This is a genomic window from Mixta sp. BE291, from assembly GCF_031457955.1.
Classification (GTDB): Bacteria; Pseudomonadota; Gammaproteobacteria; order Enterobacterales; family Enterobacteriaceae; genus Mixta.
Window position 1 is genome coordinate 1 of record NZ_JAVDXN010000002.1, and the last position, 57,671, is coordinate 57,671.

Here is a 57,671-nt window from a genome sequence, read left to right on the forward strand (position 1 = left end):
CCTTCTCCCACCACCATCTTAAGTACCTGCCCAATATTAAAACCCAGTTTGTAATGCAGCACATTCCCCTGACGGGAGAAGGTGAGAAGCTTCGATAAGGTTCGAGTCGAGCAGCGCGAGACAACGTGCGCAGCACGGCCCGCAGGGCGAGGAGCACAGCGACGAGTTATCCTTCTCCCACCACCATCTTCTAAGTATTCTCCCTGATTAAACCCAGTTTGTAATGCAGCATCTTCCCCTGACAGGAGAAGGTGAGAAGCTTCGACAAGGTTCGTACTGTTAAAACCCATCTGCAAACTGTCATCAGCAAAACATCTCTGTTAACATCCTGCCATCTTTTTACTAAGCAGCAACGGCAACATGAAATTTATCTCTTTTAATATCAACGGGCTACGCGCTCGCCCTCATCAGCTTGAAGCGCTGATTCAGCAGCATAATCCCGACGTCATCGGCCTGCAGGAAACCAAGGTTCATGATGATATGTTTCCGCTGGAAGATGTCAGCAAGCTGGGTTATTACGTTTTTTATCATGGGCAGAAAGGCCATTACGGCGTTGCCCTGTTAACCCGTGAGATGCCGCTGATGGTGCAGCGCGGTTTTCCTGAGGATGATGAAGAGGCGCAGCGCCGTCTGATTATTGCGCAAATCCCCGCGCCTTCCGGGAATATTACCGTGATTAACGGCTATTTCCCGCAGGGAGAAAGCCGTGACCACCCAACAAAATTCCCGGCCAAGGAAAAATTTTACCGCGATCTGCAAACCTATCTGGAAACGCAGCTGACGGCGGACGATCGCGTAGTAGTCATGGGCGATATGAATATCAGTAGCAGCGACCTGGACATCGGTATCGGTGAAGATAGCCGCAAGCGCTGGCTGCGTACCGGTAAATGTTCATTTCTGCCAGAAGAGCGGGAATGGATGGATCGTTTGATGAACTGGGGACTGGTCGATACCTGGCGCGCGGCGAATCCTGACTGCGCCGATCGTTTTTCCTGGTTTGATTATCGCTCGAAAGGGTTTGATGATAATCGCGGCCTGCGTATCGATCTGCTGCTGGCCACGCGGTCGCTGGCGGAGCGCTGTATCGACACGGGAATTGACTATCAGATCCGTGGTATGGAAAAACCGTCCGACCATGCACCGATTTGGGCGGATTTCCAGCTGTAAACCAGGGGCGTTGCGCAACCTGGCGCAACGCCCGTTTTTTATTTCACGATACGCCAGATCAGGTTATTGGTGCCCAGCGATTTCTCATCACGTACGCACTGCAACAGCACCCCTTCCGCTTTCACCACCGCACCCTCGGTATAGCTGCGGTTCTCATAAACGCAACAACGCAAACAGGGCGGATTCTGCGAACGGTTTTGTCCCTGCGTCCAGACTTCCGGCGGCATATCCACCACCACGTCGCTGTTCATATTCCCCTGATTATTACCGCTGTTATAGTCGTGCCGATGCGCCTGCGCCGCCGTGGTTAACAGCAGCGCCAGCAGGATGCCCCAGGTCAGTTTCATTATTCCGTCTCCTTTGCCTTCGCCTTTTTGCTACGTCGTTTCGCTTTTCCGGCCGGTGCCGCTACGCCACGAAAAGCGCGCGCTGAGCTTTGCTGACGCGCCAGCGCAATTAAATCATGCAGCGTGGTAACCAGCGGCTGCATAAAATCTTGATAGCGACAGGCCTTTTCACTGATTTTCGTCAACGTGGATTCCCACTGGGCCGTCATATCAGGACGCGCAGCCATTTCCGGCAAAGAGTGAATCAGTGCCCTGCCCGCTTCGGTCGCATGAATATAACGGCCCTTCTTGGTCAGGAAGGCGCGTCGGAACAGCAGCTCAATAATACCGGCCCGCGTCGCTTCCGTTCCTAAACCATCGGTCGCGCGCAGGATTTTCTTTAGATCTTTATCCTGCACAAAACGAGCGATGCCGGTCATGGCGGATAACAGCGTGGCATCGGTAAACGGGCGCGGCGGCTGCGTCTGTTTCGCGGCAATCTCACCTTTTTCACACAGCAGTTCGTCGTCCTTCGCCACCACCGGCAGCGGCGTACCGTCATTTTCCTCATCGCGCTCTTTACTGCCCAGCAGCGCACGCCAGCCCGCTTCGGCCAGAAAACGCGCTTTGGCGATAAACTTACCGCCAGCAATATCCAGTTCGATAACGCATTTGCGATACACCGCATCGGGACAAAACTGCATCAGATACTGACGCGCGATCAGCCCATAAACACTGGCTTCATTATCGGTAAGGCGTACGGCGCTGCTGCGCGCGGTAGGAATAATGGCGTGGTGGGCATCCACCTTTTTATCATCCCAGCAGCGGTTTTTGCGGTTGGTATCGAAATCCGCCGGGGTTTTCATCTCCGGCTGATGAATGCTAATCGCGTTCAGCACCGCGTGGCGTCCGGCAAAATGCTCATCCGGTAGATAACGGCTGTCGGAACGCGGATAGGTAATCAGCTTATGGGTTTCGTACAGGCGCTGACAGGTATCCAGCACCGTCTGAGCGCTGAGGCCAAAACGTCTCGCCGCCTCAATTTGCAGGCTGGAAAGCGAGAACGGCAACGGCGCGGTGTCGTTTTCCCGTTTGTCCTGATAGCCGGTCACCAGGGCAGGCTGGCCGCCAATACGCGCCAGCACATGTTCCGCCAGCGGACGATGCAGCAGCCTTCCCTCTTCATCCTGCCAGGGTTCACAGGCATCGCTGGGCTGCCAGAGCGCAACAAAGCGCTCATCTTTCGGCGTGACGATATGCGCTTTTACCTCAAAATAATCCTTTGGGATAAAGTTCTCGATATCTTCATCGCGCCGCACCACTAATCCTAACACCGGCGTCTGTACGCGCCCTACCGACAGCACGCCATCGTAGCCTGCATTGCGTCCCAGCAGCGTCCAGGCGCGGGTCATATTAATGCCGTATAGCCAGTCAGCGCGGGCGCGGGCCAGCGCCGATACGCACAGCGGAATAAATTCTTTGTTTTGCCGTAAACGGTTAATCGCCCGTTCCACGGCCTGTGGGTTCAGATCGTTAATCAAACAGCGCTGGACCTTATCCCGTTTGGCGGCGGGCAGCGCCAGATAATCCAGCACCTCATCCACCAGCAGTTGCCCTTCGCGATCGGGGTCACCGGCGTGGATCACCTCATCCGCCTGCTCCAGCAGCTTTTTAATTACATTAAGCTGCTTCGCTACCGAAGGACGCGGCTGCAAACGCCATTTTTCCGGCACAATGGGTAAATCAGCTAATGACCAGCGCGCATAGCGGCTGTCATAGCTGTCGGGCTGGGCCTGTTCCAACAGGTGCCCCACGCACCAGGTAACCATCTGATCGTTTCCACAGGCGATGTAGCCCTCGCCACGACGATGCGGCTTCGGCAGCACATCGGCAATGGCGCGAGCCAGACTTGGCTTTTCAGCAATAAACAGGCGCATGAATGGGGTAAAGCTCTCTTAAGACAAGATAGATAAAGGAACGTCAGGTCGCTGACATTAAACGGTTCGCACAGGCGCGGTTGTCTATGTTAACGCGTTCGCCCTGGCGTGATAAGCCATCCCGGCAACGGCACGGTAAAAAAGCAGGATAAGCAGCTTATCCTGCCAAAACAAAGGCGTGCGGTCTGTCAGAAATAACTGACAAACGGAGCGGTGTCAGGCGGTAACACGGTGGTGGAGGATTTTAACTGCGGCGTACCAAGATAAAGAAAGCCAACAATCGCATCCTGCTCACGGCAGCCGAAGGCGGCTCTGACCGCTTCATTATCGGTCCAGGCGCCGCTGCGCCAGATGCCGTTAAAGCCCTGCGCGGCAGCGGCCATCTGCATTGCCATCACCGCACAGCCTGCGGATAGCAGCTGCTCCCAGCGCGGCACTTTATGATGCTCGACGCAGTGGGCAACCACGGTAATGATCATCGGGGCACGAAACGGTGCCTGTTTCGCCTTTTCAATGGCCTTATCATCCAGCTCGCCATCACGTGCCGCCTGCTCCAGCAGCGCGCTGAAGCGTTCCCGACCCTGCTTTTCAATAATATGAAAACGCCACGGCTGTAGCGTGCCATGATCCGGCGCGCGCATACCGGCGCGAATAATATTGTCCAGCGCTTCAGCCTGCGGCGCGGGCTCGGCTAAGCGCGATGCGGAACGACGATTAACCAGTAAATCCAGTGCATCCATTTATGCCTCCACCTCATAATTAGCATTCATTGCAAACTAGCACAGGCTGAGGTTTTGTTACAGCCATGTGCGATTTCCTGCTGACATTTGCCCCACTGCTCTTTAGGATGTGGATGAAATTCTGGCAGAAAGCTGTTTTCTGCGCTCTGTTTGGTGATTATGGAGAAGACATGCGCACGTTGTGGCGAATCATAACCGGCTTTTTTAAATGGACATGGCGGGTGCTGAACTTTGTTCGTGAATGCATCCTCAATTTATTTCTTATTTTTTTGCTGCTGATTGGCGTAGGGATCTGGCTACAGGTTAAAGAAGCCAACACGCCAGCAGAGGTGCCGCAGGGCGCGCTGAAAGTCGATCTTTCCGGCGTGGTGGTGGATAAACCGTCAGTCAGTAATAAACTCAGCAAAATTGGCCGCCAGCTGCTGGGCGCCAGCAGCGATCGGCTGAAAGAGAATTCGCTGTTTGATGTGGTTGCGGCGATCCGCCAGGCCAAAGAAGACAAGAAAATCACCGGTATGGTGCTGGACCTGCGTAACTTTGCCGGAGCCGACCAGCCTTCCTTACAGTATATCGGCAAGGCGCTGCGCGAGTTCCGCGACAGCGGTAAACCGATCTACGCCAGCGGCGACAGCTATAGCCAGGCGCAATACTACCTTGCCAGCTACGCCAATAAGATTTTCCTTTCGCCGCAGGGCACGGTAGATCTGCACGGTTTCGCCACCAATACGCTGTACTACAAAACTCTGCTCGACAAGCTGAAGGTTACGTCACACGTTTTCCGCGTCGGCACCTACAAATCTGCGGTTGAGCCTTTCCTGCGTGATGATATGTCTCCGGCCGCGCGCGAAGCAGACAGCCGTTGGGTTGGCGAACTGTGGCAGAACTATCTCAATACCGTGGCCGCTAACCGGCAGATTAGCGCACAGCAGCTGTTCCCTGGCGCACAGGGCCTGCTGAGCGGGCTGCAAAAGACCGGCGGCGATACCGCACAGTACGCCAAAGAGAACAAGCTGGTGGATCAGCTGGCAACCCGTGCTGAAACCGAGCAGCTGTTCAGCAAGCAGTTTGGCTGGGATAAGCAGGATCAGGATTACAACGCCATCAGTATTTATGACTATCCGGTGAAGGATACCAACACGCAGAATGGCAACATCGCGGTTATCCTTGCTAACGGCGCCATTATGGATGGCGAAGAAACGCCTGGCGCGGTCGGCGGCGATACCACTGCGGCGCAAATCCGCGAGGCACGTCTTGATCCGGCGATTAAAGCGATTGTGTTCCGGGTAAATAGCCCAGGCGGCAGCGTTACCGCGTCGGAAGTGGTGCGTCAGGAGCTGGCAGCGGCACGCGCGGCCGGTAAACCGGTAGTGGTTTCCATGGGTGGCATGGCGGCTTCCGGTGGCTACTGGATCTCTACACCGGCGAATTACATCATCGCCAGCCCGGCAACCTTGACCGGTTCGATCGGTATCTTCGGCGTGATCAATACGGTTGAGAACTCGCTGGACGCCATCGGCGTGCATACCGACGGCGTTGCGACTTCGCCGCTGGCGGACGTTGCCAGCACCAAAGCGCTGCCAACCGAAGTTCAGCAGATGATGCAGCTGAGTATTGAAAACGGCTATCACAACTTTATCGGTCTGGTGGCGAAGGCGCGGCAGAAAACGCCTGAACAAATCGATCAGATTGCTCAGGGCCATGTCTGGACCGGCGAAGATGCGAAAGCGAATGGCCTGGTCGATGCGCTGGGCGATTTCGATGATGCCATTACCAAAGCAGCAGAGCTGGCGAAGGTGAAGGATATTCAGCTGAACTGGTTTGCTGACGAGCCCGCCTTTATTGATATGGTACTGGGCCAGATGGACGCTTCCGTTCAGGGAATGGTGCCTGCGGCGCTGAAAGCCTGGCTGCCTGCGCCGCTGGCTGATGTCGCCAGCGCGATGAAACAGCAGCCGGGCCTGATGGGTACGCTGAACGATCCGCAAAACCGTTACGCGCTTTGCCTGACCTGCGGCGACGTGCGTTAATTTTCAGCCCGATCGGCGTTGCTGCTGGTCGGGCTGCTCTTCCCCAGACTTTTCCGTATACTGCGGGTTTACCGCCAAGCTGAGTCGCTTTTCATGCAAAAAAAATCTATTTACGTTGCCTATACCGGCGGGACGATCGGTATGCAGCGTTCAGAGCAAGGTTACATCCCGGTTTCCGGTCATCTGCAACAGCAGCTGGCGGCAATGCCGGAGTTCCATCGACCGGAAATGCCCAATTTCACCATTCATGAATATCAGCCGCTGATCGACTCTTCTGATATGACGCCGCAGGACTGGCAGGCCATTGCTGATGATATTCGGCAAAATTATGCGTTATACGATGGCTTCGTTATTCTGCACGGCACCGATACCATGGCGTTTACCGCCTCCGCGCTCTCTTTTATGCTGGAAAATCTGACCAAGCCGGTGATTGTGACCGGGTCACAGATTCCCCTTGAGGCGCTGCGTTCCGATGGGCAACAAAATCTGCTGAATGCGCTGTTCGTGGCGGCAAACTATCCGGTAAAAGAGGTCACCTTATTCTTTAACAATACCCTTTACCGCGGCAACCGTACCACCAAAGCCCATGCGGATGGTTTTAATGCTTTCGACTCACCGAATCTGCCGCCGCTGCTGGAAGCCGGTATCCACATCCGTCGCCTGAATACTCCCGCAGCACCACAGGGCGAAGGCGAACTGCTGGTTCACCCTATTACGCCTCAGCCTATCGGCGTGGTGACGCTTTATCCGGGGATTTCGGCGGAGGTGGTGCGTAACTTCCTGCGTCAGCCGGTAAAAGCGCTGATTTTACGCTCTTACGGCGTGGGCAACGCGCCGCAAAACGCGGAGTTCCTTGCTGAGCTGCGTGCTGCTTCTGAACGCGGTATTGTGGTGGTTAACCTGACCCAATGTATGTCAGGCAAGGTCAATATGGGCGGCTACGCGACCGGTAACGCGCTTGCGCACGCGGGCGTGATTGGCGGCTTTGATATGACGGTGGAAGCCACGTTAACCAAACTGCACTATCTGCTCAGCCAGCCGTTGAGCTGCGATGAAGTGCGTCAGCTGATGCAGGTTAACCTGCGCGGCGAACTGACATCCGATAACTGATAGCGGAATCCATTATGACCCAGGCTCTGATCCTTATCGATTTGCAAAATGACTTTTGTCCGGGCGGCGCGCTGGCGGTGGTCGACGGCGACGCGACTATCGCCGTGGCTAATCAACTGGCCGAGGCGTTTCATCAGCGCGGCGAGCCGGTGATTGCGACTCAGGACTGGCATCCGGCTAACCATGGCAGTTTTGCCTCGGTTTCTGGCGAGGCGGTAAACACCCTGGGCGAGCTAAACGGCCTGCCGCAGATATGGTGGCCCGATCATGCTATTCAGCACAGCCAGGGCGCTGATTTTCATCCGGCGCTCAAGCGTACGCTGATCGATAAGATCTTTCATAAGGGCGAGCAGCCCGATATTGATAGCTATAGCGCCTTTTTCGATAACGGCCAACGGCGTCAAACCGGACTGGACGCCTGGCTACGTCAACAAGGCGTAACCCGCCTGGTGATGATGGGTCTGGCGACAGACTATTGCGTGAAATATAGCGTGCTGGATGCGCTGCGGCTGGGTTATGAGGTTGAAGTAGTCGCAGAAGGCTGCCGCGGCGTTAATTTACAGCCGCAGGACAGCGCGCAGGCGTTCGCGGACATGGCAGCGAGCGGCGCGCTGATCCGCCGGTAAGCTTATCCCGCCTTCAGTGGCGGGATGATTACTGCAGTTTAATACGCGTGACGCTGTCACCGATACCAAACTCTTCCTTTAGCTCACGCTTGGAGCGGGTAACCAATTCCCCGCCCGCGCCGATACTCATATGCTGCGGCTGATGATTATTTTGCGCCTGCCACAGCATTACCAGTTGCATGCAATGCTCTTTTTGCTCTTCCGTAAGCGCCACGCCATCTGGCCATTTTCCGATTTCTACTGCCGTAGCCAGCCGCTGATAAATATCAGGCGTCATCGCTTCCACTATCGCATTGAGTTCAGATTTCATCGCATTAACCTTTCATCTGATTGCCATCATTATCGCTGAAACTTAACGACGCTGAATTTACGCAGTAGCGTTCGCCGCTCGGTTGCGGACCATCAGGAAAGACGTGCCCCAGGTGCGAATCGCAGCTGCCGCAGCGAATCTCAATGCGCTGCATACCGTGCGAGTTATCTTCCAGATAATGAATCGCATCTTCGCTGTAGGGCTGATAAAAGCTGGGCCAGCCGCAGCCGGAATCATATTTGGTTTCCGATAAAAACAACGGCGCATTGCAAACCAGACAGTGATAAATGCCTTCCGCTTTGTTGTGTAACAGCGCGCCGCTAAAGGGCGGCTCGGTGCCCCGCTGCTGAGTAACATAAAGCTGCATTTCACTGAGCTGGGTATCAGGCGTATGATCGTTCAATTGTTTAGCCATTTTCATCGTCTCAGGCAGTGTCATTCTGGAAAAATCGGCTAGTATTCTAACAAACAGTTAACAAGAACAGCTTAATATTTTGTGCCTGGCGAGTTTTGAGAGGAGTCTAACTGTCAAATTGTGATGTAGATCACTTTCCGCTTAAAGCAGGCCTTTATATTCAGTCGTCGAGGCGTAAAACGCTGGCTGGCAAGCGTCGCGAGAGCGGATTTTTAGCGGTAAATTCACCTTCACGGGTTTGATTTGTCGCAATAATTGACACGATTCCGCTTGACGCCTGGTAAGGATTTTGTAATTTTACAGGCAACCTTTTATTCACTAACAAATAGCTGGTGGAATATATGACTATCAAAGTAGGTATTAACGGTTTTGGTCGTATCGGTCGCATCGTTTTCCGTGCTGCGCAGCAACGTTCTGACGTTGAAATCGTTGCAATCAACGATCTGCTGGACGCGGAATACATGGCGTACATGCTGAAATATGACTCAACGCACGGCCGCTTCGACGGCACCGTTGAAGTACAGGACGGCGCGCTGATCGTAAACGGCAAAAAAATCCGTGTTACCTCTGAAAAAGACCCGGCTAACCTGAAGTGGGACGAAGTCGGCGTTGACGTAGTAGCAGAAGCAACCGGTATCTTCCTGACCGACGAAACTGCACGTAAACACATCGCTGCTGGCGCGAAAAAAGTGGTTATGACCGGCCCGTCTAAAGATGACACCCCGATGTTTGTTCGCGGCGCCAACTTTGACAAATATGATGGCCAGGACATCGTTTCCAACGCATCCTGCACCACCAACTGCCTGGCACCGCTGGCTAAAGTCATCAACGACAAATTCGGTATCGTTGAAGGCCTGATGACCACCGTTCACGCCACCACTGCTACCCAGAAAACCGTTGATGGCCCGTCTCACAAAGACTGGCGCGGCGGCCGTGGCGCAGCACAGAACATCATCCCGTCTTCTACCGGTGCTGCTAAAGCAGTAGGTAAAGTTCTGCCGGAACTGAACGGCAAACTGACCGGTATGGCGTTCCGCGTTCCTACCCCGAACGTATCTGTGGTTGACCTGACCGTGCGTCTGGCTAAGCCTGCTTCTTACAAAGAAATTTGTGAAGCAATCAAAGCTGCGTCTGAAGGCGACATGAAAGGCGTTCTGGGTTACACCGAAGATGCCGTGGTTTCTACCGATTTCAACGGCGAAACCCTGACTTCCGTGTTTGATGCCGCTGCAGGTATCGCTCTGAACGACAACTTCGTGAAACTGGTTTCCTGGTATGACAACGAAACCGGCTACTCTCACAAAGTTCTGGACCTGGTCGCGCTGGTTGCTTCTAAATAAGTAACGGTGTCAGACTAAACATAGAGGGCGACTACGGTCGCCCTTTTTTATCGCCTGAATTCCAGCAAGGTAACATCATGACCGAAAATATTTTTTCGCTTCCTGTGGTAAACCAAATCTCCCCTTACCTGAGCCAGCGCCAGGCGGGTGAATTGCCGGTTATTGTGGTTAATCATCCCAAAGTACGCGCGGCGATCACTCTCCAGGGCGCACAGCTGATCGCCTGGCAGCCAAACGGTGAAAAACCGGTTATCTGGCTGAGTGAAAAAACGCCGTTTACCGCAGGTAAAGCCATTCGCGGCGGCGTGCCGATCTGCTGGCCCTGGTTTGGCCCGGCAGGCCAACCGGCGCACGGCTTTGCCCGTAATCAGCCCTGGACGCTCTCGGCGCACGATGAAAATAACGACAACGTGCTGCTGACGCTGGTACTGGAAAGCAATGAGCAGACCAAAGCGCTGTGGCCGCATGATTTCACGCTGATTGCGCGTTTCCGCCTGGGCGAGCATTGCGAAATCGAGCTGGAAGCACATGGTGAATATCAGGCGACATGCGCCCTGCACAGCTATTTTAACGTGGCAGACATTCAGGAAGTGGAAGTCAGCGGCCTGGGCTCAGCTTTTATTGATAAAGTGAAAGGCGGCGAACAGGGAACCTCGGCAGACGGTAAACAGCGCTACGTCGGACAGGTCGATCGTATTTATACCCAGCCGGAAGATTGTAGCCTGATTCATGATAAAGCCGGAGAGCGCGTGATTGAGGTTTACCACCATCATCACAGCGATGTGGTGACCTGGAATCCGGGCGTGGAATTATCCTGCAGCATGGCCGATATGACGAATCATGGCTTTCAGACCATGGTGTGCGTAGAAACCGCACGTATCAATACGCCTATGAAAAGCGCGCCTGAACAGCCAGCGCGTCTCGGCACCACCTTTCGCCTGCGTAAAAAGCGCTAGCCAGAAGCGCAATCAGCGACTGAGGCCGGGTTTTGCCCGGCCTGCTTTTATCACACGACATCCAGCGGCTGTTTACTTTGCGGCGGTGGAAACAGCCGATCCATACGCGCCAGATGCGCATCATCCAGGGTGACGGTTAACGCGGCAGCATTTTCACGTACGTGGTGAACGCTGCTGGCCTTGGGAATCGCCATCACGTTAGCGTGACGAATAACCCAGGCCAACAGCAGTTGCGCAACGCTGATGCCACGTTCGTTGGCAATCTCACCGAGTTCAGGATGGGTCAGTAAATCATGACGCAAGCGCCCCGCCTGAGCCAGTGGGCAATAGGCCATAATCGGCAGCTGGCGCTGACTACAGGCTGGCAGCAGATCGTATTCAATGCCGCGCGAGGCAAGATGATACAGCACCTGATTCGCGCTACAGGCTTCGCCGCCTGGCTCTTGCCAAAGCTCCTGCATATCGTCGCAGTCGAAATTAGAAACGCCCCAGCGGCGAATTTTCCCTTGCTGCTGCAGCTTTTCCATGGCTCGAATGGTCTCTTCCAACGGAATGTTGCCGCGCCAGTGCAGCAGGTAGAGATCGAGATAGTCCGTTTTCAGGCGCTGCAGGCTGCGTTCACAGGCCTCTACCGCATCAACGACACCGGCATGCCAGGGATAGAACTTAGAAATCAGCCAGGCGCGATCGCGCCTCCCCTGCAACGCCTCGCCAACCACGCGCTCCGCGCCGCCCTCAGCGTACATTTCCGCGGTATCGATGACCGTTAAACCGCATTCCAGCCCCGCCTGTAACGCGGCCACCTCCTGCTGACGTTGATCGGCACTTTCACCCATATACCAGGTGCCCTGCCCAATGGCAGGCAGCGTCAAATCGGCTGCAAACATGATACTTTTGCCCATTTTCCCTCCTTTGCACAACGGGCGCGCACCGAAAAGGTGCAACGGAGCGGTAGCCGCCCCGTTTTAGCCAGTTAGATTAAAAGCTGTAGCTGATGCCAGCCCAGGTGGTCAGCTGAGAATTTTTATCCACCATCGGGCTATCTTTGATCTCATCAGCCAGACGCGTGTAACGCGCATAGACGCTGGTGTTCCAGCGTTCGGTCAGACGATAGTTAGCGCTGAGTTCAGCGTAAGGGCTCCAGCTATCGTCTGGCTGATAGCGGCGAATACCGGTGCGCGCCGCCTCATGACCAGAAACGCCATAGTAATAACGGTTCTGATTAGCGCTGGTCCAGGTTGCGCCAATGCCCGGCGCCAGGCTGAAGTCGCCAAACTCAAAGCGATAGAGATAGGTCAGATCCCAGACGATGCCATCACTTTTACCCAGCACATCGCCCAACAGATTGGTACGCACGATACCCCAGTCAGCGATATGACGGTATTCCAGGCCCCCCATCATCGTCATCCGACGCTCATCCAGCCCTTTCATCGCGCCCAGATCGTTATCATCGGGATCGTAGCGCTGCGCCGAACCGGCCAGCGTCAGAGAAAGCTGATTTTGTGGGTCTTTCCACAGGTAATAACCGCCCTGCAGCGTACGCAGCCAAAAGCTGTCGCCTTCATAGTTGATCACCGGAAGCGGCAGCCAGCGATCCTGTCCACCTTTATAGGGGCTTTGCGCATACGCAACTGAGGCGCCCAGCGTAAGCGGAGCACTCTCTTCCGCCTGAGCGACACCACAAAGAGGTAAAAGCAAAGCAAGCGCGCTAATTTTGAATCGGTTCACAATATGTTTCTTCCATAGATATAACAATTAGAGAGATAGTTTAACGCCATTGTGTGGCAGGTTTAAATCTTAATACATTTTGTCATTTTCAAACGAAAGAAGGGTTCACTTTGCTACGGCCTTTCTCGCTTATTTACAAAAAGGTCACAGGCCGCGTCCCACAAGGGCAATGCTTATTACTGGCTCAACTTTCCTATTGAAATTAAATGGCATTAAAGAAAATTCCTGAAATGCCATCTACAGTTAAAAGTAACCTATGTAATTCGTTCGAGCAGAGTAACCATCAGATCTGTGTACCCCGATAAAAATACGTCAGGTTGGCATAAGGGTTGCTGTACTCCTAAGAGAATATCTTCCGGAAGCTGATACACCTTTTATAACGCTTCCATTACCTGTGCTAAAAATGAAAGGACGGGCATCGCTATGAATATATTCGATCACTATCGTCAGCGTTATGAAGCTGCCAAGGACGAAGAGTTCACACTGCAGGAATTCCTGACCACCTGTAAGCAGGATCGCAGTGCATACGCCAACGCGGCAGAAAGACTATTAATGGCTATTGGTGAGCCAGTAATGGTCGATACTGCCCAGGAGCCTCGCCTTTCCCGACTGTTCTCAAATCGTGTTATTGCACGCTATCCGGCCTTTGAAGAGTTCTATGGTATGGAGGAAGCGATTGAACAGATCGTTTCTTACCTGAAACATGCGGCTCAGGGTCTGGAAGAGAAGAAACAGATCCTGTACCTGTTGGGCCCGGTAGGGGGTGGTAAATCCTCACTCGCCGAACGTTTGAAATCACTGATGCAGCGCGTGCCTATCTATGTGCTGAGCGCCGACGGCGAACGCAGCCCGGTTAACGACCATCCGCTGTGTCTGTTTAATCCGCAGGAAGACGCCAACATTCTTGAAAAAGAGTATGGTGTGCCACGTCGTTACCTCGGCACCATTATGTCGCCGTGGGCGGCGAAACGGCTGCATGATTTCGGTGGCGATATCACCCGTTTTAAAGTGGTGAAGGTTTGGCCGTCGATTCTGGAGCAGTTGGCGATCGCGAAAACCGAGCCGGGCGATGAGAATAACCAGGACATCTCCGCTCTGGTCGGTAAGGTGGATATTCGTAAGCTGGAGAACCACGCGCAAAACGATCCCGACGCCTATGGCTATTCCGGCGCATTGTGCCGCGCTAACCAGGGCATCATGGAGTTCGTTGAGATGTTCAAAGCACCGATTAAGGTGCTGCATCCGCTGTTGACCGCCACGCAGGAAGGCAACTACAACGGCACGGAAGGTATCTCCGCCCTGCCGTTTAACGGCATTATTCTCGCGCACTCCAACGAATCAGAATGGGTGACGTTCCGTAACAACAAAAACAATGAGGCGTTCCTTGACCGTGTTTATATCGTTAAGGTGCCCTATTGCCTGCGTGTCTCAGAAGAGATCAAGATTTACGAGAAACTGCTTAACCACAGTGAGCTGACGCACTCGCCTTGCGCGCCAGGTACGCTGGAGACGCTGGCCCGTTTCTCGATTCTTTCGCGCCTGAAAGAGCCGGAAAACTCCAGCATCTATTCCAAAATGCGTGTCTATGATGGCGAAAGCCTGAAAGATACCGATCCGAAAGCCAAATCGTACCAGGAATATCGCGATTATGCTGGCGTGGATGAAGGCATGAACGGTCTTTCAACGCGTTTCGCCTTTAAAATCCTGTCGCGGGTATTTAACTTCGACCATACCGAAGTGGCCGCCAACCCGGTTCATCTGTTCTACGTGCTGGAACAGCAGATTGAGCGTGAACAGTTCCCGCAGGAACTGGCGGAAAAATATCTGGAATTCCTGAAAGGTTACCTGATCCCTAAATACGCGGAATTTATCGGTAAAGAGATTCAAACTGCTTATCTGGAATCTTATTCGGAATATGGTCAGAATATTTTCGATCGCTATGTCACCTACGCCGATTTCTGGATTCAGGATCAGGAGTATCGCGATCCCGACACCGGTCAGCTGTTTGACCGCGAAGCGCTGAATGCTGAACTGGAGAAAATTGAAAAGCCAGCCGGTATCAGCAATCCCAAAGATTTCCGCAACGAAATCGTTAACTTCGTACTGCGTGCACGCGCGCAGAACAGTGGACGCAACCCCAACTGGACCAGCTATGAGAAGCTTCGCACGGTTATTGAGAAGAAAATGTTCTCTAATACCGAAGAGCTGTTGCCGGTTATCTCCTTTAACGCGAAAACGTCAACTGACGAGCAGAAGAAACACGATGATTTTGTCGATCGCATGATGGAAAAAGGCTATACCCGCAAGCAGGTGCGTTTGCTGTGCGAATGGTATCTGCGCGTGCGTAAATCATCCTGATGTAAGGCGTACCAGCCTGGAAACGTAACGGAAGCGACAATAAAGAGGTCGGGCATTATGTCCGACCTTGCTTGCAACGTGGTTTGGGGGAGCTATGGCCTATTTTATCGATCGGCGACTGAACGGAAAAAATAAAAGCGCGGTTAACCGCCAGCGTTTTTTACGCCGCTACAAGTCGCAAATTAAACAGTCGATCTCCGAGGCCATCAATAAACGTTCGGTTACCGACGTTGAGAGTGGTGAATCTGTTTCTATTCCGGTAGATGACATTCATGAACCAATTTTTCATCAGGGACATGGCGGCACGCGCCATCGCGTTCACCCTGGTAACGATCATTTTGTCCAGAACGACCGCGTAGAACGGCCCCAGGGCGGAGGCGGCGGCGGTGGAAGCGGCCAGGGCAATGCCAGCCAGGATGGTGAGGGCCAGGATGAGTTTGTTTTCCAGATATCGAAAGATGAATATCTCGATCTACTGTTTGAAGATCTGGCGTTGCCTAACCTGCGCAAAACACAGCAGCGACAGATGAATGAATATAAAACCCATCGCGCCGGTTTTACCTCGAACGGCGTACCCGCCAATATCAGCGTGGTGCGCTCGTTACAAAATTCACTGGCGCGCCGTACGGCAATGACTGCCGGTAAACGCCGCATGCTGCGTGAGCTGGAAGAAACGCTGCAAACGGTGGAAAACACGGAGCCAGCTCAGCTACTGGAAGAGGAGCAGCTGCGCAAAGAGATCGCCGAACTGCGGGCGCGTATCGAGCGGGTTCCCTTTATTGACACGTTTGACCTGCGTTACAAGAACTTTGAAAAGCGGCCAGAGCCTTCCAGTCAGGCCGTGATGTTTTGTTTGATGGACGTGTCAGGTTCAATGGATCAGGCAACCAAAGATATGGCAAAACGCTTCTATATCTTGCTTTATCTGTTCCTGAGCCGCACCTATAAAAACGTGGAGGTGGTTTATATCCGCCACCATACGCAAGCAAAGGAAGTTGATGAACAGGAGTTTTTCTACTCGCAGGAGACCGGCGGCACCATTGTTTCCAGCGCCTTAAAGCTGATGGATGAGGTGGTAAAAGATCGCTACGATCCTGCCCAGTGGAACATTTACGCCGCCCAGGCATCGGATGGCGATAACTGGGCTGATGACTCGCCGCTGTGCCATGAAATACTGGCGAAAAACATCCTGCCGGTGGTGCGTTACTATAGCTATATCGAAATCACCCGCCGTGCTCATCAAACGCTATGGCGTGAATATGAGCATCTCCAGGCGTCGTTCGACAACTTCGCCATTCAGCATATTCGTGAACCGGAAGATATCTATCCTGTGTTCCGCGAGCTGTTCCATAAGCAGGTAGCGGAAAGCTGACCAATTACATCAGGACGGGCCGCCTGCTCGCCCTGATGCTCTCTTTACCGCCTCGATCAGAAGGTATAGCTCATGCCTGCGGTATAGCGGCGGCCGTCCAGCACGGTGGCGTAATCATCATAATCGATGGTTTTATCGAGAAGGTTATAGATACCAGCGGTTACCATTATCTGCTTAGTCGCCTGATAGCGGATGCCGGTATCAACCTGCGCGTAAGACGGCGTTCCCTGCGCCATTGAGGTGCGGCTCAGATACTCTGAGGTTTTGCCACGCAGATTCAGTCGGCTCCAGAAACCCAGCGTCGGCATTGCCTGCCAGTCAAGCGTGGCATTAAACATGTGCTTCGGCATTTTGTTTAACGGCTGGCCGGAGAATTTCCCGCTTTTCTGTTCTGACTGCGTCCAGGTATGGTTCGCTGTCAGGTTAAGATCCTGCGTGATACGCCAGCCAAAGGTTGATTCAACGCCGCTTATTCTTGCTTTATCGACGTTTACCCGATCGCTGACAAAATCATAAGAGGTATTGCCAATGGTGCAGGCAGGATCCGCCTTGCTGTTACAGCGCCGCAATTCGGTGATTTTGTTTTTGAAATCGGTATTGAACAGCGTGACGCCCGCGTTCAGGTTGTGCTGGTTATCCCACAGCAGCGTAATCTCTTCACTCAGGCTTTTTTCCGGCTTCAGGTCGGGATTGCCAACAATCATGCCGTCACTGCGACCGCCGCCGGTTACCTGCCCCCAGCTGGCAGAAGACTGACGCACATCAGGCGCACGGTAGCCCGCTGAGACGCCGCCTTTCAGGATCCACTGCTCGCTGATATGCCAGACGCCATAGCCGCGCGGCGTCCAGTTGGTGCCGTAATTTTCATCTTCATTCATGCGCACCCCGCCCGTCAGGGTGAAATTGTCCGCCATCAGCCACTCATCTTCAGCAAACAGCGCCCAGCTCCAGCGCGTCAGCTTCTCCAGCCCTGCGGCCGCCTCAAGCTGGTTGCCGCTGTCACGCAGCTTTTCATAGCGGTATTCGCCGCCGAGAGAAAGCGTATGATCGCCCAAAAACAGTTGATTCAGATTATTCAGAATGGTGTTGTTGAACGCCATTTTACGGCCCGGATTGCGGCTCTCTTCATGCTGAACGTAGCTGGTGGTGTTAAACGCGTCATAGTAGCCGCTATGCGTTATGCCATAAGTGGTATGGGTATAACGGCTGTCGCTGCGGGTGTTGGGTTTACAGATTTTATTACGGCAGCTTTCCAGCGCATCGGTTTTGCCCGGCGTACTGTTGCGATCCTGTAATTCACGGGCGATATCAATATCAATATTGTTATCGTCATTTGGCGTCAGGTTAAAGGTAACGGCGCCGTTACGCATTTTCTGCTCGCTGTAGCCATTCAGGATCTTGTCTTCTGCGCGGCGTGACAGCAGCCCGGTGACTTTCATGCCCAGCAACCCGTCAATCAACGGCCCGGAAGCGTAAGCATTGGTTTGGAACAGATCGCCTGAGTCGCGGTTTTCCTGCAGAGTCGCATCGCCATGTATCGCACCCCGCCAGGCCTGTTGCGTAGCGATTTTTTTAGTTATCACATTAATCACGCCGCCCATCGCATCGGAACCATATAGCGACGACATAGGTCCACGAATAACTTCAATACGTTCAATGGATTCCAGCGGCGGCAGCCAGCCCTGCTCAATCCCGGCGTTGTCGCTGTTAGGCCGGGTATCGCGCGTGCTAATACGCTTACCGTCCACCAGAAACAGCGTGTATTTAGAGGACATACCGCGAATGCTGATATCGCTGCTGCTGGCCCCGCCGGTCACCACCACGCCCGGCACATCTTTCAGCGCATCGGTCACATCGCGGTAAGCTTTATCCTCAAGCTGCTTTTTGGTGATAACGGAAATCGAGGCGGGGGCATCCTGAATTTTCTGCTCAAAGCCGGTGGCGGTGACCACCATTTCTCCCTGGCCTGCAGCGTAAAGCGATGGAGTGACGACCGCAGCCAGCAGCGCGGTAACGATTTTTATACGAGGCATATTCATAATCCCTTATGGCAATCGACAAAAGCCAGCTTTCCTGTATTAATAGCTGGCCCTGATATAACAAAAGCGCGGGATGATTGTACAAAAAACAGCGCCGACGTAAACAAAAATGATATCCATTCTCATTTATCGTATCTTTTATGTGTGCGCGATCAATTTTTTTGGAAAATGCGTGGAAAATTCAGCAACAGGGATGTGGGTCTGCGCATCTGAACAGCAGGCATAACAAAATCCGCCTTCAGAAAAGGCGGATCAGGATAAGGGAAAGCAGTCAGTCAGGCGAACATCGCCAAAGTACGCTGGGGATAGCTATCAGGCCGCCGCGCCTTTCGGCTGCGAGGCGATATGCCCGGCCCACAGGCTGGCAACCCACTTCACGCCTTTAGCAGTAAAGCGCGCCTGCGAAAAGGCATGCTGATTTTCGCCCACGCCGGAGCGCAGCGTAAAGCGCCCGGCGCTAATGTGCTGCTGATGTGGCGTCAGCGTGCCGCTCATACGGTACATGATATGGCGCTCCAGCAGAAACTGGCGGAAATCGGGCTCTTTCACCTTCAGCATTTTGCACACCTGACGGAAGCCAAGCGACTCTTCTTCCACCGTGACATAGCGATCGAAGAATTCAGCCTTGGGGGCGAAAAGCGCCAGCTGCTGCTCTGCTTTCTGGCGTTGCTCAAACTGCTCAGCCCATGCGCGCGCGGCTTCCGCTGGATTGGTAAAATCGGGCAGGTGCGCCATTTTTTCCCGCTCCTGCCAGCGATCGAGCGCTTCAGCAGTAAAGGCTGGCGATAAACGTGCTACGGCCAGCACCGAATCACGCTTGTTAAGACGATATTCCTGTCGCGTCTCGCCGTCAGCGTCGTAATCCCAGGTGATTAACGGCTGTGACAAGCGCTGCGCCGTTTCCAGACTTTTAATCAGACGTTTCACTTCACCATGGGTATTACCGGTCATCTCGGCGATTTCGCGGCTACTCATTGTGACGGATTGATGAAGAGCGTTCAGGCTCTCAGTAGATATCATCATAGCTTCACCATTGACTTGCAAATAGCATCAGCCCCTGAGGGAGTACAAATAGTATACGTATTACTGGTTTAATATCCAGTATTTTTTTTAACCAATTTCACTTTATCCTATCCGTTAAAAAGCCTAAATTTTTCATTCCGCGCGCTAAGACAAGCTATTGATAAAGCATTATCTTTTGAAAACGGTTATAGTATAACCACGTCCGAAACTGCTTTTTGTCACCTGTTTTACGAGGGGAAAACACCTTGAATGCCAGCACGATTTACAGTCTTTTTATTATTGGTTCCGTGCTGGTTGCATCAAGCATCCTTCTCAGCGCCTTTTCTTCGCGCTTAGGTATTCCTATTCTGGTGATCTTCCTGGCGCTCGGCATGCTTACCGGCGTGGACGGCATTGGCGGCATTGCCTTTGATAACTATCCGCTCGCCTATATGGTTTCTAACCTGGCGCTGGCGGTTATTCTGTTGGATGGCGGCATGCGCACCCGCGCCTCTTCGTTGCGCGTTGCGCTCGGTCCGGCCTTATCGCTGGCGACGTTAGGGGTGATGATCACCGCCGGGTTAACCGGGCTTGCCGCCGCCTGGCTGTTCCGGCTGGATATGATGCAGGGCTTTCTCATCGGCGCGATTATTGGCTCAACCGACGCCGCCGCCGTGTTCTCTCTGCTGGGTGATAAAGGGCTGAACGAACGCGTCAGCTCTACGCTGGAGATCGAATCGGGCAGCAACGACCCAATGGCGGTGTTTCTGACGATTACCCTGATCGAGATGATTCAGCAGGGAGAAACCGGCCTGAGCTGGATGTTTGTGGTACATCTGATTCAGCAGTTTGGTTTAGGCATTGTGTTGGGGCTGGGCGGCGGCTGGGCGATCCAGCAGCTGATCAATCGCATCTCGTTGGCGAACGGGCTTTACCCGCTGCTGGCCGTCAGCGGCGGGATACTGGTTTTCGCCCTGACCACCGTGCTGGAAGGCAGCGGCATCCTGGCGGTTTATCTGTGCGGTTTTCTGCTGGGCAACCGGCCCATTCGTAACCGGCACGGCATCCTGCAAACCTTCGACGGGATGGCCTGGCTGAGTCAAATTGGGATGTTTTTGGTGCTGGGCCTGCTGGTTACGCCTTCCGATCTCTGGCATATCGCCGTACCGGCTATGATTTTGTCGCTGTGGCTGATTCTGTTCGCTCGTCCGCTCTCGGTGTTTATCGGCCTGCTGCCCTTCCGCAGTTTTACCCTGCGTGAGCGCGTGTTTATCAGCTGGGTCGGCCTGCGCGGCGCGGTGCCCATTATTCTGGCGGTGTTCCCGATGATGGCGGGCCTGGAGAACGCCTCCTTGTTCTTTAATATCGCCTTTTTCGTGGTGCTGGTGTCGCTGATGCTACAGGGCACCTCGCTGGGCTTCGCGGCGCGTAAAGCAAAAGTGATCGTCCCGCCCACCGCCTCGCCGATTGGCCGCATCGGGCTTGATATTCACCCGGAAAATCCCTGGGAGCAGTTTGTTTATCAGTTAAGCGCCGATAAATGGTGCGTTGGCGCGGCGCTGCGCGATCTGCACATGCCGCGCGAAACCCGCATTGCCGCGCTGTTTCGTCAGAATGTCTTGATGCATCCCACCGGCAATACCCGCCTGCGCGAAGGCGATGTGCTGTGCGTTATTGGTCGCGAACGCGACCTGCCCGCGCTGGGTAAACTGTTCAGCCAGTCGCCGCCGGTGGCGCTCGACCAGCGCTTTTTTGGTGACTTTATTCTTGATGCCGACGCGCGGCTGCGCGACGTGGCGCAAATCTATGGTCTGGATCTGAATGAAGAAACCAACGATCAGCAATCGCTGGGGCAGCTGATTCTGGGCATGCTCGGCGGCGCACCGGTGGTCGGCGATCAGGTTGAATGGAATCATTTGGTCTGGACGGTAGCGGAAAAAGAAGATAATCAGGTGATTAAAATCGGCGTCCGCGTGCCGGAAGAGAAGGAATAATCCTGGCCTGAGGCGCTCGAATTTCCAGCCAGAACGACTACGCTTAAAGTTCACGTCTTTCCTGGAGGGAAATAACCTATGGGTCATGTAGTCAAAATTGGTCGCTACGAGATTATTGATGCAGATTTGGATGCTGAACCGGCTGATACCATCAGCATTCCTTGTCAAACCAATCCCGGTCTCAGCTACCAGCTTGACGGCTGGGATGAAGAGACCAGCGTTCCCGCGTGGATTGACGGTCAGCCGGTTGATTTAGAAATCGGTCATTATGACAAACAGCAAGACCGCTGGATTTTGAAAAAACCTGCCTGACAGATTTAAGGAGCAGCGATGTGGCTGCTCCCTATTTTATGACTTTTCCCTTTTCTTTTGCGTCACATCTCTCTACGCTGTGCAGTTCAAAAATAGCGGATACCCACTTCTTTAATGCAAAAATTCACCCTTTTATTGCTTAGCCTGGTGCTGTTAGCACCCCTTGGCATTGATCTCTATTTGCCGACGCTGCCGGAAATCGCTCTGGGCCTGGCCACGCCGGTCACCACGGTGCAAACCACTATTCCCATCTTTCTTCTGGTGATGGGGCTGGGACAGATTATCGCCGGGCCGCTGGTTGATAACTTTGGCCGTAAGCCTATCGCCCTTATCGGCCTGTTTCTTTATATTTGCGGCAGCGCCCTCGCCGCCTGCGCAGTGAACTGGCCAATGTTTTTGCTGGCGCGCGTGGTACAAGGCTGTGCGGTTTGCTGTACCGCCGTGGTGGCGTTTAGCGGCGTGCGCGACAGGCTCTCTGGTGATGAAGCGGCGCGCGCCTATGGCTTTCTTAACGGCGCGCTGAATATCGTGCCTGCGCTGGCACCGATGCTGGGCGGCTTTCTGGCCGAAGCCTTTGGCTGGCGCGCGCCTTTCTGGTTCCTGGCGTGCTATGCGCTGCTGATTGGCGTGCTGGTGACCTTTCTGCTGCCGGAAACGCGTCCTGCCGATACGCGCAAAGTTAAAGGTCTGCCGCTGCGTCAGTACGGCGCGATTTTACGCCAGCCGCGCTTTCTCGCCTTTGCCTTCGCCAACGCGGGTGCGCTGGGAATGGTACTCACTTACGTCTCTCTGGCGCCGCATGTGCTGATGACCGTAGGCGGCCTTAGCGCGTTACAGTTCTCTATCGCCTTCGGCGCGAATGGCTTCTGGATCATGCTGGTGAGTGTTGTGGTCAATAAAATGATCCGCAAAGTGGGACGCCCGATCTGTCTGGCGTTAGGCACGCTGGCGATGCTGCTGGGATCGCTGCTGCTGTTTGCCGGTGAGCTGCTGTTTCCCGCCGCGCTGCAAACCCACTGGGCGCTCTATATGCTGCCGGTAGCGGTTTCGGTAGCAGGACTGGCGTTTACCGTAGGGCCGGCCACCAGCTACGCGCTGGAGCCTTATCAGCAGCAGGCGGGCGTCGCTTCGGCGCTGGCAGGATTTATTCAGATGGCGGGCGGCTCGTCGGCCGGATTGTTAATGATGGCGCTGCCGCTAACGGAAAAGGATGCGCTGGCGTTGATGATGCTGGCAGGCGCAGCGCTTACCTTCCTGGCATGGCGCTGCAGTAAGCGCATGCGCGGTTCGCTGACCGCGCTGTAAGCTATAATACCTCAACCGGTACCCGCGGCGCGACGGCGCACATCAGCTCATAGCCAACGGTACCGGCACTGCTCGCCACCTCGTCGATTTTCACCCCATCGCCCCACAGCTCCACTTTGGAACCAATGCCCGCCTGCGGACAGGGCGTTAAATCCACCGTGATCATATCCATGGATACTCTACCGATAAGCGTAGTGCGTACGCCATCGATCATCACCGGCGTGCCGCATGGCGCATGGCGCGGATAGCCATCGGCGTAGCCGCAGGCCACGACGCCGATACGCTGTTCAGCAGCGGCATGATAGCGATAGCCGTAACCCACGCCAGCGCCCGGCCGCAGCTGCTGAACGGCAATGATCTCGCTGGCTAAGGTCATCGCGGGCTTGAGTCCGGTGCCAGCGATATCCTGCCACTGCCCGCTGGGCGAGGCGCCATAAAGAATAATGCCGGGCCTTACCCAGTCAAAATGCGCTTCCGGGTGCCAGAGCGTCGCCGCCGAATTTGCCAGCGAGCGTGGGCAATTCAGCCCTTCCGCCGCCCGCTCAACCTGTTTCATCGGTTCGATGATGCCCTCTTCTTTTTCCGCCTCGGCGAAGTGGGTCATCAATGTCATCTCACCGACATTTTCCAGCGCACGCAGCTTTTGCCATACGTTATGCACCTGCTCCGGCATAAAACCCAGTCGGTTCATGCCGCTATTCACTTTGACATAGATATCAAGCGGCGCGCTCAGCTGCGCTTTCGCCAGCGCCTGAATTTGCCAGTTGCTGTGGACGCTGGTGGTTAAACGATAGCGGTCCAGCAGTTCCAGTTCATCGCTATGAAAAAAGCCCTCCAGCAGCAGAATTGGTTTTTTCCAGCCGAGCTCGCGCAGCGAAATCGCCTCGGCGAGATTTAACAGCGCAAACCCATCTGTACCGCTCAGATGCTGCCAGATACGGCTGATGCCGTGCCCATAGCCATTCGCTTTGACCACAGACCAGACACGGGACCCTGGCGCCGCACGGCGCACAATCTCCAGATTTTGTCGCAGCGCAGCGCTATGAATGGTTGCGACAATCGGACGTGACATAACCTCTCCTTGTAACTCGTTAACGTGCAACGTTTGCATTATGCAGTTGCGGGTGCGTTACCGGTGAATAACCAGGCAGATAACGCAGTACAGAAAGATCATCTGCAGCAATCGCCGGTTTTTTCCCGGAGATGATATCAGAAAGCAGCTGTCCTGAACCGCATGCCATGGTCCATCCCAGCGTGCCGTGCCCGGTATTAAGGTAAAGATTTTTTAACGGCGTTGGCCCGACAATCGGCGTACCGTCCGGCGTCATCGGGCGCAGCCCGGTCCAGAAACTGGCCTGTTCGATATGACCGCCGTTGGGATAGAGATCGCGCACCACCATTTCCAGTGTCTCGCGCCGCGCGGGTAGCAGCTGCGTATTAAAGCCGACGATTTCCGCCATGCCGCCAACGCGGATGCGCTGGTCAAAACGGGTAATCGCCACTTTATAGGTCTCATCCAACACGGTAGAAACCGGCGCGCCCGCCTCGTCACGAACAGGAATCGTTAACGAATAACCTTTTAGCGGATAAACCGGGATAGAGACCATATCCGCCAGCAGTGCGGTGGAATAAGAGCCGAACGCCACCACATAGCTGTCTGCGGTGATCACCTCTGTGCCGCATTTCACCCCGACAATGCGGTTGCCTTCGCGCAGCAGACTTTCCACCGGCGTATTAAAGCGGAACGTCACGCCCGCCGCCGCTGCCATCTGCGCCAGCTGCTGCGTGAACAGCTGACAATCGCCAGTTTCATCATTGGGCAAGCGCAGCCCGCCGGTGAGTTTATGCTGAGTGGAGGCCAGCGCCGGTTCGACGCGCGCCAGCTGATGCGCCTCCAGCAGCTCATAAGGCACGCCCGCCTCTTTCAGCACGGCGATATCTTTACTGGCGCTTTCATACTGCTGCGCAGTACGAAATAGCTGTAGCGTTCCGCCCTGACGCCCTTCGTAGCCAATGCCGGTTTGCTCGCGCAGCGCTTTCATACAGTCGCGGCTGTATTCAGCAATGCGTACCATACGGCTTTTATTTTCCTGATAGTGGCGCATATCGCAGTTACGCAGCATTTGCCACATCCACGCCAGCTGGAAACGGCTGCCGTCAAGGCGGATCGCCAGGGGCGCATGGCGCTGAAACATCCATTTTACCGCTTTTAACGGTACGCCCGGTGCCGCCCAGGGCGCCGCGTAACCGGGGGAGATCTGCCCGGCATTGGCGGCGCTGGTTTCCTGCGCCGGCCCCGCCTGACGATCGATCACCGTGACCTCATGACCCGCCTGCGCCAGATACCAGGCGCTGGCGACGCCGACAACTCCACTTCCCAGAATGACAACCCGCATAACTCCCCCGAGGCAAGCTCTATAGAACAATCCACTGATTCACAGCTAAACGAATGGATGATTATTTTGCCGCATTCGCATCAACATAGCGGTGACATATTTCACATCTTTTTTACCTTCGCGTTAACTAAAAACAAGATGCAGGTGAAATTTCAGTGGAAAATATTATTTTTCGCCGCCGTGCAGGAGAAAGTGAGGAATAAACGGCACAATTCGCCAGCCGCCAGCAGATTCGCGAACGGTCATATAAAAAAGATATAAACAGCATTTTATGCTGGCAATGCTTTATATAAACGCATTATTCATTATTTAAAAGGCTGTTTTTTATTGCCGCTTTATTTTGTATCGCAGTTTCCGGTTGCATTCCGGTTTCAGATGGAAAACAGTGAACTATCATTACAGTGTTCGCTCAGTTCTTTGGGCCTTCTATTCAGGATGAGCCTTAAACAACAGGAATCCTTACGGCAAGGCTTTGCCCAACGGGATTCACCAACGAGGGGTGCGCTATGGCGACAATATTTGACGATCCGGTTAAGGACAGCAAACGACTCAGTGACGGACCCGACTGGACCTTTGAGCTACTTGATACCTACCTGGCGGAAATCGATCGCGTTGCGAAGCAGTACCGCCTGGATACCTACCCGCATCAAATTGAAGTCATTACCTCTGAACAGATGATGGACGCCTATTCCAGCGTCGGCATGCCCATCAACTACGCGCACTGGTCTTTTGGTAAGAAATTTATTGAAACCGAGCAGCGCTATAAGCATGGTCAGCAGGGGTTGGCCTATGAAATCGTGATTAACTCTAACCCCTGTATCGCTTACCTGATGGAAGAGAACACCATTACCATGCAGGCGCTGGTGATTGCGCACGCCTGCTATGGCCATAACTCGTTCTTTAAAAATAATTACCTGTTCCGCAGCTGGACCGATGCGGGTTCGATTATCGATTACCTGCTGTTTGCCAAAAACTATATTGCCGAATGCGAAGAACGTTACGGCGTGGAAGAGGTAGAGCGTCTGCTCGATTCCTGCCATGCGCTAATGAATTACGGCGTCGATCGCTATAAGCGCCCGCAAAAGATCTCGCTACAGGAAGAGAAAGCACGGCAGAAAAGCCGCGAAGAGTATCTGCAAAGTCAGGTGAATACGCTGTGGCGCACCCTGCCGCGCCGCGAAAAAGAGGAAGTACTGGCTGAGAAAATACGTTTCCCTTCTGAACCGCAGGAAAACTTGCTCTATTTTATGGAAAAGAATGCGCCCCTGCTGGAGCCGTGGCAGCGTGAAATTCTGCGCATCGTGCGTAAGGTAAGCCAGTATTTTTATCCGCAAAAACAGACGCAGGTAATGAACGAAGGCTGGGCGACCTTCTGGCACTATACCATTCTGAACCATCTGTACGATGAGGGAAAAGTGACGGAACGCTTTATGCTGGAGTTTCTGCACAGCCACACCAACGTGGTGTTCCAGCCCGCCTATAACAGCCCGTGGTATAACGGCATCAACCCCTATGCGCTGGGCTTTGCCATGTTTCAGGATATTAAGCGCATCTGTCAGTCGCCCACCGAAGAGGATCGCTACTGGTTCCCGGATATGGCCGGATCGGACTGGCTGGAGACGTTGCATTTCGCCATGCGCGAATTCAAAGACGAAAGCTTTATCAGCCAGTTCCTGTCGCCTAAAGTGATGCGCGATTTCCGCCTGTTTACCGTGCTGGATGACGATCGCAACAACTATCTGGAGATCGCCGCAATTCATGATGAAGCAGGCTATCGCGCGATTCGTCAGCAGCTTTCCGCGCAGTATAACCTGAGCAATCTGGAGCCGAATATTCAGGTCTACAACGTGGATCTGCGCGGCGATCGCTCTCTGACGCTGCGCTATGTGCCGCATCAACGTTCGCCGCTGGATAAGAGCCGACGCGACGTGTTAAAGCATGTGCATCGCCTGTGGGGATTTGAAGTGCATCTGGAACAGCAAAATGAAGATGGCAGCGTGGAGATTCTCGATCGCTGCCCGCCGCGCCCTAACGCGCTGTAAACCCATCAGGGCCGGACTGGCGTCTGGCCCTGATGGCGCACGGGGTAAAACCTACCGCTGATGCAGCTCATCCGGCATGGTTTTCTGCATGCTGTGCCAGATCTCACCGCTGCGGCGACCATAATCACGTACCGCCGTTACAATATTTTCCGGCTCGGTGCCGTCGCAAAAAGAGAGCAGCTGCTGATAAAAGCGCTGCGCTAACGTGCGCGCTTCAGGATTGGAAAAATAGTGACGTCCCACGCGGGTATAAAGCCCTTTCAGCCCGTTAAGGATCAGGCCGTAAATCGGGTTGCCGGAAGCAAAAGCCAGCCCGCGGAAAATACGGTAATCCAGTTCGGTATAAGCATCGGCCTGATCGTCCACGCCTTCCGCCGCTTTCAGCACTTCACGCGCCTGGTCAGGGAAATGGCGGATCGCACGACGGATAAAGATAGATGAGACGTTAGTACGCACCGAAAGCACGTTATCCATCATTTGCGGTACGCTGTCATGATCGAGACGCGCCAGCGTTTCAAGAATATTCAGGCCCGAGGTTTCCCAAAAATCATTTACGCGCGTCGGCTTGCCGTGCTGAATCGTCAACCAGCCATCGCGCGCCAGACGTTGCAGCACTTCACGCAGCGTAGTACGGGTTACGCCAATCAGCTCGGAAAGCTCGCGCTCGGCAGGCAGGATGGAACCAGGGGGAAAGCGACTGTTCCAGATACTTTCAATGATGTACTCTTCCGCGAACCCGGCCGGGCTCTGCGCCTTTATAACCATAGCATTTCTCGTTGCTTTTTCATTAGGCAATATGCCACTCATCATACCAGAGGGCCCAGGCATCACCTAGCCTCGCTTCGTTTAAAACCTGAATCTGGCGCAAATATTGATGAATTGAGCGGCTTTAAACGAATGCGCATTGCCTCGCCCGCTGGCGACGTTTACCCTTTGCATCAGAAAATTTTCTTGGTCCTGAATGAGGATACTGTTACCTATGGATATTTCCGCCGGGCGCGCTTTTACGCGCAATTTTCTTGGGCAATCCCCCGACTGGTATAAGCTGACAATACTGGCTTTTTTAGTGGTGAATCCGCTGCTGTTTTTCTTTGCCAGCCCTTTTCTTGCTGGCTGGCTGCTGGTAGCCGAGTTTATCTTTACCCTTGGGATGGCGTTAAAATGTTATCCCCTGCTGCCCGGCGGCCTGCTGGCATTGGAAGCGATTTTTATCGGCATGGCCAGCGCGGAGCAGGTCAAAGAGGAGCTGGCGAATAACCTGGAAGTGCTGCTGCTGCTGATTTTTATGGTGGCGGGCATCCATTTTATGCGCCAGCTGCTGCTGTTTGTCTTTACCCGCCTGCTGCTGTCGATTCGCTCGAAAATGCTGCTCGGCCTGGCGTTCTGCCTGGCTTCCGCGTTTCTTTCCGCTTTTCTTGATGCGCTGACGGTGGTTGCCGTGGTGCTGAGCGTCGCCGCAGGTTTTTACGATATCTATCATCGCGTCCTGTCACAGGGCGAGGAAAATGTCGATATCGATAATCTCGCTAATGACGATCATCGCCAGACGCTGGAGAAGTTCCGCTCGTTTCTGCGCAGCCTGATGATGCAGGCTGGCGTCGGCACCGCCTTAGGCGGCGTCATGACCATGGTCGGCGAGCCGCAGAACCTGATAATCGCTAAAGCCGCCGGTTGGGATTTTATCGGTTTCTTTTTGCGTATGGCGCCGGTTACCGTGCCGACGCTGATCTGCGGCCTGATCACCTGCGTGCTGCTGGAGCGTTTTCGTCTGTTTGGCTATGGCGAACCGCTGCCGGAAAAAGTGCGCGAGATCCTGATGGATTTCGACCAAAAATCCCAGCAGAAACGCACCCGCCAGGATCGGCTTAATTTATGGATCCAGGGCATCATTGCCGTCTGGCTGATTGTGGCGCTGGCGCTGCATCTGGCAGAGGTCGGACTGATTGGCCTTTCGGTAATCATTATGGCGACCGCCTTCTGCGGCGTGACCGATGAACATGCAATTGGTCGTGCTTTTTCCGAAGCGCTGCCCTTTACCGCGCTGCTGACGGTGTTCTTCGCTATCGTCGCGGTGATTGTGCAACAGGATCTCTTTAGCCCGCTGATTCATTTTGTGTTGCAGGCGGAAGCGAATATGCAGCTGACCTGGTTTTATATCTTTAATGGCCTGCTGTCATCCATATCGGATAACGTATTTGTCGGCTCGGTTTACATTAATGAAGCGAAAAACGCCTTTACCAGCGGCGCGATTAGCCAACAGCAGTTTGAGCTGCTGGCGGTAGCCACCAATACCGGCACCAACCTGCCTTCTGTCGCCACGCCTAACGGCCAGGCCGCGTTTCTGTTTATGCTGACCTCCGCGCTGGCGCCGCTGATTCGCCTCTCTTACGGACGCATGGTTTGGATGGCATTGCCCTATACCATTGTGCTGTCGCTGGTTGGGCTGTTCTGCATTATGTATACGCTGGAGCCGATGACGCTGTGGATGACGGCGCATAGCTGGCTGCCGCCGCTGGTGGGATAAAGGCTGGCAGCGATGTGTATTTGCTTTACACTGCCGATTCAACGCTAATAACAGGGAATGATTTATGTTGCGATATCTGAACCAATGCTCAAGAGGACGCGGCGCATGGCTGCTGATGGCGCTGACGGCGTTTGCTCTTGAAATGGTCGCGCTGTGGTTTCAGCACGTTATGTTGCTGAAACCCTGCGTCATGTGTATTTATGAACGCTGTGCGCTGTTTGGCGTGATGGGCGCCGGGCTGGTAGGCGCAATCGCGCCGAAGACGCCGCTGCGCTATGCCGCGCTGCTGATCTGGCTGTACAGTGCCTGGGAAGGATTGCGTCTCTCGTATGAACATACGATGATCCAGCTGCACCCTAATCCCTTTGTGACCTGCGACTTCGCCGCCCGCTTCCCGAGCTGGCTGCCGCTGGATAAATGGCTGCCTGCGGTGTTTGTTGCCACCGGGGATTGCGCCGAGCGCGCCTGGTCGTTTCTGACGCTGAGCATGCCGCAGTGGCTGATAGTGGTGTTTGCCGCTTACCTGCTGGTTGCGCTGCTGGTGCTGATCGCTCAGCCGTTTAAACCCAGGCGTCGCGATCTCTTTTCCCGTTAATCATTAACCGGCTGGATTACGCTTTCCATTCCGGTCGGTTAATAATGTGGTCTTCCCAGTCCTGAACTTCGCTCTCACGTACTGCAATATGCCGCACGGAAATACGTGCGGCATGCATCGCCGCGCTTGAGCCACTGCGTAACGGATGCCACACCGGCAAGTTTTTACCCTCCGCCAGTAAACGATAGGCGCAGCTGGCCGGTAGCCAGGAGAAGGTAGGCAGGTTGTCACGCGTTAGCTTGATACAGTCTTCTTCATATTCGAAGCGACGCTCATAGTTACGGCACTGGCAGGTTTTGAGATCGAGCTGGTTGCAGGCCACGTTGGTGAAATAGATCTCATCCGTATCGGCGTCCTGCAACTTATTAAGGCAGCACTGGCCACAACCATCGCACAAGGATTCCCATTCCTCATCACTCATTTGTTCCAGGCGCTTTTCCTGCCAGAAAGGGGTCTCAGTCATTGTGATGTGTCCGGTTAAGCAAAAGCGCACCTTATAAACAGTTCAGCGGTCAGATGCAAGCATCACAGCACGCGCGTGCTAATACCGTGTCCCGCCAGCGAGACTTCCAGTTTGTCGCCAGCATGCAGCGGGCCTACGCCTTCCGGCGTGCCGGTGAGGATCACATCGCCCGCACGCAGGGTAAAATATTTACTCATGTAGGCGATCAGCGGCAGAATCGGCGTGATCATATCGGCGGTGCTGCCCTGCTGACGGAGTTCACCATTGATCATCAGCTTAAGTTCGCACTGCTGCGGATCGCCAGCAAACTGATTCACCGGAATGAAGCCGGAAAGCGGACAGGAATTATCAAATCCCTTGGATTTTTCCCACGGCTGTCCCGCTTTTTTCAGGCCCGCCTGAATATCACGCAGAGTCAGATCGAGGGCCACGCCATAGCCCGCAATCGCCTGGCCGACATGCGCTACGCTTGCCTGCTTGAGCGTTGCGCCAATCAAAATCGCCATTTCCACTTCATGATGCACCGCGCCCAGGTCGCGTGGGAGGGAGAGCGGCTGTCGCAGATCGCAGAGCGCGGTCTCCGGCTTAATAAAAATCACCGGCTCCTGCGGCGTTGCGCTGCCCATCTCTTTAATATGCTTCGCGTAATTACTGCCGACACAAACCACTTTGCTTACCGGAAAATCTAACAACGCGCCCTGCCAGTTACGATGTTGGTACATGCTTTTCCCCTTGCTGAGAGTGACGGCGCCAGACCGGCGCCGATAACCTACTGTGCCTGTGCTACCGCATCCGCCATGGTGCCGATGCTGATTGCGAAATAGTAAGAGCGGTTCCAGCGCATAATGGTGCGGAAATTGTCATACACCATAAAGGCGCGTCCGCCGACATCATCCGGCAGAATAATCCAGGCGCGTTGGTGAGTATCCGGCAAGGCGTCGCTGCTGCTCAGCCGCACGCCCAGCTTTTCCCACTCGCCCACGGTTTTCGCCTGCGCTGTTTTCAGACCCGCCTGCTGCGGTTCAAAATCCACCGGCAGGATAACTTCGCGTCCCCAGCCTTCGCCAGGCTTCCAGCCCTCTTTCGCCAGATAGTTGGCCGTGGAAGCAAACACATCGCGCTGATTACGCCAGATATCGATTTTGCCGTCGCCGTCGCCGTCGGTGCCATAGTTCAGATACGAGCTGGGCATAAACTGGTTCTGTCCCATTGCGCCCGCCCAGGAGCCTTTCATTTCCGGCGCGCTGATATGGCCCTGCTGAATCATCTTCAACGCGGCGATCAGCTCTTTGGTAAAGAAAGCTTCGCGTCGGCCTTCAAAGGCGAGCGTGGCGAGCGCAGAGATAATGTCTTCGCGTCCCTGCAACTGACCGAAGTTACTCTCCATGCCCCACAGCGCCACAATATATTGCGCCGGAACGCCATACTGTTGGCTTACCGTGGCCAGCTGCTGTTGATACTGCTGATAGTTGCTGCGGCCCTGCGCCACTTTTTTCGGCGTGATGACGCGTGCCAGATAATCATCCAGCGTCACTTTCTGTTCCGGCTGGTTGCGATCCGATTTAATCACTCGGTCAACAAAATGGACGTTAGCGAAAGCGCTTTCCAGGGTCTGCTGGTTGATCCCTTGCTGACGCGCCTGGGTTTTCAGCTGTTCCACATAGGCGGGAAATTCCGCCGGATCGCGCCCCTGCTGCGCCAGCGTGGTATTACCGGCGGGCGGCGTTAAAAAGCCGCCGCTTTTGGCCGCCTTCTGCGGCGCGGCGGGCGTCACGGTTTCAGGTGCTGACGAGATGCTATTTTTACTGGCGCATCCAGCCAACATTATTGTCAGTAACGTCGCGCTCAGGGCATTTAGCTTCATATCAGTTCCTTATTAATCAATTGAAAGTCGCTGGAAATAAATTGAGGGATTATTCGCCAATCTATTATTTACAGATGAATCTTAATTAAGTCGGATCTTTTTTTCCTAAATGTATTTTCAGCAAATCTTCTACCGGCGGCGGCAGCTGCAAATAATAACCCTGCTCCTTCAGCGCCAGCTTTACTTTTTCAATATCCGCATTGGCCAGTTTTGTAGTGCGTTCAAGGGGTAACACCATTGCCAACCGGGGTTTGCCAAAACCACGCAGCAGTTCTTCCGGCACACGGGAAAAGTCGTCTTTTTTTTCAACGTAGAGATAAGTCTGATCGCGTTGGGGACTTCTGTAGATCACACAAAACATATTTTTTACTCGAATTAAACGGGGTGGTGACTTGCCTGAATATAGCAGTAACTATAACATGCTTGCAGTAGTTAGGAATAATGTCCCGCCTTGATTACGCGCTGGCTAAATCAGGCATAATTTAGTCGGGTTTAGACATAACAGGACTGAGCCAGGACAGATGTCGCAAACGCCAATCGAGTTTAAAGGCAGTAGTTTTACTCTGTCTGTTGTTCATTTACACCACACGCATCCCGATGTGGTCCGTCAGGCGCTGCAGGACAAAATTGACCAGGCGCCGGCCTTTCTCAAAAATGCGCCCGTGGTGCTGAATGTAGCCTCTCTGGACGGTGACGTTAACTGGAAACAGATGCAGCAGGCGATCGCGTCGACCGGGCTACGTATTGTCGGCGTCAGCGGCTGTAAAGATGAGTCGCTCAAACGCATGATCGCGCGCGCCGGGCTGCCCATCCTGTCTGAAGGTAAAGAACAGAAGAAAAATCCTGAGCCGGTCGCCGCTGCCGCGCCGGAAAGCACTATGGCTAAAACGCGCGTGGTCACCACGCCGGTGCGTTCCGGACAGCAAATTTATGCGCGTAATACCGACTTAATTGTGACAAATAGCGTCAGCGCCGGTGCCGAACTGGTTGCCGACGGCAATATTCATATTTATGGCATGATGCGCGGACGCGCGCTGGCGGGAGCCAGCGGCGATCGCGACTGCCAGATATTTTGTACCAGTTTATCTGCGGAGCTGGTTTCCATAGCGGGCGAGTACTGGATTATGGATCAAATTCCGGCGGAATATTTTGCAAAAGCAGCGCGCCTGAGTTTAAAAGATGGCGCGCTGACAATACAGACTTTGAATTAAGCCCCTTTTTATTTATAAGGAATTCTTATATATGGCACGCATTATTGTAGTTACATCCGGCAAAGGGGGCGTTGGCAAGACCACGTCAAGCGCGGCCATTGCTACCGGTCTGGCACAGAAAGGGAAAAAAACCGTGGTGATCGATTTTGATATCGGTCTGCGTAATCTCGATCTGATTATGGGCTGTGAAAGGCGCGTGGTTTATGATTTCGTCAACGTTATCCAGGGCGATGCAACGCTGAATCAGGCACTGATTAAAGACAAACGTACAGAAAACCTCTATATCCTGCCTGCTTCGCAAACGCGAGATAAAGATGCACTGACGCGCGAAGGCGTCGAAAAAGTGCTGAATGAACTGAATAAGATGGAATTTGACTTCGTGCTGTGCGATTCGCCAGCGGGTATTGAAACCGGCGCGCTGATGGCGCTCTATTTTGCCGATGAAGCCATTATTACCACTAACCCGGAAGTCTCCTCGGTACGCGATTCCGATCGTATTCTGGGCATTGTCGCCTCGAAATCACGCCGTGCCGAGAACGGCCAGGATCCGGTCAAAGAGCACCTGCTGTTGACACGTTATAACCCTGGTCGCGTGAGTCGCGGCGATATGCTGAGCATGGAAGATGTGCTGGAGATTCTGCGTATTCCGCTGGTTGGCGTAATCCCGGAAGATCAATCCGTGTTGCGCGCCTCCAACCAGGGCGAGCCCGTTATTCTGGATACTGAATCCGATGCGGGCAAAGCCTATGCCGATACCGTCGAACGGTTACTCGGTGAAGAACGCCCCTTCCGCTTCATTGAAGAAGAGAAGAAGGGATTCCTGAAACGCCTGTTCGGGGGATAAACCATGGCCTTACTTGACTTCTTTTTATCCCGTAAAAAGAACACTGCTAATATAGCCAAGGAAAGGCTGCAGATTATCGTTGCTGAGCGCAGGAGGGGCGATAGCGAGCCCCATTATCTTCCTCAGCTGAAGCGCGATATTCTGGAGGTGATTTGCAAATATGTGAAGATCGACCCGGAGATGGTCACCGTGCAGTTGGATCAGCGTGGAGATGATATCTCCATCCTGGAACTGAACGTGACGCTGCCAGAAATGGAAGAAGCCGCGAAATGATTCGTTTCTCTTCCTGACCTTCCCCTGCCTTATGCAGGGGAACGTTTATGCAGGTTATTGCGGATATTCCGCCAATACCTGTTGGATTTCCTGCTCCATCAGTTCGCCGCGCCAGCCGCTTACCAGCTCAGGTAATCGCGTACGCGGTTTGATCTGCCAGTGCCAGCTCAGCAGCTGGTTGATTTGACGGCGTGACGCCAGCAGCTCGGTACTCAGGCCGCTGCGTTCGCTGACCTGCGCCACCACGGCTTTCAGCGCTTTAAACGCAGATTTATAGTGCGGGTGGTCATTGATATTGAGCAGCATCTCCGGCAGGCTCTCTTCCGGCAGTGCATTCGCTTCGCTGACCATATCAACCAAGGTTTTGCCATGAAAACGAATTTCATGACCGCTCAGCCCTAAATGATCCAGCTCGCCCAGCGAGCCCGGCAGATAGCGCGCTACCTTCCAGAGATTCTCTTCGCGCACGACAAAATTAACCGCCATGTTTTTTTCGCGCGCCAGCTTCAGACGCCAGGCCGCCAGGCGCTGTAATGCCGCCAGCTGACGCGGGCGCAGCAGCGAAGCGTTGCTGATTTCCCGATACGCCTCTTCAGGCTGCAGCGTTTCCGTACGTCGCTGGCAAAGCAGCAAGCACTCGCTGCGCGCCGCATCCAGCTGCCCTGCCGCTGCGGTTTCATCCATCAGCGTATGGGCAATCGGCAATAGCCAGAACACATCGGCAGCGGCATAATCGCACTGACGCGTAGACAGCGGACGCGCCAGCCAGTCGGTACGCGATTCGCTTTTATCCAGCACTTCACCGGTAAAGTGTTCAACCATCGCCGCAAAGCCCATCGACAACGGGCGTCCGCTAAACGCAGCGAGAATTTGCGTATCAATCAGCGGCGTCGGCAGTACGCCAAAGCTATGCAGAAAGACTTCCAGATCTTCACTACCGGCGTGCAGAAACTTGGTTATGCGGGTGTCGCTCAGCAGATCGATAAGCGGCTGCCACTGCGTGATGGTCAGCGGATCAACCAGCGTGATCTGCTCGCCGTCGTAAATTTGCAGCAGACCGAGCTGCGGATAGTAGGTGCGGGTGCGAACAAACTCGGTATCGAGCGCAATCGCGCGGTGTTGACGCGCAGCGTCACAGCAGGCCTGCAGCGCCTCATTGGTGGTGATATAGGTGTAATTCAAATCCTTGCTCTCTTGCCAGCGGTACGTTTGCATGACTGATGCTGATGAAATAACAATAAAAACGCCGGGCTTATCCGGCGTTTTCATTTCTATCTTAACATACTCGCGGCAATCAGGCGGCAGGCGCTTTGCTTATCTCATCACGTAAGGCGCGCCGCAAGATTTTACCCACGTTGGTTTTCGGCAGCTCATCGCGAAACTCGACGATTTTCGGCACCTTATAACCGGTCAGCTGGCGACGGCAGTGGGCGATCAGCTCCTCTTTGGTCAGCGAGGGATCCTTTTTGACGATACAGATTTTAACCGCTTCGCCGGAAAGATCGCTCGGCACGCCAATCGCCGCCGCCTCGCGCACCTTCGGATGCTGCATCACCACATCTTCGATTTCATTCGGATAAACGTTAAAACCGGAAACCAGGATCATATCTTTTTTACGATCGACGATGCGTAAAAAACCTTCCTCATCAACGGTGACGACATCACCGCTGTAGAGCCAGCCCGCTTTTAACACTTCATCCGTCGCGTCGGGGCGCTGCCAGTAGCCGATCATCACCTGCGGCCCTTTGATACACAGCTCGCCCGGCTCGCCTGCGCCCACTTCCGCGCCGTTATCATCCACCAGCTTGATCTCGGTAGAGGGCACGGGCAGGCCGATGCTGCCGTTATGACAGGTAATATCATAAGGGTTTACCGACACCAGCGGCGAACATTCAGTCAGCCCGTAACCCTCCAGCAGATAGTGGCCGGTCAGCTTTTCCCAACGCTCCGCCACCGCTTTCTGCACCGACATCCCGCCGCCCGCCGACAGACGCAGCGTCGAGAAATCGAGCTGCTGGAAATTTTTATCATTCAGCAGCGCGTTAAATAAGGTATTGACCCCGGTAATCGCGGTAAAAGGATATTTGCTCAGCTCTTTCACAAAGCCGGGAATATCACGCGGGTTGGTAATCAGCAAATTTTGCCCGCCGAGTTCAATAAACAGCAGGCAGTTTACCGTCAGCGCAAAAATGTGATAGAGCGGCAGCGCGGTGACCACCAGCTCTTTGCCATCACGCAGCAGCGAGCCATAGGTGGCTTTGGTTTGCTCAAGGTTCGCCTGCATATTGCGGTGGGTCAGCATCGCCCCTTTGGCAATCCCGGTGGTGCCGCCGGTATACTGCAAAAAGGCTAAATCATCGTTTTCAATATCCGGGCGGAAATAATCCAGCTGCGCGCCCTGTTGCAATACGCTGCGAAAAGAGACCGCGTCCGGCAGGTTATATTTCGGTACCAGGCGCTTGATATATTTCACCACAAAATTCACCAGCGTGGCTTTCGCCGGTGAAAGCTGATCGCCCAGCCGCGTCAGCACAACATGTTTGACCGGAGTATTCGCGACAACCTTTTCCAGCGTATGGGCGAAGTTGGAGACAATTACAATGGCCTTCGCACCGCTGTCATTTAGCTGATGCTCCAGTTCGCGCGGCGTATAGAGCGGGTTAACGTTTACCACCACCATACCGGCGCGCAGGATGCCAAACAGCGCAATCGGATATTGCAACAGGTTCGGCATCATCACCGCCACCCGATCGCCTTTGCTTAACCCCAGCGTTTGTTGCAGATAGGCGGCAAAGGCCCGACTACGCTGCTCCAGTTTGCGGAAGCTCATCGCCTGGCCCATGTTGATAAACGCAGGACGATCGGCGTAACGCTGAGCCGCCTGTTCAAACAGATCGATAAGCGACAGATAACGATCGGCATTGATCTCAGCCGGGACATCGGCGGGATAACGGTTCAGCCAGACCTTATTCAAGGATTCACCTCGGAAATCATATTTATTCGCCATCGCAGCCTCGGCTCGCCACTGTTAACAATATTTTAACTCATTGTACCAGTATGCCTAACACCCGCCTTTCAGGCTGCGAAGCCCATCACTAAATTTTCTTAACTTTTCACAATAAAACGGCCCGGTCACCTGTGCTGCGACCGGGCCGCTAACTGCTGTTATTACGCGCGTTATTCCGTCAGGATAGTTTGCACCTGTACCGGACCGGAGTTGTAATAATCACCCCAGGGGCCGGGGCCCCAGAAGCCAGGATGATGCCGGGTTGGCCCATACCAAATCCAGGGATCGATCGGCTGCATCGGCATTACCACCTGCTGTTGCAAACGCCAGCGCTGATAACCGGTAACATCGACCACCACAAAGGTGTAGCTGGCCTTACCAATCTCGCCTTTTTCGCTGCCTTTGATGGTGCCAACCACGGTGACCATCTGGTTATTAACATCGACCGGATCGACAAAGCCGTTGATATCAGCCCAGATACGCCCAACCGAGGCGGCGTTCAGCCGGGGACGCGCCGTGTCATCCAGCGGCTGCGTGGCGATCTCCAGCCGCGTACGGCCGTTAAGATTGGTGACCTTGACTACCTTACCGCCAAACCGCGCCTCCTGCCCGACATAGAGCTGCGGCGCATTCATCACACGCAACAGATCCTGCTGCGGTACCGGTGAACGGCTTTTAACGGAATCCGGGACGGTGACGCAGCCGGTCAACAACAGCGAAGCCGCCAGCAAGGCTGCCGCATTATTAAGATATTTACGCATAGCTTTCTCCAGAAACCTGCCTGTTTAGACTATTGCGTAATAAATAAGTTGCCGCCAGTCTATTCGCGTCCCGGTAATTTTTTCCACGCCACCTGATTACGCAAATAGGCCGGTTCTGCCTGCTCCGGCGGCAGTGCTGCGCCCTGCTGCCAAAGCTGTTGCGCCAGCGGCAGCATCGCCTCTGCTGCAGGCAACGTAATGTCGCTGGGCTGAAGCCGCAGTGGGCTTTCCGCCATCAGGTTGGGCCACGCCGCCCAGCCGGTGCCGACCGTCATCCAGTCGCCAGAGAGCTGCTGCATACGCGCCAGCGCCGCTTCCGGCTTCAGCACTGCTTCCGTCTCCTCGCCCTGCCACTGACCATCCTCGGCGCGCTGATATTCCGCCCAGTACACTTCACCCATGCGCGCATCAATCGCCGCCAGCACGCGCGTCGCGCCGTGGCGCTGCCAGGCGGCTTCCGCCATGGTCATCAATGTAGAAACGCCCAGCAGCGGCAGGCCTGCGCCAAACGCCAGCCCCTGCGCAATGCCGATAGCGATGCGCACGCCGGTAAAGCTGCCCGGCCCACGACCGAATGCCAGCGCATCCAGCTGCGACAACGCAACCTGATGGCGCGTCAGCATCTCTTCCACCAGCGGCAGAATACGCTGCGTATGCTCGCGTGCGCAGAGTTCAAAATGGGCGTCAACGACGCCGTCCAGCAACAGCGCGACCGAACAGGCTTCGGTCGCGGTATCAATAGCTAAAATTCGCGCGGACATAACAACCTCAGGCGAGAAATTTTTTTCGGCGCGCATCTTAGCACAGCCTCCGGGGAATTACTTCTCATCGGGGCGGTGCAAAAAGCTCACCGCCTGTTGCAGATCGCGGGTGCGCGGCGTAGGCGGCAGGCTGTTAAGAAATACCGCGCCATAGGGCCGCATCACCAGCCGGTTATCGCAAATCACCAGCACGCCGCGATCGTCCACGTCACGGATCAAACGACCCACGCCCTGTTTCAGCGTAATCACCGCATCGGGCAGCTGCACCTCATCAAAGGGATCGCCGCCGCGCAGGCGACAATCTTCCATGCGCGCCTTAAGCAAGGGATCGTCGGGCGAGGTAAACGGCAGCTTATCGATAATCACCAGCGACAGCGCATCGCCGGGCACATCCACCCCTTCCCAAAAGCTGCTGGTCGCCACCAGTAACGCATTGCCCGCCTCAATAAACTGTTTCAGCAGCTGCGCTTTGCCGGTTTCGCCTTGCAGCAGCACCGGCAGCGTCAGGCTGGCACGAAACTCCTCCGCCAGCGCACGCATCATTTGATGCGAAGTACAGAGAAAAAAGCAGCGGCCGTTATTCGCTTCAATCAGCGGCAACAGGCGGCGCGCCAGCTGTTTCGCCCCGCCCGGCTGATTAGGCGACGGCAGATCGCGCGGCACGCAGAGCAGCGCCTGACGCGCATAGTCAAACGGACTGTTCAGAATCATGCTCTGCGCCTGATGTACGCCAAGCCGATCCATAAAGTGGGTCATCTGCTCGTTGACCGCCAGCGTGGCGGAGGTGAAAATCCAGGCCGCCGGGCGTTCGCTGATCACTTCGCGAAAACGTTCGGCAACGGAAAGCGGCGTCAGCGCCAGAATAAAATGGCGCGAGCTACATTCATACCAGTAGCTAAACCCCGGCTCGCTGATATTCTTCAGCCGCTTCAGGCGGTTGCGATACTGTGAGGCGCGTTCAAAGGCGGCATCCAGCAGCGCCGAGCGCCCCAGCGACATTTTCGCCACGTCATAGCAAAGCTCCAGCGCATCATCCAGCAGCGTCAGCGCGCGCTGCACGTCACGATCGTTGAGGATTTCGCGCAGGTTGCCGCGAAAGCCGGGATCGCCCAGCGCCAGACGAAAATCCTGCGCGCTTTGCGCCAGCCGATCGGCCGCTTTTTGCAGCTGCTGCACATCCCGCACTTCCGTGCGATAGGCGATGGTAATATCTTTCGCCAGATCCAGTAGCTGGCGGCTGGAAAGCTGCTGACCAAAATATTGGCTGGCGATATCAGGCACCTGATGCGCTTCATCGAAGATCATCACGTCCGCTTCTGGGATTAGTTCGGCAAAGCCGCTCTCCTTGACCACCATATCGGCGAGGAAAAGATGGTGGTTTACCACCACCACATCGGCATCCATCGCCTGGCGGCGCGCCTTTACCACAAAGCACTCTTTATACAGCGGGCAATCATTGCCGAGGCAGTTGTCATTGGTGCTGGTGACCAGCGGCCAGATGGCGCTGTCTTCCGCGACCTCGCCGCAGCTGCTGATATCGCCGTCGGAGGTTTCGCTGGCCCAGCGGCGCAGATAAACCAGATCGCTCAGGGTTTGTACGGTTAACTCGCCGCCGGTCATGCTCTGCTGTTCCAGACGTTCCAGACAGAGATAGTTGGAACGCCCTTTCAGCAGCGCCGTTTTGCCTTTATAGGCCAGCGCCTTCGCCACTTTAGGCAGGTCGCGGCTGTAAAGCTGATCCTGTAACGCCTTTGATCCGGTGGAGATAATCGCTTTTTTACCGGCGCGTAATACCGGCACCAGATAGGCGTAGGTTTTGCCCGTGCCGGTACCGGCTTCGACTACCAGCTCACCGCGCTGCTCAATGGCCTGCGTGACCGCCACCGCCATATGCTGCTGCGCCTCACGCGGGCGAAAACCGGGTATTGCCTGCGCCAGAGCGCCATCCGCTGCAAAATCGTCTGCCACATATCCTCACTGGTTGCGTTAAAACGGCCTGATTATACCTGCTCTGTAGCGCGCGACAAAAGCACGGTCGCCCGCCGTCATTTTGATGACAGCGAGGGCCAGAGTGTGCCAGGCTAACCACGAAAAAATGGAATAAGGAAATAAACTATGTCAGTTACTCGTATCGATCCTGAACATCGTATGTCGGAAGCGGTCATCCACAACGATACTGTCTACTATACCAGCGTGCCGGAAAACCTGGATGAGGACGCAGAAGCCCAAACGGCGAATGCGCTGGCGGTTATTGACCAGCTGCTGACACGCGTGGGCTCGGATAAAAGCCGCATTCTGGACGCCACGATTTTTCTGGTTGATAAAGCGGATTTCGCCGCGATGAATCGGGCCTGGGATGCCTGGGTGTCGCCAGGCAACGCGCCGGTGCGCTGTACCGTTCAGGCCGGTTTGATGAACCCAAAATATAAAGTGGAAATCAAAGTTATCGCCGCGTTAAATCCCGCCTGATTAGGCGTCGTCTTCTTCATCGTCTTCGAAGAGCGCCGCAACATGTCCGCCAGTATGCGTCTGGCGGATCTCCTGCGCCACGCGGGTAATCGCCTCACCGCTGCTCATGCCGTCGGCCATCAGCTGATGAATGCGTTCCACCGCCTGCTGCTGCTGTTCATGGCTTAACGCCGGTAAACCTGTAAACATAATGGCTCCTGTTAATAAGTGAAAACTCACCACCGCGCGCCTGCAGTTGCGGCATGGGGTTGGTCAGCCTGCTGGATATTTTACGATAAACAAACAGATGCCAGCCGCAGAAAAATATGCCAGGCTTGCCGTTTGACCACCACACATGCTGCTGAACGTGATGCCCGTAGTCTACCACGCTTTACCCTATACGCCTGATGCGCTTTCTGAACTCTTTAGTCGCGTAGCACATTTGCCCTGGGCGATGCTGCTCAGCTCTGGCTCGGCCGATCACCCTGACAGCCGCTTCGATATCATGGTTGCCGATCCGCTGGCGACGCTGGAAACACGCGGCGCGGTTACCTGCATACGCAAAGGTGACGTTGTCACCGAATCGACCGCCGATCCGCTGCATTTACTGGAAGCCGAGCAGGCCGCCCTGCTTCCTGCCATGCCTTCACGAGATGATCTGCCGTTTCAGGGTGGCGCGCTTGGCCTGTTTGGCTATGATTTAGGCCGCCGCTTTGAGCGCCTGCCGCAGCTGGCCGAGGCGGATATCAGCACGCCAGATATGGCGGTAGGCATCTATAACTGGGCGCTGATTGCCGACCATCAGCAACAAACGTTAACGCTGGTGGATCACCAGCCGCAAGCAGAGCGGCTGCGCTGGTTGCACGCCCTGCCCGCGCCGCCTGCCGCCGCGCCTTTTCGCCTGACCCGCCGCTGGCAGTCAAATATGACGGCGGACGGCTATCGTGAGCGTTTCGATCGTATCCAGGCCTGGCTACAGGCGGGCGACTGTTATCAGGTCAACCTGGCGCAACGTTTTCAGGCAAGCTATCAAGGCGATGAGTGGCAGGCGTTTCAGCGGCTGAACCACAGCAACCGCGCCCCTTTCAGCGCGTTTTTACGCCTGCCTGAAAGCGTGATCCTTAGCCTGTCGCCGGAGCGTTTTCTTGCGTTGCAGGATGGGGTGATTGAAACGCGCCCGATCAAGGGGACGCTGCCGCGTCTGGCGGATGAGCAGGCCGATCGGCTACAGGCACGCAGGCTGGCGGAATCGGAAAAGGATCGCGCCGAGAATCTGATGATTGTCGATCTGCTGCGCAATGATATCGGCCGCGTAGCGGTGCCCGGCAGCGTACGGGTACCGGAGCTGTTTGTGGTGGAGCCCTTTCCTGCCGTTCATCATCTGGTCAGCACTATTCGCGCGCGTCTGCAGCCGGAGCTGAGCGCGGGCGATTTGCTGCGCGCCTGTTTTCCGGGCGGCTCGATTACCGGTGCGCCCAAGGTGCGGGCAATGGAGATTATTGAAGCGTTAGAGCCGCAGCGTCGTAACGCCTGGTGCGGCAGCATCGGTTATTTGAGCTGCTGCGGCACTATGGATAGCAGCATTACCATTCGCACGCTGATTGCCGAAGGCGGTCAGCTTTATTGCGCTGCGGGCGGCGGCATTGTCGCTGACAGCGAAGCCGGGCTGGAATATCAGGAGACGCTGCATAAGCTGGCTCGTATTTTACCGTTGCTGGAGGATGGAGCGCCCGATGACCTTGCCGCTGACGCTTGATACTTTTTTAACGCGCTTTCAGCTACAGCCGCCGATGCCAGCGCCGACGCTTTTGCCTGCCCGGCGTCAGGCGGCGGTACTGGTGCCGATTGTCGCCCGCGCGGAGCCGGGCCTGCTGCTGACGCGGCGTGCGCCCTGGCTGCGCAAACATGCGGGCCAGGTGGCTTTTCCCGGCGGCATGCGTGATGACAGCGATCCCTCTCTGGCCTTTACCGCGCTGCGTGAGGCGCACGAAGAGATCGCCTTACAGGCGCAGGATGTGCGCCTGATTGGCACACTGCCGGTGGTGGGCAGCAGCAGCGGCTTTCAGGTGACGCCGGTGGTGGGCATTATTCCGCCCGATTTACCCCTGCAGCCCAGCGCTGATGAGGTTGATGCTATTTTTGAGATGCCGTTGCAGGAGGCGCTGCGCCTTTCACGTTATACACCGCTGGAGATGCATCGCGCGGGCATTACGCATCAGGTCTGGCTTTCCTGGTATCAGGATTATTTTGTCTGGGGCATGACGGCGGGCATTATTCGCCAGCTTAGCTTACAAATTCTGCCAGAACTGGCGACAGGTTAACCAAATAAAAATTGGGCAAAAAGTACCCTTCCCGTGATTTTTCACTAAATATTCCCTGGTTAGCGATCCAAATCACTTCCTTATTCCCACAAAGTAGTTATATTTGGCGCGCAATTCGCCGGGAAGTTTCTGAGGCGTTGCTGGTGAGTGTTGTCGGGTATAGACGCAGCGCATTTTCCGCTGCGAAATTAATGATAAAGGAGCGTGTAGCGTGATTAGCGTTTTCGACATGTTTAAGATCGGCATTGGCCCGTCGAGTTCCCATACGTTGGGCCCAATGAAAGCCGGCAAACAGTTTGTCGATGATTTGAGCCACGATAATCGGCTACTGGACGTTACGCGCATCGCCGTGGAGGTGTACGGTTCGCTGTCGCTTACCGGTAAAGGGCACCATACCGATATCGCCATTATCATGGGCCTTTCCGGCGCCTCGCCTGAGAGCGTGGATATCGATGCGATTCCGGCGTTTATTCGTGATGTTGAGCAGCGCGAGCGTCTGCTGCTGGCGAATGGTCAGCATGAGGTCGATTTTCCGCGCGAAGGCGGCATGAATTTCCGCAGCGAAAATCTTTCTCGCCATGAGAATGCCATGCGTATTCATGCGTTCGCGGGCGATATCTGTATCTACAGCAAAACGTATTATTCTATCGGCGGCGGCTTTATCGTTGATGACGAGCATTTTGGCGAGTCGGTGCTGGATGAAGTTTCCGTGCCTTACGCCTTTAATTCGGCGAAAGAGCTGCTGGCGCACTGTCGGGAAACCGGTCTCTCCGTGTCTGGCCTGGTGATGAAGAACGAGCTGGCATTGCACAGCCGTCAGGAGATCGAGAGCTATTTCGCTGCCGTCTGGCAGACGATGCGCGACTGTATCGATCGTGGGCTGAATACTGAAGGCGTGTTGCCGGGTCCGCTGCGTGTACCGCGTCGTGCCGCTGCGCTGCGCCGGATGCTGGTTTCTTCAGGTAAGCATTCTAACGATCCAATGATTGTGATCGACTGGGTGAATATGTTTGCGCTGGCGGTGAATGAAGAGAACGCAGCCGGTGGACGCGTGGTTACCGCGCCAACTAACGGTGCCTGCGGTATCGTGCCTGCGGTGCTGGCTTATTACGATCATTTTATCGAGTCGGTGAGTCCTGAGATTTTTATCCGTTATTTTCTGGCGTCGGGCGCGGTGGGCGTGCTGTATAAGATGAACGCCTCTATTTCCGGTGCCGAGGTGGGCTGTCAGGGCGAGGTGGGCGTAGCCTGTTCGATGGCGGCGGCTGGTCTGGCTGAGTTGCTGGGTGCCAGCCCGGAGCAGGTGTGCGTTGCCGCAGAGATTGGCATGGAGCATAACCTGGGTTTGACCTGCGATCCGGTTGCTGGTCAGGTGCAGGTTCCCTGTATTGAGCGTAACGCTATCGCATCGGTGAAGGCGATCAATTCGGCGCGTATGGCGCTGCGTCGTACCAGTGAGCCGCGCGTGTCGTTGGATAAGGTGATCGAGACGATGTACGAGACCGGCAAGGATATGAATGCCAAGTATCGTGAGACGTCTCGCGGCGGTCTGGCGATTAAGGTGCAGTGCGATTAAGCGTCTGCCTGCGCGGGAAGCCTGGGCGGCGCAGGGTTCACTGAAGGTGGCTGCGCGGCAAGCCTAGGGGCGGCGTGGAGTTCAATCACGGTGCCTGCGCAGGAAGCCCAGGCCGATCGTAAAGACGCAAACAGCGTCATCCCTGACAGCTCGACCCGCGCCATCCATGGCGCGGGACGCTTTACTCTTCTGCCTGGGCTTCCCCCGCCTTAAGGTTGGTGTGGGTTGTTTGGGCTTCCCGCGCTTTGAGATTGGTGCCGTTTGTCTGGGCTTCCCTCGCTTTGAGATTGGTGTCGTTTGTCTGGCCTTCCCGCGCTTTGCGCCTGGTGTGGGCTGTCTGGGCTTGCCGCGCGCGACATTATTTCCCTCGTTTGGATTAGCTGCTGCGTAGCGGGCGCGGCTCGCTGCCTGCCGATTTTCGCCGGTGTCTGCCGAAGCTTCTTTTTCTCTAACCTGGCTAAACTTAATCACGCAATTGCCGATATGAAACTGTCGGAATTTTATTTGGATGTTAAGGGCGGCTACGGATGCAAATATCCCAGCAGATTATTGGACAACTTCGTCGTAAAAGGCTGTTTATCGCGTCGATAGTCGCTGCACTGGTGCTTATCCTTACATTAACCTTTCGTTTTTTCGAAGAAAAAAAACGCATTGAACAGCAATCACATCAGTTTGCCAGCAACGCTATTCAGCGTTTCGATCGCCTTTTTTCACCGCTGGATGTGGCCGCGAATAATACGCTTGGGCTGATCGGGCTGAAATGTAACGATATCCGCTTTCTGCTGCATGAAAAGATCTCCGCCATGCAGACCGTACGCGCCATTCTGCTGGTGGATAATGACCGCATTTACTGCTCCAGCGTGTTTGGCGATCGCGCTATTCTGTTCAGCGAAACTTATCCCGAACTGGCGATTTATAATCAGCGCATGGCGCTGAGCGTGGACGGTTTTCTGATAAAAGGTTCGCCTGTTTTACTGCTCTGGACCGCCAGCACGCTGGATAACCGTAGCGGTATCTTGCAGGTGATTAATATCGAACTGATGAGCCGTTACCTGCTGGAGCCAACGCTGCCGTGGGTCGAGCGCGCAATTTTTAACGTCGGCGGCAAGAGCCTGGAATATGGCAATCCGTTGATTGAAAACACCGGGCCTGCGGAGGATGAGGTGAGCTACCAACAGTCCTCGCTGCGCTATCCCTTTACCATTACGCTCTATGGCCCCGCACCGGCACATCTGGCGTTGTTGACGCTGCCTTCGCAGTTGCCGCTCGCTCTGCTGCTGAGTTTGCTGACCGGTTATATCGTCTGGCTGGCTACCGCCAACCGTATGAGCTTCTCATGGCAAATCAGCTATGGCCTGTCGGCACGAGAATTTATGGTTTACTGCCAGCCGCTGATCGATAGCCGTACCGGCGACTGCGACGGCATTGAGCTGCTGCTGCGTTGGCATAACCCGCGCCAGGGCTGGGTGCCGCCGGATCTGTTTATTCCGCTGGCGGAACGCCATAATCTGATCGCGCCCCTGACCCGCTTTGTTCTCACCGAAACCGTGCGCTGTTTGCCGCAGCTGCCGCAGAGCGCCGGTTTCCATATTGCGATCAACGTGGCTGCCAGCCATTTCCATAACCGGGCCATTATCGATGATCTGCAGAATATCTGGTGGCCAGCCAATCCCCTGCCGCGGCTGGTGGTGGAGTTAACCGAGCGCGACGCCTTGCCGCTGATGGATCAAAGCGTGGTGGCGCAGCTGCAGCAGTCTGGTATTCGGGTTGCCATTGATGACTTTGGCACCGGCCATAGCTCGCTTTCCTATCTGAAAACCCTAAGCCCGGATGTCCTGAAACTGGATAAGATTTTTACCGCCGCGATCGGCACCGATGCGATTAACGCCACGGTAACGGATATGGTGATTTCTCTGGCGCAGCGCCTGCATATCAGGCTGGTGGCGGAAGGCGTGGAAACCGCCGAGCAGGCCAGTTACCTGTGCCAGCGCGGCGTGGATAGCTTACAGGGATATTATTATGCGCGACCGATGCCGCTGGAAATGTTTCCGGCATGGCTGGCCCAGCATCGGGCCAGCATGAGTTAACAGCCGGAACCTGCGTTCCGGCCAGGACATCAGCCTTCTTCTTCCTCGTCGTGCGGGCGATCTTTGGTAATCCGTACCAGATCGATGCGATAGTCGGTCGCTTCTACTACCACGAAGTGCAGCGGCGGCATATCAATCGTCTCGCCCGGCAACGGCAGCTGGCCTTTCTGCGCAATCAGCAGGCCTGCCAGCGAAGCATAATCATCGCCCGGCTTCACCAGACCGAAATAGTCCAGCCGTTGCTCCAGCGAGTGCAGATCGGTGCCGCCTTTTGCTAACCAACTGTCACCATCGACAACGATATCCGGCGTTTCATCTTCATCCGGGAACTCACCGGCAATCGCTTCCAGCACATCCAGCGGCGTTACCAGCCCCTGCACCACGCCAAATTCGTTGGTGACCAGCACGAAACTGCCCTTCGCCCGGCGCAGCACGGCCAGCAGGTTAATCGGGTCCAGCGTTTCCGGCACAATCAGCGGTGGCGATGAAGCGGCAAAGGTGTGGATATTGGTGCCATGATCCAGCGCCACCAGCAGGTCTTTCGCACGCACAATGCCGATAACCTCATCCAGTTCGCCACGACAAACCGGGAACAGGCTGTGCGGCGTATCCAGCAGCTGCATACGGATCTCTTCCAGCGGCTTGGTAGCATCAACCCAGGAAATATCGCCGCGCGGCGTCATAATGCTGCGAATCGAGCGCGATGCCAGCGTAAGCACGCCGTTGATCATATAGCGCTCTTCATCCTTAAAGGTTTCCTGCGGCAGCGTCTGATCTTCCGCTGCATTTTGCCCGTTTTCACCGTTCGTTGCGCCGCCGCGACGGCCGCCCATCAAACGTAAAATCGCTTCTGCGGTGCGCTCACGCATCGGGCGATGCGACTGATGGCGGATAAAGTTACGTCGTGCGATCTGGTTGAACATCTCAATCAGGATCGAGAAGCCAATCGCCGCGTAGAGATAGCCTTTCGGAATATGGAAACCAAAGCCTTCCGCGACCAGACTCAAACCGATCATCAACAGGAAGCTCAGACACAACACCACCACCGTCGGATGCGCATTCACAAAGTTCGTCAGCGGTTTCGACGCCAGCAGCATAATGCCCATCGCAATAATCACGGCGGTCATCATGACCGGCAGATGGTTCACCATGCCCACGGCGGTAATCACCGCATCCAGCGAGAACACCGCATCCAGCACCACAATCTGCGTAACTACCGCCCAGAAGCTGGCGTAGCTGCGGTTGCCGCTACCGTCATGGGGACGGCTTTCCAGCCGTTCATGCAGTTCCATCGTGGCCTTGAACAGCAGGAAAAGACCACCCGCCAGCAGAATGAGATCGCGTCCGGCAAAGCTGAACTGACCGATGCTAAACAGCGGTCGGGTCAGGGTTACCATCCATGAAATCAATGACAGCAAGCCCAGACGCATGATCAGCGCCAGCGACAGGCCAATCAGGCGCGCTTTATCGCGCTGTTTAGGCGGCAGCTTATCGGCAAGGATGGCGATAAAAACCAGGTTATCGATCCCCAGCACGATCTCCAGAACAATAAGCGTCAGCAGACCGGCCCAAATCGAAGGGTCTAAAAATATTTCCATTACAGACTCCGAAAAAAGCAGCAGGAAAACCGAACGCCGGGTTCAAAAACCGTAGCGCGGCAGAAAGGAACAGCAGAAACGCGTGTGACGCCGGAAGGCGTTAAGCAAGAAGCCGGATGACCCGGTGGCATGAAGAAAAGTCGTCTGTGACAGTCCATAGGGAGGGCTGAGGCCCGTTACTCCTGTAGCGAAAAAGAGAAGGTGATATTAACAGCTGCCATATTGTCGTCAAAAGAATTTCTTAAAGTTAACAAAAATTTACGTTTGTTTGATTGCATACCCAATTATTCGTATCGAAATGGTAAGGCAATAAATAAATGAGGCGGGTCACATAATTTATTTTTTCACTCACTAAAATAAATCGCGACGTTATCTTTAGGTTGTCAGTTATATAAAAAGAAGCGCTCCGCTGACGGCAAGGCTTGCACATTTATTACCGTTAAAACCAGCATAGCTCAGATAACAGCGTTGGCGAATCAGTGTTGGACTGAATCGCTCAATAATGAAAACGGAGGTAGCAAGTGACTATTGCTATTGTAATTGGCACACACGGTTGGGCGGCGGAGCAGCTGCTCAAAACCGCGGAGATGCTGTTAGGCGAGCAGCAAAACGTCGGCTGGATAGACTTCGTGCCCGGCGAAAATGCTGAGACCCTGATTGAAAAATACCATGCGCGTCTCGCTGAGCTTGATACCAGCCAGGGCGTGCTTTTTTTGGTCGACACCTGGGGAGGCAGCCCGTTTAACGCGGCCAGCCGTATCGTGGTAGATAAAGAGCGGCATGAGGTTATTGCTGGCGTCAACATTCCGATGCTGGTGGAAACTCTGATGGCGCGGGATGACGACCCCGCATTTGATGAGTTGATCGCCACGGCGGTGGAAGCCGGGCGTGAAGGGGTAAAAGCGCTGAAGGCCAAAGCGCCGGAACCGGTTGCGGCCCCTGCCCCGGCGGCCGCTGCTGCCCGTTCTGCTGCGCCACAGGCGCCGCTGGGCCCTGATGATCATATGAAAATTGGTCTGGTGCGCATCGATGACCGTTTGATTCACGGTCAGGTGGCGACGCGCTGGACCAAAGAGACCAATGTTACACGCATTATTGTTGTCAGCGATGAGGTCGCCGCCGACAACGTGCGTAAAACGCTGCTGACTCAGGTGGCGCCGCCGGGCGTCAGCGCGCACGTGGTGGATGTGGATAAAATGGTGCGCGTCTGGAACAACCCGAAATATGCCCGCGATCGCGTCATGCTGCTGTTCACCAACCCGACTGACGTGGTGCGGGTTGTTGAGCAGGGCGTGGAGGTGAAATCAGTCAACATCGGCGGTATGGCCTTCCGACAGGGGAAAACGCAGGTCAACAATGCCGTATCCGTGGATAACAACGATATTGAAGCGTTCAAAAAACTCAACGCGCGCGGTATCGAGCTGGAAGTCAGAAAAGTGTCCAACGATCCACGGCTGAAGATGATGGATCTGATCGCCAAAATGAATCACTGATTGCCATCCCACACGCCTGATATTTCAGGTGTCACGTAGTTTTACTCTGTCACAGGAGAAGTGCAATGGAAGTCACCACTCTACAAATTGTGCTGGTGTTTATTGTTGCCTGTATTGCCGGTGTGGAATCGATTCTGGATGAGTTCCAGTTTCACCGCCCGCTGGTGGCCTGTACCTTAATCGGCGCGGTGCTGGGCGATATGAAAACCGGCATTATCATCGGCGGCACGCTGGAAATGATCGCACTAGGCTGGATGAATATCGGGGCCGCCGTCGCGCCGGATGCCGCGCTGGCTTCGATTATCTCTACCATTCTGGTGATTGCCGGTGGACAAAGCATCGGTGCCGGCATCGCGCTGGCGATCCCGCTGGCTGCTGCCGGTCAGGTGTTAACCATTATCGTGCGTACCATTACCGTGGCTTTCCAGCACGCGGCCGATAAAGCGGCGGAAAAAGGCAACCTCAGCGCCATTTCCTGGATTCATGTCACCGCGCTGATTTTGCAGGCGATGCGTATCGCTATCCCTGCGGTGATTGTTGCCGTTTCCGTCGGCACCGATGCGGTCCAGACCATGCTGAACTCCATCCCGGAAGTAGTCACCAGCGGCCTGAATATTGCGGGCGGCATGATTGTGGTGGTGGGTTACGCGATGGTGATCAATATGATGCGCGCTGGCTATTTGATGCCGTTTTTCTACCTGGGCTTTGTTACCGCCGCCTTTACCGATTTCAACCTGGTTGCGCTGGGCGTGATTGGCGTGGTGATGGCTGCGCTCTATATCCAGCTCAGTCCCAAATATAACCGTGCCGCTGGTGGCGCTGCGCCTGCTTCAGGCTCCGCCCGTAACGACCTGGATAACGAATTAGATTAAGGGGTGTGAACATGGTAGATACAACCACAGCAACGGCAAAAAAACTGACGCGCGGCGATGTGCGCAGCGTCTTCCTGCGATCTAACCTCTTCCAGGGGTCATGGAACTTTGAACGTATGCAGGCGCTGGGCTTCTGCTACTCAATGGTTCCGGCGATCCGCCGCCTGTACCCGGAAAACAATGAAGAGCGCCGTCAGGCGATTAAGCGGCACCTGGAGTTTTTTAATACACATCCCTATCCGGCAGCGCCGATTCTGGGCGTCACGCTGGCCATGGAAGAGCAACGGGCCAACGGCGCGCCGATTGATGACGCGGCAATCAATGGTATTAAGGTTGGCCTGATGGGGCCGCTGGCGGGCGTGGGCGATCCCATCTTCTGGGGCACCATGCGTCCGGTTTTCGCTGCGCTCGGTGCCGGTATCGCGATGAGCGGCAGCCTGCTCGGTCCCCTACTGTTCTTTATACTGTTTAACGCGGTGCGCCTGCTGTTCCGCTACTACGGCGTGGCGTATGGCTACCGTAAAGGGGTGGATATTGTTAATGATATGGGCGGCGGCTTTCTGCAAAAGTTGACGGAGGGCGCGTCGATTCTCGGCCTGTTTGTGATGGGGGCGCTGGTTAACAAGTGGACGCACGTTAACATCCCGCTGGTGGTATCGCGCATTACCGATCAAACCGGTAAAACCACCGTGACCACCGTTCAGACCATCCTTGATCAGCTGATGCCGGGACTGGTGCCATTGCTGCTCACCTTCGCCTGTATGTGGCTGCTACGCCGTAAAGTCAACGCGCTGTGGATCATTATTGGCTTCTTTGTGATTGGTATTTTTGGTTACTGGATCGGCCTGCTGGGCCTGTAATCAGCCTGTCTGACGGCCAGTCGCTCACCCGCCTGGCCGTTTTTTTATCCTGCTTTGTGTTACTGGCGTTAAGTGAGGAGTCGCCATGTCGTTAACCGACGTTGTTCTGGTGCTGTTTATTGCTCTGCTGCTGCTGTACGCCATTTACGATCAATGGATTATGCCGCGCCGTCACGGTAAGACGCTGCTGCGCGTGCCGCTACAGCGCCGCAGTAAAATCGATAATATTATCTTTATCGGACTGATAATGATTCTTATTTATAATAACGTTACCCAGCAAGGCCCGGTAATAACCACCACATTATTAATGGCATTAATAGCGGTAGCCGTTTATCTCTCGTGGATCCGTACGCCTCAGTTATTACTGAAACCACAGGGACTTTTCTTTGCTAACGCCTGGGTTAATTATGACCGTATAAAAGGTATGAATTTATCTGAAGACGGAGTTCTGGTTATTCAACTCGAGCAGCGCAACCTGTTAATCCGGGTGAAAAAACTGGACGATTTGGAGAGGATCTACCACGTAATGCTTGAAAATCAATGAGATAAAATATAGCAAAAGGCATATTCCCTTTGCTATATTATTGCACATAAATTGTCTGATTTGATTATTTCCACAGCATTCCCTTAACATTACCAGGATTATTTTTACCTCTGGTTATCAGCCTGCCATTTAATATCCCTGGCACTCTCACGTTTATATTTTATTTTGACGGAAAAAGATAATGTGGTAAGGTGAGCGCCGTTCGTGGGGAGTAGCCGATTTCTGTTTTGCTACAGAAATGCACCTGTCAACATACTCGTTGTTATAGCAACGTGGCATGTGCGACCTTTTACGGTAGGCGAGACCATTGACCGATGTGCCTGTCTGGTTGGGAAGGCGCGTCTGGTTATGGTATTCCCAGCCGAGGTTACGACTTCGATGACTTTTTCCGCTCTGCTTATTCTTGCCTTTGGCATGTCAATGGATGCGTTTGCCGTGGCTATTGGCAAAGGTGCCGCTCTGCAACGTCCCCAGCTACGCGAAGCGCTGCGCACCGGTCTGATTTTTGGTGTGATTGAGACGCTGACGCCGTTGGTGGGCTGGTCGCTTGGTCAGTTCGCAACCCATTTTGTCGCCCGCTGGGATCACTGGATCGCCTTTGTGCTGCTCTGTTTCCTTGGCGGACGGATGCTGATTGAAGGTTGCCGTGCGCAGCCCGTCGCGGCGGTGCCCTGCGCTCCGGTAAAACAGCACGGGCTTGGGCTGTTGGTAGCCACCGCCATCGCCACCAGCCTGGATGCGATGGCGATTGGCGTCAGCCTGGCGTTTATGCAGGTCAACATTGTGTTGACCGCGCTGCTGATTGGCCTTTCAACTTTTACCATGACCACTATCGGGATGTTGATTGGCCGCGTAATCGGCCCGCTGCTTGGCAAACGTGCTGAAATCCTTGGCGGCGCGGTGCTGATTGCCATTGGCGGCCAGATTCTCTGGACCCATTTCGCCTGAGTCCATCGCCTAACTGCGTCGCCAAAGACGTATGGTGAAATCCGCCTCACTGCTGAACTGCGCGCTGGCGCGTAGCGTCTGCCATACATCCGGCGTGGCGCGCCAGGCGAAGGGCGTCATTTGCAGCAGCGTCACCGCATCTTCGCTGGTCAGCATTAACGGATATGCCAGCTGCTGCTCGTTTTCCAGCGTAAAGCCCGGCAGACTTTCCGGCTGCGTATCGTGTAATTTGACCTGTGAATAGATCAACCCTTTAAACTGCAACAGATGCCGTGGCCCCGGCGTCACGGTCAGCAAGCAGCCGTCATGACGTATCACGCGCGCCAGTTCATCCGCCTTGCAGGGCGCATAGATGCGCAGCACGCCATCCAGCGAGGCATCGGCAAACGGCAAACGATGGCTGGAAGCCACGCAAAAGTCGATATGACGGTAGCGCTTTGCCGCAGCCCGAACCGCTACTTTCGCCACGTCCAGCCCGCAGACGCTCGCCTGCTCTCCCAACGCATCGGCTACTGCCGCCGTGTAATACCCCTCGCCGCAGCCAATATCCAGCACGCTGGCCGTTGCCGGTAGCTGCTGCGCTAACAAAGAAGCCACATGCTGCTGTAGCGGTTGATAATAACCGGCATCAAGGAACTGCCGACGCGCCTGCATCATTTCCGCGCTGTCGCCGGGTTCTTTGGAGCGCTTATGCTGCACGGGCAGCAGATTGACATAGCCCTCTTTCGCCCGATCGAACTGGTGCTGTTGCGCGCAGCGCCAGCTGTGTTGAACCAGCGTTAGGGGCTGCTGACAGAGGGGACAAAGATAATCCATGGTCTCTTTCTCTGGCTGAATCAGGCGCGCAGTTTACACGCTGCAAGCCAGAGCGTCATCCGCCAAAAAAGAAAGGCCCCGGTGATTAACCGGGGCCTTTACCTTATCTTTACGCGCTACGCAAAGCGCCGCATGCAAAGAAAAACAGGCTATCAGATAGCAGTAACGTTAACCGCTGCTGGACCTTTCTGACCATCCTGAATTTCGAACTCGACGTTCTGGCCTTCAGCCAGCGTTTTGAAGCCGTTACCCTGGATAGCTGAAAAGTGAACGAACACATCTTTACTGCCGTCTGCCGGAGTAATGAAGCCAAAACCTTTTGATTCGTTGAACCACTTAACCTGACCTTTAATCTTTGCCATCTTTATAATTCCTTAGAATGTTTATTTGCCCGAAGGCGACTGACAGTAAACCAGAGACATGACTGAATGAGGCACTAATAAAAGGTTCGGCAAGGAAGCGGTATTCAACGTCAACGTCTTTACTCATTACTTCTTTACTGAATATGCCATACATAAACAGAACTGTACCTCGTTTGCTTAAATAGCGTTATCACATATTCGATAATATATGGCAAGTAATTTTTAGAGGGTGATCGACCTGCCGCACACTTATTGTGAATTCTTTACAAGCTTTGCACATTTATGCATTAACTAACGGCGCGTATTCCTCCGGGCGCAGCGCGCGCAAGGAGGCTTTACCGCGCCAGCATCCAGCTGACCGTGGGCCTGATGAGACGGGCCTCTCAACGATCGTCTCTTCCGTTCCACACTGTAGCTGAAGAATATTGCATAATTATGGCAACGTTAATTCATCTTTCTTCACCTTTTCGCCCTCTCTACAGGGCCAGTAAATAGCAGAACGCACCTCAGTATAATCCGTTACGGGCTGGCAAAAATGAGACCCTGCACCAAAAAAAGGAATATATAATTCGATCTGCCCCAAATAGATGCAGCACTATTATTTAAACGTTATTGCGAACTTTTGAATAAGGCGGAAAGCGCAAATATCAGCGTAACCGCTACGCTATTAAATGCCCTTCCGTCTTCATCAGATTATTCCTGGTTTATATTATTTAAACTGGCCCTTTCGCCTATTTTCCACGGGCGAAAACGTATTTTATTCTGCCCGGCCGCCTCCAGCGCGCGCGCCAGCTCCTGCGGCGCTTCATCCAGCGCTTCGTCAGCCAGTTCAAATACCCCCCAGTGAATAGGAATCGTGACCGGTGCGCCAATCGCCTGGTGTAACGCCACCGACTGTTGCGGATCCATATGCTGTCCCTGCATGAACCAGCGTGGTGCATAAGCACCTATCGGTAAGGCGGCCAAATTAAATGGCCCCAGGCGTCGGGCGATATCCAGCAGGTTATCGGTATAACCGCTGTCGCCCGAGAACCAAAAGTTAAGCGATGGCGTGGTAAGAGTCCAACCGCACCACAGCGAACGATTGCGGTTGTACGGCGTGCGCATACTCCAGTGACGTGCCGGAACCGCATGAAACCTGATGCCATGGCGTTGCGTCTGCTGCCACCAGTCAAGCTGCACCACATGGCGCGCGCCAGCCCGACGGAACCAAGGCTCCAGACCCAGCGGAACGATAAACTGCACCTGCGGGAAGCGGCGCAGAATAGCTTTAACGGTCGGCCTGTCGAGATGGTCGTAATGGTTATGCGAGATCAACACCCAGTCGAGAGAGGGCAAGTCGTTAATCGCCAGCGGCGCAGGCGTTTTACGCAGCGGCCCATAGAAACGCAGCGGTGAAGCGCGTTGTGAAAATACCGGATCGATTAAACCGTAGCGCCCTTCCAGCCGCAGCATGATGGCCGCATGGCCGAGCCACCACACGCTGTCCTCAGTGCCGCTCAGATCGGCCCGCTGCCACCACTGCTGGGTAAATGCCGCATAGCCCTGGCGTGGCGCTAAAGGCAGGCCCTGGGCTTTTCGCTCCTTACGCCAACGTTGTAAATCACCGGCCTGACGCAGATCAGGCTCTGGATTGCGAAAGCCTTCCGGCGTATGGTGCGGTTTTGCGGCATCGTACCAGGGATTTTCCCATTTCATTTTCCACTCCTTAGCCGGGATGAAGGTTTATCGCTCCGGGATCAGGCGGATAAAATCCTGCGCCTGCGGCTCTTCCGGCGCGTTTTCTTCCGTTGCGCCCACCCGCTGCGTTAGCTGCTGCAGAATCGCATTTTGTTTTTTCTGTTCTTCTAACAGCGCTTCCAGCAGACGAATGTGTTCGCTGGCGCGTACGCTGGCGCGATTAACAAAAAACCAGACAATCAGGCCAACCACTGCGAAAGC

Annotated in this window: 55 protein-coding genes and 1 other RNA gene (1 of these 56 running past the window's edge); 28 read left to right on the forward strand and 28 right to left on the reverse strand. The window is 54.7% G+C overall.

Translation table 11 applies throughout. From position 1 onward, the window contains the following. Positions 1–61 precede the first annotated feature (61 nt). Together J2X14_RS05125 and xthA are read left to right on the forward strand one after the other, a co-directional pair. Positions 62–186, forward strand: a non-coding RNA gene (locus J2X14_RS05125) — RtT sRNA. A gap of 174 nt (positions 187–360) precedes the next feature. Then, entirely contained in the window at positions 361–1,167 is an 807-nt protein-coding gene (xthA, locus tag J2X14_RS05130; protein WP_352410155.1) for an exodeoxyribonuclease III, read from the forward strand. Positions 1,168–1,205: 38 nt separating this feature from the next. Here xthA and J2X14_RS05135 read toward each other — a convergent pair whose 3' ends face one another. From J2X14_RS05135 to J2X14_RS05145, 3 genes are all read right to left on the reverse strand, one after another. Beyond that, complete coding sequence (locus J2X14_RS05135) at positions 1,206–1,514, reverse strand: YnjH family protein (protein WP_352410156.1); 309 nt, start codon at positions 1,512–1,514, stop codon at positions 1,206–1,208. Beyond that, complete coding sequence (locus J2X14_RS05140; protein WP_352410157.1) at positions 1,514–3,430, reverse strand: DNA topoisomerase III; 1,917 nt, start codon at positions 3,428–3,430, stop codon at positions 1,514–1,516. The genes J2X14_RS05135 and J2X14_RS05140 overlap by 1 nt, the downstream gene beginning before the upstream one ends. A gap of 188 nt (positions 3,431–3,618) precedes the next feature. Beyond that, a complete protein-coding gene (locus J2X14_RS05145; RefSeq protein ID WP_352410158.1) occupies positions 3,619–4,170 on the reverse strand; it encodes an NAD(P)H nitroreductase in 552 nt (183 codons plus the stop codon). A 170-nt stretch (positions 4,171–4,340) separates the two neighbouring features. Between J2X14_RS05145 and sppA the strand changes: the two genes are divergently transcribed. From sppA to pncA, 3 genes are all read left to right on the forward strand, one after another. Continuing rightward, the gene (gene sppA / locus J2X14_RS05150) at positions 4,341–6,197 is read left to right on the forward strand and encodes a signal peptide peptidase SppA (RefSeq protein ID WP_352410159.1); all 1,857 of its coding nucleotides are present in this window, start codon (positions 4,341–4,343) and stop codon (positions 6,195–6,197) included. Positions 6,198–6,290: 93 nt separating this feature from the next. Continuing rightward, positions 6,291–7,307, forward strand: a complete 1,017-nt coding sequence (gene ansA / locus J2X14_RS05155) for an asparaginase (protein WP_352410160.1) — start codon at positions 6,291–6,293, stop codon at positions 7,305–7,307. A 14-nt stretch (positions 7,308–7,321) separates the two neighbouring features. Next, positions 7,322–7,933 (forward strand): bifunctional nicotinamidase/pyrazinamidase, encoded by a 612-nt coding sequence (gene pncA, locus J2X14_RS05160; protein ID WP_352410161.1) that lies wholly within the window; start codon positions 7,322–7,324, stop codon positions 7,931–7,933. 28 nt (positions 7,934–7,961) lie between these two features. Here the strand turns inward: pncA and J2X14_RS05165 are convergent, their stop codons facing one another. After that, positions 7,962–8,243, reverse strand: a complete 282-nt coding sequence (locus J2X14_RS05165) for a YeaC family protein (RefSeq protein WP_352410162.1) — start codon at positions 8,241–8,243, stop codon at positions 7,962–7,964. Positions 8,244–8,247: 4 nt separating this feature from the next. Next, entirely contained in the window at positions 8,248–8,658 is a 411-nt protein-coding gene (gene msrB / locus J2X14_RS05170; protein ID WP_352410163.1) for a peptide-methionine (R)-S-oxide reductase MsrB, read from the reverse strand. Positions 8,659–8,999: 341 nt separating this feature from the next. On the opposite strand from msrB, the gene gapA reads away from it, so the two are divergent. After that, entirely contained in the window at positions 9,000–9,998 is a 999-nt protein-coding gene (gene gapA, locus J2X14_RS05175; RefSeq protein WP_352410164.1) for a glyceraldehyde-3-phosphate dehydrogenase, read from the forward strand. A 77-nt stretch (positions 9,999–10,075) separates the two neighbouring features. Then, positions 10,076–10,954: a D-hexose-6-phosphate mutarotase gene (locus J2X14_RS05180; protein WP_352410165.1), complete on the forward strand. Its 879-nt coding sequence runs from the start codon at positions 10,076–10,078 to the stop codon at positions 10,952–10,954. A 50-nt stretch (positions 10,955–11,004) separates the two neighbouring features. Here the strand turns inward: J2X14_RS05180 and J2X14_RS05185 are convergent, their stop codons facing one another. After that, positions 11,005–11,856 (reverse strand): aldo/keto reductase, encoded by an 852-nt coding sequence (locus tag J2X14_RS05185; protein ID WP_352410166.1) that lies wholly within the window; start codon positions 11,854–11,856, stop codon positions 11,005–11,007. A gap of 76 nt (positions 11,857–11,932) precedes the next feature. Then, positions 11,933–12,682 (reverse strand): MipA/OmpV family protein, encoded by a 750-nt coding sequence (locus J2X14_RS05190; protein ID WP_352410167.1) that lies wholly within the window; start codon positions 12,680–12,682, stop codon positions 11,933–11,935. A gap of 423 nt (positions 12,683–13,105) precedes the next feature. On the opposite strand from J2X14_RS05190, the gene yeaG reads away from it, so the two are divergent. Both yeaG and J2X14_RS05200 read left to right on the forward strand, forming a co-directional pair. Beyond that, positions 13,106–15,040, forward strand: coding sequence for a protein kinase YeaG (gene yeaG / locus J2X14_RS05195; protein ID WP_352410168.1), 1,935 nt, complete (start codon positions 13,106–13,108; stop codon positions 15,038–15,040). 94 nt (positions 15,041–15,134) lie between these two features. After that, entirely contained in the window at positions 15,135–16,412 is a 1,278-nt protein-coding gene (locus tag J2X14_RS05200; RefSeq protein WP_352410169.1) for a YeaH/YhbH family protein, read from the forward strand. 56 nt (positions 16,413–16,468) lie between these two features. On the opposite strand, the gene J2X14_RS05205 is transcribed toward J2X14_RS05200, so the two are convergent. Together J2X14_RS05205 and J2X14_RS05210 are read right to left on the reverse strand one after the other, a co-directional pair. Continuing rightward, positions 16,469–18,451, reverse strand: a complete 1,983-nt coding sequence (locus J2X14_RS05205) for a ligand-gated channel protein (RefSeq protein WP_352410170.1) — start codon at positions 18,449–18,451, stop codon at positions 16,469–16,471. Positions 18,452–18,763: 312 nt separating this feature from the next. Further along, the gene (locus J2X14_RS05210; RefSeq protein WP_352410171.1) at positions 18,764–19,474 is read right to left on the reverse strand and encodes a phage antirepressor KilAC domain-containing protein; all 711 of its coding nucleotides are present in this window, start codon (positions 19,472–19,474) and stop codon (positions 18,764–18,766) included. 245 nt (positions 19,475–19,719) lie between these two features. Between J2X14_RS05210 and J2X14_RS05215 the strand changes: the two genes are divergently transcribed. The 3 genes from J2X14_RS05215 to J2X14_RS05225 all read left to right on the forward strand — a co-directional run bounded on the left by J2X14_RS05215 (position 19,720) and on the right by J2X14_RS05225 (position 23,064). After that, positions 19,720–21,447 (forward strand): potassium/proton antiporter, encoded by a 1,728-nt coding sequence (locus J2X14_RS05215; protein WP_352410172.1) that lies wholly within the window; start codon positions 19,720–19,722, stop codon positions 21,445–21,447. Between the two features lie 78 nt (positions 21,448–21,525). Further along, a complete protein-coding gene (locus J2X14_RS05220; protein ID WP_352410173.1) occupies positions 21,526–21,759 on the forward strand; it encodes a DUF1480 family protein in 234 nt (77 codons plus the stop codon). Positions 21,760–21,873: 114 nt separating this feature from the next. Continuing rightward, positions 21,874–23,064, forward strand: a complete 1,191-nt coding sequence (locus tag J2X14_RS05225; RefSeq protein WP_352410174.1) for a multidrug effflux MFS transporter — start codon at positions 21,874–21,876, stop codon at positions 23,062–23,064. Position 23,065: 1 nt separating this feature from the next. Here J2X14_RS05225 and dadX read toward each other — a convergent pair whose 3' ends face one another. Next, complete coding sequence (gene dadX, locus J2X14_RS05230) at positions 23,066–24,136, reverse strand: catabolic alanine racemase DadX (protein ID WP_352410175.1); 1,071 nt, start codon at positions 24,134–24,136, stop codon at positions 23,066–23,068. A 19-nt stretch (positions 24,137–24,155) separates the two neighbouring features. Continuing rightward, positions 24,156–25,460 (reverse strand): D-amino acid dehydrogenase, encoded by a 1,305-nt coding sequence (locus J2X14_RS05235; RefSeq protein ID WP_352410176.1) that lies wholly within the window; start codon positions 25,458–25,460, stop codon positions 24,156–24,158. Between the two features lie 506 nt (positions 25,461–25,966). On the opposite strand from J2X14_RS05235, the gene J2X14_RS05240 reads away from it, so the two are divergent. Continuing rightward, positions 25,967–27,502 carry a SpoVR family protein gene (locus J2X14_RS05240; RefSeq protein WP_352410177.1) on the forward strand — a complete coding sequence of 512 codons (1,536 nt, stop codon included), beginning with the start codon at positions 25,967–25,969 and terminating at the stop codon, positions 27,500–27,502. 51 nt (positions 27,503–27,553) lie between these two features. Here J2X14_RS05240 and fadR read toward each other — a convergent pair whose 3' ends face one another. Further along, on the reverse strand, positions 27,554–28,267 hold the full coding sequence (fadR, locus tag J2X14_RS05245; RefSeq protein ID WP_352410178.1) for a fatty acid metabolism transcriptional regulator FadR: 714 nt from the start codon (positions 28,265–28,267) through the stop codon (positions 27,554–27,556). A 214-nt stretch (positions 28,268–28,481) separates the two neighbouring features. Between fadR and nhaB the strand changes: the two genes are divergently transcribed. After that, on the forward strand, positions 28,482–30,026 hold the full coding sequence (gene nhaB / locus J2X14_RS05250) for a sodium/proton antiporter NhaB (protein WP_352410179.1): 1,545 nt from the start codon (positions 28,482–28,484) through the stop codon (positions 30,024–30,026). 64 nt (positions 30,027–30,090) lie between these two features. Beyond that, the gene (gene dsbB / locus J2X14_RS05255) at positions 30,091–30,621 is read left to right on the forward strand and encodes a disulfide bond formation protein DsbB (protein WP_352410180.1); all 531 of its coding nucleotides are present in this window, start codon (positions 30,091–30,093) and stop codon (positions 30,619–30,621) included. 16 nt (positions 30,622–30,637) lie between these two features. Here dsbB and ycgN read toward each other — a convergent pair whose 3' ends face one another. The 4 genes from ycgN to J2X14_RS05275 all read right to left on the reverse strand — a co-directional run bounded on the left by ycgN (position 30,638) and on the right by J2X14_RS05275 (position 33,309). After that, on the reverse strand, positions 30,638–31,084 hold the full coding sequence (gene ycgN, locus J2X14_RS05260) for a cysteine cluster protein YcgN (RefSeq protein WP_352410181.1): 447 nt from the start codon (positions 31,082–31,084) through the stop codon (positions 30,638–30,640). A gap of 62 nt (positions 31,085–31,146) precedes the next feature. Continuing rightward, entirely contained in the window at positions 31,147–31,806 is a 660-nt protein-coding gene (locus J2X14_RS05265) for a fumarylacetoacetate hydrolase family protein (protein ID WP_352410182.1), read from the reverse strand. Positions 31,807–31,853: 47 nt separating this feature from the next. Further along, positions 31,854–32,948: a lytic murein transglycosylase gene (locus J2X14_RS05270; protein ID WP_352410183.1), complete on the reverse strand. Its 1,095-nt coding sequence runs from the start codon at positions 32,946–32,948 to the stop codon at positions 31,854–31,856. 85 nt (positions 32,949–33,033) lie between these two features. Next, entirely contained in the window at positions 33,034–33,309 is a 276-nt protein-coding gene (locus J2X14_RS05275) for a YcgL domain-containing protein (RefSeq protein WP_352410184.1), read from the reverse strand. A gap of 160 nt (positions 33,310–33,469) precedes the next feature. On the opposite strand from J2X14_RS05275, the gene minC reads away from it, so the two are divergent. Genes minC through minE form a run of 3 tightly spaced genes read left to right on the forward strand, consistent with a single transcriptional unit; the run spans position 33,470 to position 35,276 of the window. Further along, the gene (gene minC / locus J2X14_RS05280; RefSeq protein WP_352410185.1) at positions 33,470–34,159 is read left to right on the forward strand and encodes a septum site-determining protein MinC; all 690 of its coding nucleotides are present in this window, start codon (positions 33,470–33,472) and stop codon (positions 34,157–34,159) included. 31 nt (positions 34,160–34,190) lie between these two features. Next, positions 34,191–35,003: a septum site-determining protein MinD gene (minD, locus tag J2X14_RS05285; protein ID WP_352410186.1), complete on the forward strand. Its 813-nt coding sequence runs from the start codon at positions 34,191–34,193 to the stop codon at positions 35,001–35,003. 3 nt (positions 35,004–35,006) lie between these two features. Further along, entirely contained in the window at positions 35,007–35,276 is a 270-nt protein-coding gene (minE, locus tag J2X14_RS05290) for a cell division topological specificity factor MinE (protein ID WP_038625795.1), read from the forward strand. Positions 35,277–35,330: 54 nt separating this feature from the next. On the opposite strand, the gene rnd is transcribed toward minE, so the two are convergent. From rnd to yoaA, 5 genes are all read right to left on the reverse strand, one after another. After that, complete coding sequence (rnd, locus tag J2X14_RS05295) at positions 35,331–36,458, reverse strand: ribonuclease D (RefSeq protein WP_352410608.1); 1,128 nt, start codon at positions 36,456–36,458, stop codon at positions 35,331–35,333. 112 nt (positions 36,459–36,570) lie between these two features. Beyond that, positions 36,571–38,250 carry a long-chain-fatty-acid--CoA ligase FadD gene (gene fadD / locus J2X14_RS05300; protein ID WP_352410187.1) on the reverse strand — a complete coding sequence of 560 codons (1,680 nt, stop codon included), beginning with the start codon at positions 38,248–38,250 and terminating at the stop codon, positions 36,571–36,573. 203 nt (positions 38,251–38,453) lie between these two features. After that, positions 38,454–39,044 carry a Slp family lipoprotein gene (locus tag J2X14_RS05305; protein WP_352410188.1) on the reverse strand — a complete coding sequence of 197 codons (591 nt, stop codon included), beginning with the start codon at positions 39,042–39,044 and terminating at the stop codon, positions 38,454–38,456. Positions 39,045–39,103: 59 nt separating this feature from the next. After that, positions 39,104–39,805, reverse strand: coding sequence for a tRNA (adenosine(37)-N6)-threonylcarbamoyltransferase complex dimerization subunit type 1 TsaB (gene tsaB / locus J2X14_RS05310; RefSeq protein WP_352410189.1), 702 nt, complete (start codon positions 39,803–39,805; stop codon positions 39,104–39,106). 57 nt (positions 39,806–39,862) lie between these two features. Beyond that, on the reverse strand, positions 39,863–41,773 hold the full coding sequence (gene yoaA, locus J2X14_RS05315; RefSeq protein WP_352410190.1) for a DNA repair helicase YoaA: 1,911 nt from the start codon (positions 41,771–41,773) through the stop codon (positions 39,863–39,865). A gap of 147 nt (positions 41,774–41,920) precedes the next feature. Here yoaA and J2X14_RS05320 point away from each other — a divergent pair, with 147 nt between their 5' ends. Next, a complete protein-coding gene (locus J2X14_RS05320; RefSeq protein ID WP_352410191.1) occupies positions 41,921–42,274 on the forward strand; it encodes a RidA family protein in 354 nt (117 codons plus the stop codon). Here J2X14_RS05320 and J2X14_RS05325 read toward each other — a convergent pair whose 3' ends face one another. Continuing rightward, positions 42,275–42,463, reverse strand: a complete 189-nt coding sequence (locus J2X14_RS05325) for a YoaH family protein (RefSeq protein WP_352410192.1) — start codon at positions 42,461–42,463, stop codon at positions 42,275–42,277. It lies immediately after the preceding gene. 160 nt (positions 42,464–42,623) lie between these two features. On the opposite strand from J2X14_RS05325, the gene pabB reads away from it, so the two are divergent. The 4 genes from pabB to pdeD all read left to right on the forward strand — a co-directional run bounded on the left by pabB (position 42,624) and on the right by pdeD (position 48,237). Next, entirely contained in the window at positions 42,624–44,009 is a 1,386-nt protein-coding gene (pabB, locus tag J2X14_RS05330; protein WP_352410609.1) for an aminodeoxychorismate synthase component 1, read from the forward strand. Beyond that, entirely contained in the window at positions 43,987–44,574 is a 588-nt protein-coding gene (locus J2X14_RS05335) for a CoA pyrophosphatase (RefSeq protein WP_352410193.1), read from the forward strand. The genes pabB and J2X14_RS05335 overlap by 23 nt, the downstream gene beginning before the upstream one ends. A 211-nt stretch (positions 44,575–44,785) precedes the next feature. Continuing rightward, a complete protein-coding gene (locus tag J2X14_RS05340; protein ID WP_352410194.1) occupies positions 44,786–46,150 on the forward strand; it encodes an L-serine ammonia-lyase in 1,365 nt (454 codons plus the stop codon). Positions 46,151–46,677: 527 nt separating this feature from the next. Beyond that, positions 46,678–48,237, forward strand: a complete 1,560-nt coding sequence (gene pdeD, locus J2X14_RS05345) for a cyclic di-3',5'-guanosine monophosphate phosphodiesterase PdeD (RefSeq protein ID WP_352410195.1) — start codon at positions 46,678–46,680, stop codon at positions 48,235–48,237. 29 nt (positions 48,238–48,266) lie between these two features. Here the strand turns inward: pdeD and J2X14_RS05350 are convergent, their stop codons facing one another. Further along, entirely contained in the window at positions 48,267–49,835 is a 1,569-nt protein-coding gene (locus J2X14_RS05350; RefSeq protein WP_352410196.1) for a TerC family protein, read from the reverse strand. A 521-nt stretch (positions 49,836–50,356) separates the two neighbouring features. Here J2X14_RS05350 and manX point away from each other — a divergent pair. The 5 genes from manX to mntP all read left to right on the forward strand — a co-directional run bounded on the left by manX (position 50,357) and on the right by mntP (position 54,552). After that, complete coding sequence (gene manX, locus J2X14_RS05355; protein ID WP_352410197.1) at positions 50,357–51,328, forward strand: PTS mannose transporter subunit IIAB; 972 nt, start codon at positions 50,357–50,359, stop codon at positions 51,326–51,328. Between the two features lie 65 nt (positions 51,329–51,393). Beyond that, the gene (locus J2X14_RS05360; RefSeq protein ID WP_352410198.1) at positions 51,394–52,200 is read left to right on the forward strand and encodes a PTS mannose/fructose/sorbose transporter subunit IIC; all 807 of its coding nucleotides are present in this window, start codon (positions 51,394–51,396) and stop codon (positions 52,198–52,200) included. 11 nt (positions 52,201–52,211) lie between these two features. Then, positions 52,212–53,060 carry a PTS mannose transporter subunit IID gene (locus J2X14_RS05365; protein WP_352410199.1) on the forward strand — a complete coding sequence of 283 codons (849 nt, stop codon included), beginning with the start codon at positions 52,212–52,214 and terminating at the stop codon, positions 53,058–53,060. An 85-nt stretch (positions 53,061–53,145) separates the two neighbouring features. Next, positions 53,146–53,604, forward strand: a complete 459-nt coding sequence (locus tag J2X14_RS05370) for a DUF986 family protein (RefSeq protein ID WP_352410200.1) — start codon at positions 53,146–53,148, stop codon at positions 53,602–53,604. A gap of 378 nt (positions 53,605–53,982) precedes the next feature. Beyond that, entirely contained in the window at positions 53,983–54,552 is a 570-nt protein-coding gene (mntP, locus tag J2X14_RS05375; RefSeq protein WP_352410201.1) for a manganese efflux pump MntP, read from the forward strand. Positions 54,553–54,561: 9 nt separating this feature from the next. Here the strand turns inward: mntP and rlmA are convergent, their stop codons facing one another. From rlmA to J2X14_RS05400, 5 genes are all read right to left on the reverse strand, one after another. Further along, on the reverse strand, positions 54,562–55,368 hold the full coding sequence (rlmA, locus tag J2X14_RS05380; protein ID WP_352410202.1) for a 23S rRNA (guanine(745)-N(1))-methyltransferase: 807 nt from the start codon (positions 55,366–55,368) through the stop codon (positions 54,562–54,564). A 152-nt stretch (positions 55,369–55,520) separates the two neighbouring features. After that, positions 55,521–55,730: a transcription antiterminator/RNA stability regulator CspE gene (gene cspE / locus J2X14_RS05385; RefSeq protein ID WP_001062678.1), complete on the reverse strand. Its 210-nt coding sequence runs from the start codon at positions 55,728–55,730 to the stop codon at positions 55,521–55,523. Continuing rightward, positions 55,717–55,884 (reverse strand): DUF2627 domain-containing protein, encoded by a 168-nt coding sequence (locus tag J2X14_RS05390; protein WP_352410203.1) that lies wholly within the window; start codon positions 55,882–55,884, stop codon positions 55,717–55,719. The genes cspE and J2X14_RS05390 overlap by 14 nt, the downstream gene beginning before the upstream one ends. A gap of 539 nt (positions 55,885–56,423) precedes the next feature. Continuing rightward, positions 56,424–57,428 (reverse strand): MBL fold metallo-hydrolase, encoded by a 1,005-nt coding sequence (locus tag J2X14_RS05395; RefSeq protein WP_352410204.1) that lies wholly within the window; start codon positions 57,426–57,428, stop codon positions 56,424–56,426. Between the two features lie 27 nt (positions 57,429–57,455). Then, positions 57,456–57,671, reverse strand: the 3' portion of a protein-coding gene (locus J2X14_RS05400; RefSeq protein WP_352410205.1) for a YebO family protein. Its footprint extends 51 nt past the window's final position; the window shows 216 of its 267 coding nt (coding positions 52–267); its start codon lies beyond the right edge, outside the window — the gene reads right to left on this strand; its stop codon occupies positions 57,456–57,458.

Coding starts and splice junctions, on each gene's coding strand:
- gapA (WP_352410164.1), top strand. CDS start 9,000: ATGACTATCAAAGTAGGTATTAACGGTTTTGGTCGTATCGGTCGCATC.
- J2X14_RS05240 (WP_352410177.1), top strand. CDS start 25,967: ATGGCGACAATATTTGACGATCCGGTTAAGGACAGCAAACGACTCAGT.
- msrB (WP_352410163.1), bottom strand. CDS start 8,658: ATGGCTAAACAATTGAACGATCATACGCCTGATACCCAGCTCAGTGAA.
- J2X14_RS05320 (WP_352410191.1), top strand. CDS start 41,921: ATGTCAGTTACTCGTATCGATCCTGAACATCGTATGTCGGAAGCGGTC.
- nhaB (WP_352410179.1), top strand. CDS start 28,482: ATGGATATTTCCGCCGGGCGCGCTTTTACGCGCAATTTTCTTGGGCAA.
- minE (WP_038625795.1), top strand. CDS start 35,007: ATGGCCTTACTTGACTTCTTTTTATCCCGTAAAAAGAACACTGCTAAT.
- J2X14_RS05185 (WP_352410166.1), bottom strand. CDS start 11,856: ATGGGCAAAAGTATCATGTTTGCAGCCGATTTGACGCTGCCTGCCATT.
- ansA (WP_352410160.1), top strand. CDS start 6,291: ATGCAAAAAAAATCTATTTACGTTGCCTATACCGGCGGGACGATCGGT.
- J2X14_RS05200 (WP_352410169.1), top strand. CDS start 15,135: ATGGCCTATTTTATCGATCGGCGACTGAACGGAAAAAATAAAAGCGCG.
- J2X14_RS05205 (WP_352410170.1), bottom strand. CDS start 18,451: ATGAATATGCCTCGTATAAAAATCGTTACCGCGCTGCTGGCTGCGGTC.
- dsbB (WP_352410180.1), top strand. CDS start 30,091: ATGTTGCGATATCTGAACCAATGCTCAAGAGGACGCGGCGCATGGCTG.
- pncA (WP_352410161.1), top strand. CDS start 7,322: ATGACCCAGGCTCTGATCCTTATCGATTTGCAAAATGACTTTTGTCCG.
- J2X14_RS05390 (WP_352410203.1), bottom strand. CDS start 55,884: ATGTATGGCATATTCAGTAAAGAAGTAATGAGTAAAGACGTTGACGTT.
- ycgN (WP_352410181.1), bottom strand. CDS start 31,084: ATGACTGAGACCCCTTTCTGGCAGGAAAAGCGCCTGGAACAAATGAGT.
- mntP (WP_352410201.1), top strand. CDS start 53,983: ATGACTTTTTCCGCTCTGCTTATTCTTGCCTTTGGCATGTCAATGGAT.
- J2X14_RS05360 (WP_352410198.1), top strand. CDS start 51,394: ATGGAAGTCACCACTCTACAAATTGTGCTGGTGTTTATTGTTGCCTGT.
- J2X14_RS05325 (WP_352410192.1), bottom strand. CDS start 42,463: ATGTTTACAGGTTTACCGGCGTTAAGCCATGAACAGCAGCAGCAGGCG.
- tsaB (WP_352410189.1), bottom strand. CDS start 39,805: ATGTCCGCGCGAATTTTAGCTATTGATACCGCGACCGAAGCCTGTTCG.
- J2X14_RS05270 (WP_352410183.1), bottom strand. CDS start 32,948: ATGAAGCTAAATGCCCTGAGCGCGACGTTACTGACAATAATGTTGGCT.
- J2X14_RS05395 (WP_352410204.1), bottom strand. CDS start 57,428: ATGAAATGGGAAAATCCCTGGTACGATGCCGCAAAACCGCACCATACG.
- J2X14_RS05225 (WP_352410174.1), top strand. CDS start 21,874: ATGCAAAAATTCACCCTTTTATTGCTTAGCCTGGTGCTGTTAGCACCC.
- J2X14_RS05210 (WP_352410171.1), bottom strand. CDS start 19,474: ATGATGATATCTACTGAGAGCCTGAACGCTCTTCATCAATCCGTCACA.
- J2X14_RS05180 (WP_352410165.1), top strand. CDS start 10,076: ATGACCGAAAATATTTTTTCGCTTCCTGTGGTAAACCAAATCTCCCCT.
- J2X14_RS05370 (WP_352410200.1), top strand. CDS start 53,146: ATGTCGTTAACCGACGTTGTTCTGGTGCTGTTTATTGCTCTGCTGCTG.
- J2X14_RS05145 (WP_352410158.1), bottom strand. CDS start 4,170: ATGGATGCACTGGATTTACTGGTTAATCGTCGTTCCGCATCGCGCTTA.
- J2X14_RS05265 (WP_352410182.1), bottom strand. CDS start 31,806: ATGTACCAACATCGTAACTGGCAGGGCGCGTTGTTAGATTTTCCGGTA.
- yeaG (WP_352410168.1), top strand. CDS start 13,106: ATGAATATATTCGATCACTATCGTCAGCGTTATGAAGCTGCCAAGGAC.
- minC (WP_352410185.1), top strand. CDS start 33,470: ATGTCGCAAACGCCAATCGAGTTTAAAGGCAGTAGTTTTACTCTGTCT.
- J2X14_RS05365 (WP_352410199.1), top strand. CDS start 52,212: ATGGTAGATACAACCACAGCAACGGCAAAAAAACTGACGCGCGGCGAT.
- J2X14_RS05275 (WP_352410184.1), bottom strand. CDS start 33,309: ATGTTTTGTGTGATCTACAGAAGTCCCCAACGCGATCAGACTTATCTC.
- rlmA (WP_352410202.1), bottom strand. CDS start 55,368: ATGGATTATCTTTGTCCCCTCTGTCAGCAGCCCCTAACGCTGGTTCAA.
- J2X14_RS05335 (WP_352410193.1), top strand. CDS start 43,987: ATGACCTTGCCGCTGACGCTTGATACTTTTTTAACGCGCTTTCAGCTA.
- xthA (WP_352410155.1), top strand. CDS start 361: ATGAAATTTATCTCTTTTAATATCAACGGGCTACGCGCTCGCCCTCAT.
- fadR (WP_352410178.1), bottom strand. CDS start 28,267: ATGGTTATAAAGGCGCAGAGCCCGGCCGGGTTCGCGGAAGAGTACATC.
- minD (WP_352410186.1), top strand. CDS start 34,191: ATGGCACGCATTATTGTAGTTACATCCGGCAAAGGGGGCGTTGGCAAG.
- dadX (WP_352410175.1), bottom strand. CDS start 24,136: ATGTCACGTCCGATTGTCGCAACCATTCATAGCGCTGCGCTGCGACAA.
- J2X14_RS05135 (WP_352410156.1), bottom strand. CDS start 1,514: ATGAAACTGACCTGGGGCATCCTGCTGGCGCTGCTGTTAACCACGGCG.
- J2X14_RS05220 (WP_352410173.1), top strand. CDS start 21,526: ATGGGTCATGTAGTCAAAATTGGTCGCTACGAGATTATTGATGCAGAT.
- J2X14_RS05165 (WP_352410162.1), bottom strand. CDS start 8,243: ATGAAATCTGAACTCAATGCGATAGTGGAAGCGATGACGCCTGATATT.
- pdeD (WP_352410195.1), top strand. CDS start 46,678: ATGCAAATATCCCAGCAGATTATTGGACAACTTCGTCGTAAAAGGCTG.
- J2X14_RS05350 (WP_352410196.1), bottom strand. CDS start 49,835: ATGGAAATATTTTTAGACCCTTCGATTTGGGCCGGTCTGCTGACGCTT.
- sppA (WP_352410159.1), top strand. CDS start 4,341: ATGCGCACGTTGTGGCGAATCATAACCGGCTTTTTTAAATGGACATGG.
- J2X14_RS05140 (WP_352410157.1), bottom strand. CDS start 3,430: ATGCGCCTGTTTATTGCTGAAAAGCCAAGTCTGGCTCGCGCCATTGCC.
- cspE (WP_001062678.1), bottom strand. CDS start 55,730: ATGGCAAAGATTAAAGGTCAGGTTAAGTGGTTCAACGAATCAAAAGGT.
- J2X14_RS05235 (WP_352410176.1), bottom strand. CDS start 25,460: ATGCGGGTTGTCATTCTGGGAAGTGGAGTTGTCGGCGTCGCCAGCGCC.
- pabB (WP_352410609.1), top strand. CDS start 42,624: ATGCCCGTAGTCTACCACGCTTTACCCTATACGCCTGATGCGCTTTCT.
- J2X14_RS05305 (WP_352410188.1), bottom strand. CDS start 39,044: ATGCGTAAATATCTTAATAATGCGGCAGCCTTGCTGGCGGCTTCGCTG.